Below are 52,869 nucleotides of genomic sequence, written 5' to 3'. Positions count from 1 at the left end.
AGGTGATGCGCGCCGCCTCGGCGATTGATGAGTTGCACGGGCCGCGCTGCAGGTAACAACCACCGCCCTGCCAACGCGGGGCAACAGTCAAGGATTGCTTGACAGCTCACAGCCTTTCTAACGAGAGGCATCACACAAGCCGCCCGATAGCGGGAGTCCTGCGGTGTAGCCCGCATAAGCAGGATGGCGGCTTGTCTGATTAAGGGCAAAAGCCACTTCATCCACCCGGGACGGTGCTTGAGATAACGGCGAGTAGCCCACCCAACACAGCCGCCTAGTGCGGCGCGACAATACAGCAGCACTGGAGTAAACATGACCACTGCATATCACCCCGAAATCCTCAAGACGTGCAGCATCTTCGGCTGCAAGCCAGAGCAAGCCCGCGCACAGTACGCAGCCAATGCAAAGCAGCTGCGTGCCGGTGAAGCCAAGGCCCGCGCCCTGCCAGCTGGCAAGAAGTTTCGCGGAGCTACTGCCGAGCAGTGGGCCGAGCGTGCTGCGAAGTTTGAAGAAATCGCAGCGTAAGTTACCCCCGACACACCACAACAAGCCGCCTAGTGCGGCTTTTTTCATGGAGCGCACATGCAGACAGTTGCAGTGTTGTTTGCGCGGGCAGATTCGATTTACAAGACGCTACCCGGCTGCGATGTGTACGACATGGAGCGCGATGCGCGGATCTATGACGGGCCGCATCCTGTGGTGGCGCATCCACCTTGCAGGGCTTGGGGACGGCTGCGCACCTTTGCCAATCCGCGCCCCGACGAACGCAACCTAGCACGGCTAGCAGTCGCCCTGGTGCGCGAGTTTGGCGGCGTCCTTGAGCATCCAGCTGGCAGCACCCTTTGGCCTTCGCAGAGACTGCCTAGACCTGGTGCGCGCGATCCTTGGGGCGGGTGGACATTGGCAGCGCCGCAGCAATGGTGGGGCCACAAGGCAGAGAAGGCCACATGGTTCTACATCGTTGGATGTGAGCCCTACGACATACCCGATGTGCCGCTAGTGCTTGGAGAGGCAACCCATGTTGTCCAAAGCAGAAAGCGCCAGGACTACCGCCCGCACATCACCAAAGCCGAGCGGGAACACACACCGCCCGAGCTTGCCGTGTGGCTAGTCGAACTAGCCCGCCGCTGCACCCTACAACCACAGCCCGCTTAGTCGGGCTTTTTTCATGGAGCAATCACATGAGCTTCGAGATCGACATGGCCCATTGCGCGGCCGAATACGACCGCATTGCAAAGCGCGATGAACTGATGCAGCGCGAGGAAGCCCGATTGGCTGCAATCGCTGTCATCGAAGCCCGCATGGGCAAGTACGACAGGCTGCTAGACGGCCTGAGCTACCGCGACCACGACGCCCAGGTTATGGCGGCACTGATGGACGGCTGCGCTGCTGGGGTGCCATCGTGCATTGCAGTGGTTAAGGCACTGGCAGACAAGCATGGTTATCACACAGCGGAGGTGGACGAATGAGCAACACAAACAACGGCGGGCCAGCGTTTCCCTGCAAGCAGTACGCACATGGCATCAGCCCATCGGGGCACAGCGAAGGCATGACCCTGCGCGACTACTTTGCTGCCGCAGCACTAACCGGAATGCTGTCAAACAGCAACAAGACTCCAAAAATGGTTTCGGGTACGGAGTACCGGTCGTTGCGCCATTACGCCGCAGCGGCCTATGAGCAAGCAGACGCAATGCTCGCAGCAAGGGAGACACCATGACCCACCCCAACTACTCCACCGCCCTCTACCTAGCCGCAATCTTTGCGGCTTTCTTTTTGGCGCAGCACTTGGATAACACCGACCACGCCAGCGAGTGGGCGCAATCAAGCGATCTTGCAGCGGTGCAGCAGGAGGAAGCGGCGAAGGCTAGCCGCGAGTTTGCTGGCCGACAGGTGTGCGGGCCGGGTGCTGTGCATGAGTGGATTGACGACAAGACCGTAACCTGCTCGCCAAAGCGTGGCAAGGTTTACACAGTAGCGGAGGTGAAGCCATGACCCCCGCAGAGCAGCTAGCCCTTGAATGCCTGCTGGGCCTTGTCGCCATTGCATCACTGTCTGTAGTGAGCTTTGCAGTGTGGGGGTTCACATGAGCTTCTTGATAGAGCTTTATCAGCTGTATCGCGCATACCGCACTTTTGACAGCCCGCTGCGAGCTTTCCGGCGGGCTTTTTTATTGGCCCGTAGCAAGTGAGGCAGACATGCACCCAACCCTGCGCGAATCGTGTGACGAGGCTATGGCCTGCGCACAAATGGATTTAGACCAATCACACCGAGGACACACCTATGAGCATCGCCACATTGATTCTGGGCAACAGCGGCAGCGGCAAGAGCACCAGCCTGCGCAATCTGGACCCAGCGCGAACCCTGCTGATCCAGTGCATCAAGAAACCCCTCCCATTCCGCACTAAGGGCTGGGTAACACGCGTCACTCTCAAGGGAGAGGGCAACGTGATCCAGACCAGTGACCCGGTGGTGATCGAAAAGATCCTGCGCACCGCACCCCATGACGTGATCGTGGTTGACGACTACCAAGCTGTGATGGTGGACGAACTCATGACCCGCAGTAGCGAAAAGGGATACGAGAAGTTCACCGACATTGGCAAGCACGCCTTCAACGTGTTCCAAGCAGCTGGGGCGCGGCCAGAGCATCGACGGGTTTACATCATGGCCCACACGCAAACCGACGACTTCGGCCAGGTGCGCATGAAAACGGTGGGAAAGATGGTTGACCAGACGCTGGTGCCAGAAGGCTATTTCACCATCGTTCTGCGCACCGAGATCATCAACGGCCAGTACCTGTTTGCCACGCAGACAAACGGGCAGGACTGCTGCAAGTCGCCTATCGACATGTTTGCAGACCAACACATCCCCAACGACCTAGCCGCCGTGGACGCAGCCATTTGCGACTTCTACGGCATCACAGAAACAGCCTGATTTTTTAACGACGAAAGCAAACCACCATGTACGCACTAGACACACAAGCAGCACGCCACGCAGACACCGCAGGCGCAACCATCAAAGAACTTGGCAAGTACGTTGGCGAGTTCATCCAGGCTCAGGACATTGTCACGAAGAAGGGCGGGCGCGGAGTCTCGTTCATCTTCAAGAGCGCATCCGGACAGAAGGCGAATCTGGCGATCTACACCACGAGCGCAGATGGCGAGCGTTATCAAGGCTACGACACGCTGATGGCCATCATGACGTGTATGCAACTGCGCGGCATCAAGCCAGCACCCGGCAAGGTCACACGCTACGACTACGAAGCCAAGAAGGAGGTGCAGGAGGACGGCACGCTGTTCCCCGACCTGCACAAGCCCATCGGCGTGTTGCTGGAAACCGAGGATTACGAAAAGCAGGACGGCAGCGTGGGCACACGGATGGTTCTCAAGAACGTGTTTCAGGCAAACACCGAACTGACAGCCAGCGAGATTCTGGACAAGAAGACGCAGCCTGTCGCACTGGCAAAGATGGTTGATGGCCTGCGCCATCGCCCACTGAAGGGCGCGCGCCCAGCCGCACCGCGCAATGAAGGCAGCGCAGGCGGTCCACCAGCTGGACACCCAGCATCGTCCGGCTTCGACAGCATGGCCGATGACATTCCATGGTGACATGCCAGTCAGCGATTACAAAGCCTACGCTCTCACGCCCAAGGGCAAGGCTGCAAGAGCCAGGGCACACGCAAAGTACATCGCAAAGCGCCGGGAGATGACCCGGCAACCCAAGGCCAGCACTGCACAAGTCGCTGGCCTTCTTCTTTCATGGGGGAGAAATGACAGCAATCACACTATTTGACGCGGCGCAGGCCGTGCGCGAGTCGGTCAACCAGATTGATGCAGACACCGGCGAGATCATTGAAAGCTACACCGAGAGCCGCGAGCTTTTCCAAAGCAAGGCAATTGCCTGCGTGGCATACGCCAAGGAAGAAGCCGCAACCCTTGCCAGTGCTAAGGCGATGTTGAAAGACATGCTGGCAAAGGTGGAGGCGCGGGAAAAGCGGCTAGAGCGCTTTGAAGCGTACCTGGCCGACTGCATGAAGGCGACGGGCATCACCGAGGTCAAGCACGAGCTTGGATTATTCGGCGCAAAGCTCTACCTTGAGCGCGATGAGTCTGTGGAGATTGACGCCGATTCGAAGTTCCCTCCAGCGCTCTGCAATGACCCGAAGCCACCCACCCCTAGCAAGGCCAAGATCAAGGCCGCAATCAAGGCTGGCGAGGCTGTAGCGGGTGCGCGGATCGTGCGCAAAGACCGACTGAGCATCACCTAACGAAAGGCACGAGCATGACAAAACGTAGCTTTCATGCGCCAGAAGGCGACCGTCGACTAACCGTCAACGTATCCAAGGAACTTCACCAGAAGCTAAAGATGGCGGCGGTGATGGCCCACACAACTGTGGGCGAGTTGATTGAGAAGTTCGCCAAGGATCAGTTAGACGAAATGCTCCGCAAGGGCATCAAGTAACCCCACCCCCACACAGGCCCGCTACAGCGGGCTTTTTTACGACCATGCCAAAAGCAAGCACATGGACGCCGGAAATGCTCGCCTACGTCAGAGAGCATTACCCCAACAGCAGCACGAAATCTATTGCGGCACACCTTGGAAAACGTGAACTGCAAGTGCAGCAAAAAGCCTTTGAGTTGAAGGTGAAGAAAGCACCAGGAGCAAAGGGCCGCAGCACAGACAGATGGCGGGTGCTGGACGAGATCATCACGCTGATCTATGCCGACATGCACAACGACGAGATCATGGAGTTTCTCGGGATCAATCACGCCGATCTGATATCGCGGGCGTGTTTGTTGGGCGTGAAGAAGTCCAAGAAGATCCTGCGCGAGGTGGCGCAGCGCAGGGCTGTGAACTTCGACACAAAACACCAGTTCAAGCCCGGGCTTGTGCCTTGGAACAAAGGGATGCGGGGGTTTGATCCAGTGCTAGGCCGTGGCCTGTACCGCAATGGGCTAGGCGCGCCGCACGCAGTGCCGATTGGCACAACCCGGCTACGGGGAGCAACGCCGCAGTTTCCAAAGGCCCGGATGTATCTCGAAAAGAAGGTGGCCGAGCCGAGCATCTGGGTGCGCGTGCATCGCATGGTGTGGGAGCAAGCAAACGGCCCAGTCCCGGATGAACACATCGTGGTTTTCAAGCCGGGTCAGTACACCACGAAAGAAGAAGAAATCACTCTGGATCGGCTGGAGTGCATTAGCCGGGTGGAACACGCACACCGCAATCACCCGATGAACCACCACCCCGAACTGGTGCCGATCTATCAATTGAAGAGCGCAATCTCGCGCCAGCTAAACCGCATCAAAAAAGAATCGAAGGAAACAGCATGACCCCGAACATCACCGAACTGCGCGAAATCCTCATGGGCACGCTCAAGGGCTTGTCAGACCGCGAGAACCCCATGGAGCCCGACCGCGCCCGAGCTGTCGCGCAAGTTGCCTCGGTGCTGGTGGATACCGCGCGGGTGGAGGTGGACTACATCAAAGCAACAGACCACAAGGAATCAGCATTCCTGAGTGGGCCGGACGTTGCGCGCCTGGCATCGAATGAGCCCACAGCACACAACCCCTTCCCGCGTGTCGTGCGTCATCAGCTGGCGGGGTAAGCCATGACAGAGCCACGCGAGCCGACATTGAAGCAATGGAAGCGCCGCGCTTTGCAAGCTGAGCAGCAAGTCGAGTTCCTGCAAGGCGTGCGGGCAATGGAATCAAGCGAGGAAATTCGCAGATACCGCGAGCTTGCCGCGCTGCGGGTGGCGCTCAAAGAGGCGAGCGAGATCATTCAATGGGCATTGGAGCAACAGACATGACAGACACCACACAACCCGAAGCGATAAAGCTTGCCGAACGCATCAGCGACACCATGTGTGCATCTGAAGCAGATGCGCGAGCCATAGCCGCCGCCGCAGACGAGTTGTTGCGCCTCCACGCTCGCGTCACTGAGCTGGAGGCACAGGCCCCGGCAGTGCCAGCGGTGCCGGATGCTGTGCGCCACGCCTTGCATGTTTTGTGGGAGCTGCTGGGTGAAACCGACAGAACATTGCAGCAGCGACCTGAGCGCGCAGCCAAGGTGCGGCAGGCAGCAAGCGGCCTGGAGGCACTGTTTGAAGCAGCACCCCAGCCCGAGGCAGCGGCGGTAAAGCCTATGGGGTACGGCGGCAGCACGGGAATCAACGACTACTTGATGAACGATGGCACGATCAAAGCCATGCGCCCGGATGAGGTTGTTTGGGCAGCACCCCAGCCCGAGGCAATCCAAGGACTGCAATCTGCTCACGATGTAGTGACCATTGAGCTACTGAACGAGAGGGTTGCCTACCTAGAACAGCAGCTTGAAGCCATGCGCAACCTGCTCCGCGAGGTAGCAGCGTGCTTCACCCGCGATGACGATCTACCAAACAACCTGCTGCCACGAATCGACGCAGCTTTGCCTGCACAAGGAGGTGTGTGATGGACTCGTATCAACCAATCTTTGATGCTGTCCGCAGCCGCATCAGTGGCGGCGACGTTGGGCAGGCGATAGAAAACGTATTGCGCGAGTCCTTCGGGATGGCGCACCACGTCATGCAGGGCGTTGCTAACGAATACGCCAGCGCAGCAATTGAGCAGCAGCGTCCAAGCGCTATTTTCCGCCCTGTGCTGTCGATAGATGGCAATCAGTGGTGTGCTCTGTACGGGGACGATCTGCAAAACGGCGTGGCTGGGTTTGGCGACAACCCCGACAAAGCCATGCGTGACTTTGATGCTCAATGGCTCAAGCCTTTGGCTGCACAAGGAGACAAGCCATGACACCGACCGACAAAGACCTGATTGATTTTGCAGTAGCAGAGCAGTTCATCCTGTTCTGTGACACAGATGAGTTCGTGCAAATTGCCCGCGCAGTCCTTGCAAAGTGGGGCACACCCACACCAGCGGGGGAGCCGGTCGGGCATTTGCGAATGGGGCCTAAAGAGGAATTCGCTGCAACCAAGCGCGCCGAAGAACTGGACATCAACGTATGGCACGCCGTCTTCACCGCACCACCAGTGCGGGAGCCGCTGTCGGATGAGCAGATCGGCGCACTGTCATGCCGTGACGGGTTGACCAACGTAGAGGTTCCCGTCATCGCGTGGCTAGTGCGCGAAGTCGAGCACATGCACGGCATCACCAAAGGAGAGCCAACATGAACACGCGCAGATTCAAACAAGGGCTCAAGGACGGATTTCAGTCGGCCTCACTTGCGGCTCTGTCCGTGGCCCTATTCATCTTCGCTGGCGTTGGGTTCATCACAACAGTCGATGTGCTGCGGGGGAAGACTCCTGCGGCCTGCATCAAAGGAAAGCCACATGCTGACACCTGAACGACTCACCGAGATGCGCAGAGCCGACAACGGAGCGCTGAACTTTGTGTCGATGCGGGCTTTTGAGATCATTGCCCGCGCGGTTGAAGCCGAGGTGCGCAAGCAAGACGATGCACTGATCCGGCAGATGCTGGAGGCGCTGAAAACAGCAGGGTGCTACCCACCATCATCTCAAGCAGCAATCGCCGCAGCAAAGGCGCGGCTTGCCGAATCATGACGGGATGGCCCGCGCCGCCCCTGATGCAAGACAGCAGCAGGCCGCTATTCCGGTGGTTTGCATCCAAACCAGACGCCCGCAGACTTGTGCGTGAGCGGTGCGAGGAAATAAGGAGAGAGCAAATGTCACGTAGAGCGCGCGAACGCGGCGACAAGCACGACCGCTGGCAAGACGACAGGGATGCCGACGACGACGAACTGCCAGAGCGGGACGACGACGACCAGCCGAGCAAGAATTTTCACTGAGCCCCGACGAGGGGCTTTTTTCATTGGGGAATGAGATGACAGCAGAAGAGGGCGACGGGCATCTAGAGCTTTTGAGAGCGGCTTTCCGGCGTTCGTTTGATGTGCAGATGAAGCTGGACAGCCTCTACATGACGAAAAGCATGAAAAAGCACTGCACTTCATGTGGCGCGCCGCTGCGCTTGGCTATTTCCGAGTGCGATTACTGCAGAACCAGAAACTAGGAGAACAAGATGACCGCACAAGAAGCAGCAGCGTTCTTGCAGGTATCCAAGCGGCAGGTCTATACACTTGCCGCCCCACACGGCCCGATCCCGTGCGTCCGCATCGGCAAACGGGTCATCTTTGACGAGCCCGACCTCATGGAGTTCAAGCTGTCATGTCGATCTACAAAGACAAAGAGCGCGGGTGCTACGTTTTCGAGTTCTCGCGCCGTATCAATGGCGAGCGAGTCCGCGCTACAAAAGCTCTTCCGAAAACGTGGACTCGCGCCCAAGCTGACGCCTACGACCGGCAAGAATCCTCACGGCTTTATGCGACAGCTGCAGGAGTCGAGAAGCCCGAAAGAAGCATCGAAGACGCTGTCGCTTGTTACCTGACGGAGCGAGCGCCAAAGCTGAAACAAGGGGCCAACGTCGCGCGAGAGTTGGCCCTGATCTATTGGGTCTATCAAGGCAGGAACCTGTCCGAGTTGCCCGCCGTCTGCCGGGAGTACGCGCAGAAGGCCGTGACCGAGAAAGGCAAGCCACTAAAGCCCGCATCCATTCGGAACCGCATCCGGTATCTGACGGCGGCTTGCCGGTATGCGTGGAAGCACCACGACTACTGCGAACACGATCCGGGGGAGAAGGTGGTGGTGCCCGAAGTGAAGAACGAGCGGCAGCACTACGTGGACAGAAAGACCATGCTGCAGATAGCCAGGCTGACCCGGCACCGCATCACGCGCATGGCAATCCGCATGGCGTTCTATTCGGGCATGAGGCTGTCGGAGATCCTGCGGGCCGTGCCGCTGGGCCAAGCGTGGATATTGACAGACACGAAGAACGGAGAGCCCCGGCACGTACCCATCCACCCGAAGGTGGCAGTTTGCGCCAGAAGGTTTAGGCCCTGTCCAAAAGTTACCATTCAGCAGAACTGGTGCAAGGCCCGTGACGCAGCAGGATTGCCCATGCTGCACTTTCACGACCTGCGCCACAGCACGGCCAGTGCGATGCTGAAAGCGGGGGTGGATCTCTACACCATCGGCAAGGTGCTAGGCCACAAAGACAGCCGCAGCACTCAGCGCTACAGCCATTTGAGCATTGAAGCCGCGACTAGCGCTGTGCGGCGAATTGGCTAGTTGTCCAAATTTTTACCAGCACGCCACAAAGAAAAAGACCCGGTGCTATCGATTAAATAGCTACCGGGCCTTGATACTGGCGGAGAGGGTGGGATTCGAACCCACGGTGATACTGCTACCACGCCTGATTTCGAGTCAGGTACATTCGACCACTCTGCCACCTCTCCTGTGTGTCGAAGCCTGCGATTATAGCCAGATTTGGTGGGCACCAGATCAGCCAGCGGCAGTAGGCCCATGATGTGGGCATCGAGCCAACATTCCTCTACTGGCCGGCCGCCTCGTCTTCAGAGGGCGGTCCCTGAGCCGAGCTCACGCAGGTAATCCATAACCGCAGCCCTTTCACCCTCGAACACGATGCGCTCTGCGCGGCTTTGGCGCTGGTAGGCGTACATGGGGTCGTAGTAGTGCCTGAGCAGCTCAGTGATCCATTCGAGATGCAGCCCCACATTGGCATCGCTCTGTTGCTGCTGCACCAGCGCGGCCTGCATCACCGCACGCAGGCGCTGATGCAGGTCGCCGCCTAGGCGGCGCGCCAGCTTGTCCAGGCTGGCCAGCAGGCGTGCGGCATAGGCTTCAAAGCCCGCTTCAGGCCCCAGCATTGCTGCGAAGTCAGCGCACTGCAGCACCACGTAGTCGCGCAGGATGCGCTCCACGCGCGCTTCGAACGTGTCTTGCAGGTACACGATGGGCGCCTGCTCCAGGCGCAGGCGCAGCTCTAGCGGTACCGCACGGCTGCCTACATGCTTGCCTTCGTCTTCCAGCACAAACCGCGCATGGCCGCGCGCGCGCTTCTTCAGGAAGTCGATGGCCAGCTGGTTCTCGAAATCGATCTGTGCCGGCTGCGCCGTGGTGCGCTGCCCGAAGCTGGAGCCCCGATGGTTGGCGTGGCCCTCCAGGTCGATGCCGTGGGGGAGGTCGGCAATCACCTCCGTCTTGCCCGTACCGGTGGAGCCGCTGAGCACGACGAAGTCGCACTCCTGCGCTGCGGCCTGCGTGGTCTCCAGCAGAAAGCTGCGCATGGCCTTGTAGCCGCCGATGACGCGCGGGTAGGCAATGCCGGCCTCAGCCTGCAGCCACTGCTGGCTGATCTGCGAGCGCAGCCCGCCGCGAAAACAGTACAGCACGCCTTGCGGATGGGCCTGCGCAAAAGCCGCCCAGGCGGCAATGCGCGCACGTTTGATGCCGCCAGACACAAGCGAATGGCCCAGCGCAATGGCAGCCTGCTGGCCCTGCTGCTTGTAGCAGGTGCCGACCTTCTTGCGCTCGTCGTCGTCCATCAGCGGCAGGTTGACCACACCAGGGAAGGCGCCCTGGCCAAACTCGACGGGCGCGCGCACGTCCATCATGGGCACATCGTTCAGAAAAATGTGCCGGAAGTCGCTGAGGTTCTCGGCCATCAGCGGAACTCGACCGCCGGGGGCCGCTTTGCGACCAGCTCACCGATGGGGCTCAGTTGCAGGCCCAACCCGGCCGCTACGGCCAGGAATTCGCCCTCACCTTCCGGTGCCACGGCCACCAGCAGGCCGCCGCTGGTCTGGGGGTCGCACAGCAAATGCTTTTGCGCATCGGCCAGCGGGGCAATACGGGCACCGTAGCTGTCGAAATTGCGCAGGGTGCCGCCGGGCACGCAGCCCTGCTCCAGGTAATGCTCCACGCCCGGCAGGCGGGGCACGGCAGCGGTGTCGATGACGGCGGTGAGCCCGCTGCCGTCGGCCATCTCGACCAGGTGCCCCAGCAGGCCGAAGCCCGTCACGTCGGTCATCGCCGTCACGGCCGCCAGCTTGCCAAAGCGGCTCCCGGGCTTGTTCAGCGTGCACATCACGTCGCGCGCCACGCCCACATCCTGCGGGCGCAGCAGGGCCTTCTTTTCCGCCGTGGTGAAGATGCCGATACCCAGCGGCTTGGTGAGGTACAGCCGGCTGCCCGCCGTGGCGGTGTCGTTGCGCTTCATGTCCCGCCGGTTCACCACGCCCGTCACGGCCAGGCCGAAGATGGGCTCGGGCGCGTCGATGGAATGCCCGCCTGCCAGCGGGATGCCTGCGGCATCGCACACCGCGCGGCCACCGCGCACCACATCGCGCGCCACCTCGGGGGGCAGCACGTTCACCGGCCAGCCCAGGATGGCAATGGCCATGAGGGGGTCGGCGCCCATGGCGTAAATGTCGCTGATAGCATTCGTGGCAGCAATGCGGCCAAAGTCGAACGGGTCGTCGACGATGGGCATGAAAAAGTCGGTGGTGGAGACCACGCCGCGCTCGTCGTCCAGCGCGTACACAGCCGCGTCGTCGCGCGATGCATTGCCCACCCACAGGCGCGGGTCCAGGTGCTGGGCGCCACTGCCCGCCAGAATCACGTCGAGCACCTTGGGGCTGATCTTGCAGCCGCAGCCTGCGCCGTGGCTGTACTGGGTGAGGCGGATGGGGGTGCCGGTGGCGGCGGTGTCAGCAGGAGTGATGTCGGGAGAGGTCATGCCCACATTGTCCCGAATCCGCAGACCGTTGCCATGGCAGCCCGCAAAACACGAGGGCCTGCCCACGTTCTTGAGACCGCGGGCAGGCCCTGCCTGCAGTGCCCCGGGCGAGGCTACGTCGGGTGTGTCAGATCAGGCTACGGGCGCCAGCTCCGAGACGCCCCCCATATAGGGCCGCAAAACGGCCGGAACCTCGACGGTTCCGTCTGCCCGCTGATAGTTCTCCAGCACCGCCACCAGCGTACGGCCCACGGCCAGGCCTGAGCCGTTCAGCGTGTGCACCAGCTCGTTCTTGCCCTGCGCGTTCTTGAAGCGGGCCTGCAGGCGGCGCGACTGGAAGGCTTCGCAGTTGCTCACCGAGCTGATCTCGCGGTAGGTGTTCTGCGCAGGCAGCCACACTTCCAGGTCGTAGGTCTTGGCAGCGCCAAAGCCCATGTCGCCGGTGCACAGGCTCATCACGCGGTAGGGCAAGCCCAGCTTTTGCAGCACGGCCTCAGCGTGGCGGGTCATCTCTTCCAGCGCTTCGTAGCTTTGGTCGGGGTGCACGATCTGCACCATTTCGACCTTGTCGAACTGGTGCTGGCGGATCATGCCGCGCGTGTCGCGGCCATAGCTGCCGGCTTCAGAACGGAAGCATGGCGTGTGGGCGGTGAGCTTGATCGGCAGTTCGGATTCGGCCACCACCACGTCGCGCACAAAGTTGGTGAGCGGCACTTCGCTGGTGGGGATGAGGTACAGCGCCGCGTTGTCCGGCACCGGCTCGCCATCCTGGCCGCCCTTCTTGGCGGCGAACAGGTCGCCTTCGAACTTGGGCAGCTGGCCGGTGCCCTTGAGCGAGTCGGCATTGACCGCATAGGGCACATAGCACTCGGTGTAGCCGTGCTCGCCCGTCTGCACGTCCAGCATGAACTGGCTCAAGGCGCGGTGCAGGCGGGCAATCGAGCCCTTCATCACCGTGAAGCGCGAGCCCGAGACCTTGACGCCCATGTCGAAGTCGAGGCCCAGCGGGGTGCCCACGTCCACGTGGTCCTTTACCTCGAATTCAAACGTGGCGGGGGTACCCCAGCGGCGCACTTCCACGTTGCCATGCTCGTCGCTGCCCACAGGCACGGATGCATGCGGCAGATTGGGCACGGCGGCCAGCATGGCCTGCAGCTCGGCCTGGATCTGTTCCAGGCGGGTGGCGGATTGTTCCAGCTCCACCTTGCCGGCTGCGACCTGGGCCTTGGCGGCTTCGGCGCCGTCCTTGTCGCCCCGGCTCATCAGCATGCCGACCTGCTTGGAGAGCTGGTTACGCTGGGCCTGCAGTTCTTCGGTGCGGGTCTGCAGCGTCTTGCGCTCGGATTCCAGGGCCTGGAACGCTTCCACGTTCAAGAAGGCTTGGGGCTTTTTGCGGGTTTCCAGACGCGCGATGGTGGTGTCGAGGTCTTTGCGGAGAAGAAGGATGTCAAGCATGAAACTATTTTAGGCCCCCCCTGAGTCGCTTCGCGCCTTCCCCCCCGAGGGGGACGCCCCCGGCGCGGCGGGGCGGCCCTTGCGCGGGGGCGCTGGCATGAGGCGCACCAGTTGCAGCGAGCAGGGGGCCCGTCAGGCGAGGCTGGCGGGATCGAAGTTGGCGCCGCACAGGATCAGGGCCACTGTCTCCTGTGGCTGGGGCTGGTAGGCGCCGGTCTGCAGTGCGGCAAGGCCCAGGGCCGCGGCGGGCTCCACGGCCAGTTTGAGCTCTTTCCACAGCCACAGCTGGGCGGCGCGGATGGCGTCGTCGGGCAGCAGCAGGGCGTCGTGCACGTGGCGCTGGCTGATGTCCCAGCAGATGCTGCCGATGCGGCGGGCGCCGAGAGAATCGGCAGCCAGGCCGCCCACTTCCACGTCCACCGGCTGGCCCGCAGCGCGGGCGGCGTGCAGGGTGGGTGCGCGCTCAGGCTCCAGCGCCACCACATGGGCGCGGCTTTGCACCCAGGCGGCCACGCCGCCGATCAGGCCGCCACCGCCCACGCTCACCAGCACGGTGTCGGGCAGGCGGCCGCCCTGCTCTTCCATTTCCAGCGCCAGCGTGCCGGCGCCGGCCACCACCTCGGGCTGGTCGTAGGCATGGGCCTGCAGCGCGCCGGTGGCCTTTTGGCGCTCTACGCAGGCTTCGAAGGCCTGCGAATAGGCCGCGCCTGTGACCACCACCTCGGCCCCCAGCGCACGCAGGCGCGCGCGCTTGGCCTCGGGCGATACCTCGGGCACGAAGACCTCGCAGCGCACGCCCAGAGCCTGCGCGGCAGCCGCCACGGCAATGCCCGCGTTGCCGCCGGATGCAATGATCACGCCGCTGTCGGGCACCGGGTTGGCCAGCAGGCGGTACAGCATGCCGCGGGCCTTGAAGCTGCCACCGACCTGCGTCTGCTCCAGCTTGAGCCATACCTCTGCGCAATTGACCCCGAGCGCAGCGCCCGGCAGGCGCATGAGGGGCGTGGTGCGCAAAAAACCCGGGCGGGTAGACAGCTTCTGGCGTGCGGCGGCAATGGCGGCGCGGTCGATCATGCGGGGCTCCATGGGGGACACAATGGCTGGCAGTGTAGAAGGGTTGGCACGCGGGATGGGGCAGCACGCACGGCTTGCAAAACCCCGATACACACTGCCCCTGCATCCACAGCACCCGCATGCCGATAACCTGGGCATGGCGTGTTCACGCGGCCGCGCGGCGCGGCCTACCCACAGGAGAGACCATGTTCTTTGTGTTCGGCCCTTCAGGCCAGATGTTCCGCGGGGGCCCGGAAAACCTGTCGCGCATTTCTGCCGTGCGCAGCGTGCAGCGCCCGCAGGCCCTGCGCACCCGCGCGCTGGAGGGAGAGGACCCGCCCTTTCCCGGTTCATCGGGTGCCCTGCCCACCGCCACTTCGCCCGCCGCTGCGCGCCCATCTGTCAACCTGCGCATGCAGGACGCGGTGAGCGCCTATGCACAGACCGAACAGGGCCCGCAGCCCGCCCGCCAGCCGCTCACCCGCGTGAGCGATGTGATGACTGTGGGCGGCCTGAGCGTGCCGCCCGACACCCGCGTGAACGATGCGTGGCAGACGCTGGCCGAAAACCATGTGGCGCAGGCCCCAGTGGTGGATGCGTTGGGCCGCGTGATCGGCCTGCTGCTGCGGGCCGACATGGCCCCGCTGGACCTGCTGCCCGAGCCGGGCGCCATCAAGCAGGCTATCGAGCTGGCCCGACGCCCCGTGTCGGAAGTGATGCTCAGCCCTGTACCTACCGTGGCGGCGGACACCGCCCTGCGCCGGGTGGCTGCGGTGCTGCTTGATACCGGCCTGCCGGGGCTGCCCGTGACGGACGAGGCCGGCGTGCTGGCGGGTTTCATCTCGCGCACCGACATCCTCCGTGCGGTGGCGGCCGACCCGCCGCTCGACCTGTGGAGCGGGCCGGCGACGGCGCTCTAGCCTCCGAAAACGGCTACAAAGGCAAAATACAAGCCGAATCGGCTTCTAGCGCTTGATTTGATTGCACTTATAGCTATTATTTCAATAGCAAATAGACGTGACTCTCAAAGGGGAGCTGTGCGCTGAGGGCACTGGCGCTGCGCAGTCGCGCAGGGCCGCAAACCACAAAACCGTTCACGCCGAGCGCTGCGCGAGCACCGCGCGGGGCTTCGCGGGGATCAGCCCGAACGGCTCTTTTGCGCAATTGGCGTCGATGCGGCTCAGTGCGCCCCGGGCCCCGTTTCAGGCAAGCGCTGGCTGATCTCAAGGCCCGTGGCGGCGTCGATCTTCAGGCCCTTGGGCAGCGGGAACTTGATGGTTTCCTCGATGCCCGCCATGGTGCGCACCGACACTGCCCCCAGTGCCTTGATGCGGTCGATGACCTGCTGCACCAGGATTTCAGGAGCGGATGCGCCCGCCGTCAGCCCTACGCGCGCCGCGCCATCAAACCACTCGGTGCGCAGCTCTTCGGCGCTGTCGACCATGTAGGCCTGCGTACCCAGGCGCGCGGCCAGTTCGCGCAGGCGGTTGCTGTTGGAGCTGGTGGGGCTACCCACCACGATGACCACGTCCACCTGCGGGCTCAGCACCTTCACGGCGTCCTGCCGGTTTTGCGTGGCATAGCAGATGTCCTGCTGCTTGGGCTCGCGCACCTGCGGGAACCGGGCGCGCACAGCGGCCGAGATTTCGGCGGCATCGTCCACGCTCAGGGTTGTCTGCGTGACCACGGCGAGCTTTTCGGTCTGCGCGGGTTGCACGCGGGCCACATCGGCCACGTCTTCCACCAGATGGATGCCCTGGTCGAGCTGGCCCATGGTGCCCTCGACCTCGGGGTGGCCCTTGTGGCCGATCATGATGAATTCGTAGCCTTCTTTCGCGAGCTTGGCTACCTCGACATGCACCTTGGTCACCAGCGGGCACGTGGCGTCAAAAATGCTGAAACCGCGGGCCACGGCCTCTTGCTGCACGGCGCGGCTCACGCCGTGGGCGCTGAAGACCAGCGTGGCGCCGGGCGGCACGTCGGCCAGCTCTTCGATGAAGATCGCGCCCTTGGCCTTGAGGTCGTTGACCACATAGGTGTTGTGCACGATCTCGTGGCGCACGTAGATGGGCGCGCCAAACTTTTGCAGCGCTCGCTCGACGATCTCGATGGCGCGGTCGACCCCCGCGCAAAAGCCGCGCGGCTCGGCCAGAAGAATTTCCTGCGGAGCGTTCATCACAGGATGCCAATCACTTGCACTTCGAACGTGACCGGCTGGCCTGCCAGCGGGTGGTTGAAGTCAAACAGCACCGCGCCATCGTCCCGCACCTGTTGCACGGCCCCGGCGTAGCTGCCCAGTCCGTCGGGCGTGGGGAACTGCACCACGTCGCCCACGCTGTACTTTTCATCCGGGTCGCCCAGCTGGTTGAGCAGCTTCCGGGCCACCCACTGCTGCATGTCGGCGTTGCGATCGCCAAAGGCCTCACCCGCAGGCAGCTCGAACGTGGCACGCGTGCCTTCGGCCAGGCCCAGCAGGCGCTGCTCCACCGCGGGCGATAGCTCGCCTGTGCCCAGCGAGAGCGTGGCGGGCTTGTCGGTAAAGGTGTTGATCACGTCCCCCGACGGACCGGCCAGGCGATAGTGCAAGGTGAGGAAGGAACCGGGCTGAACGGTGGGGAGCGTGGGTGCGATGGAGGTCATGAAAGTACCGATAAACTGGCCTGCATTGTAGAAAACCGGGCAAAGCCCTCCCGACAGCGTACCCAGCGCAGCCGGGCGCGGCCCGCGCCTTACGCAGCCCCACCCCCATCCATGGCCCTCAAAGACCTGCCCGCCGACGCCCAGCCGCGCGAGAAACTGCTGGCCCGCGGCCCCGGCGCGCTGGCCGATGCCGAGCTGCTGGCCATCCTGCTGCGCACCGGCATCGTGGGCAAGGGTGTGCTGCAGATGGCGCACGAGCTGCTGGAGCCACCGCACACCGACCCTGCCACCGGAAAACTGGCCGGCGGCTTTGGCGGCATTGCCGGGCTGCTGCACGCCACCACCACCGATCTGGAGCGCATCAAGGGCCTGGGCCCCGCCAAGCGCGCCGAGCTCGTGGCCGTGCTGGAGCTGGCGCGCCGCGCGCTGGCCCAACAGCTGCGCGAGCGCGAGGTGTTTGACTCGGCCGACACCGTCAAGCACTACCTGCAGCTGCACCTCGCCGGTAAAGGGCACGAGGTGTTTGCGGTGCTGTTCCTCGACAGCCAGAACCGGCTGGTGGCCATGGAAGAGCTGTTTCGCGGCACCCTCACGCAGACCAGTGTGTATCCGCGCGAAGTGGTGCTGCGCGCCCTGCACCACCAGGCCGCCGCCGTCATCCTGGCGCACAACCACCCCAGCGGCAGCGTGCAGCCCAGCCGGGCCGACGAAGCCCTGACCCAGACGCTGAAGACCACGCTGGCGCTGGTGGATGTGCGCGTGCTCGACCACGTCATCGTGGCGCCGGGCCAGGCCCTGTCGATGGCAGAAAAGGGGCTGCTATGAAACCCGCCTGGATGACGGCCAGGATGGCGCTGGGCACCGTGCTGGCCGTGATGATGGCCGCGGGTTGCGGCATCCGTTCGCAACCGGTGGTGACCAGCGCAGGCGCACCAACGGCCAGCACGGCTGACGCCCCTGCACATGGCACCGTCAAAGGCCCCGCGCTGCGCATCATCGGCACCGTGGACGTCCCCAGCGGCATCGAGGTGCTGGGCACCCCGTTGGGCGGCCTCTCAGGCATTGACTACGACGCCGCGACCGACCAGTACCTGCTGATCAGCGACGACCGCTCATCGCGCGCACCGGCCCGGGTGTACACCGCCCGCATCGCGCTGACGGCGCAGGCGCTGCAGCCACCGCAATGGCTGCAGGTGCGCACCCTGCTGCATGCCTCGGGCGTGCCGTATGCGCCTTCACGCCGAGCCGCCGACCACATGGACGTGCCCGACGCCGAGGCCGTGCGCTGGCTGCCCGGCGCAAAGCAGTTCGTCTGGACCAGCGAAGGTGACTTTGCGCGGGGCTTCGGCCCCAGGCTGCGCGTGAGTGCCGCCGACGGCACCGCCGTGCGCGACCTCCCCCTGCCGGCCAGCTTCGAGCCCGCAGCCGACCGGCGCCGCGGCCCGCGCAATAACGGCACGCTGGAAGGCCTCGCCCTGCTGCCGGGCGGGCGCAAAGCCTGGCTGGCCATGGAACTGCCTTGGGTGCAAGACGGCCCGCAGCCCACCCACGCTGCGCCGGGCGGCCCGGTGCGGCTGACTTTGGTGGACCTGGCCAGCGGCCGCCCCCTGCGCCAGATTGCCTACCAGCCTGACGCCGTGCAGCACCCACGGCCGCTGCCCGTGGGCCCCGAGACCATCGGCATCAGCGAGGTGCTGGCCGACGGCAAGCACCACCTGCTGGTGCTGGAGCGCAGCTACAGCGCAGGCGCGGGCTTTGCAGTGCGGCTGTACCGCATCGACACGCGCGCGGGCACCAACACCCTGGCGCGCGCGCAGCTGGTGCCAGGCAACCACTTGCCGGTGCCCAAGACACTGGTGGCCGACTTCGCCGCGCTGGGCATTGCGCCCGTGGACAACCTGGAAGGCATGACCTGGGGCCCACCGCTGCCGGGTGGCGGCCGCAGCCTGGTGTTTGTGAGCGACGACAACTTCAACCCCGCGCAGTCCACGCAGTTCATCGCGGCCGAGTACATCCCCCCGCAGCCAGAGCGGTAAGCCGGGCGACTGGCAAGGCACCGCGCCGTATTGGGGTACAACCGACGGCTTCATGATGATGTACAGCCCGCTCAAAGCCCGGTCCCTCCAGGATCTGAAGCCGCTGCGCGAAGCGCTGGCGGAGCGTGCCGCGCGCGAGGCCCGCCTGCGCCAGGAGCGGGCCGAAGCCGAACGCCGCGCCCGGGCCGAAAGAAACATGTTCCAGCTGGCCGTGGGGCCCGTGCAGCCCCTGACCGGCCAGCACGACCGCCGCTGGCACACGCCCGAGCCGCCCGAGCCGCTGCCCGTGCAGCGCGAGCTGGACGAGCAGCGCGTGCTGGTCGAGGCCATCAGCGACGAGTTCGATGTGTCTACCCTGCTGGACACCGACGACCAGCTGAGCTTTCGCCGCCCCGGCATCGGCCGTGACGTGACGCACAAGCTGCGGGCCGGGCACTGGAGCATCCAGCGCCAGCTGGACCTGCACGGCCTGCGCACCGACGAGGCGCGCGAGGCCCTGGGCCAGTTCATCCGCCTGGCCCACCGCACCGGCCTGCGCTGCGTGCGGGTGGTGCACGGCAAGGGCCTGGGCTCGCCGGGCAAGACGCCGGTGCTCAAGGGGCGCGTGCAGCGCTGGCTGGTGCAGAAAAAGGAAGTGCTGGCCTTTGTGCAGGCCCGCCCAGCCGACGGGGGCGCGGGGGCGCTGGTGGTGCTGCTGCAGCCGGTGATGCGCAAGAACCGGTGAGGCTTGGCTCGGGAGGCCAGGTGGATAGTGGCGAAGCGCGCGAGTCGGACAACACAGGCCCACGGGGAGCGAATTCGAGCAGAAATGGCCTCTAGCGCACGAATCATATGCTTGGATAGCTATCATTTAAATAGCATCTATCCGGTATGCGGTGCGCAGCGCGGCGGCCAGGGCGAACGCCTGTTGCGGTGTCGCGCCGCGTCTTTTGCGCCCACCCTCGGGGCTCAATGCACGGTCACCGCGGGCGCCACTGCGGCACAGACGTGACCGCATCCGCCAACCCGACCACCCCAGAAAAAAGCCGCCAGCGCCTTGATGCAAGGCCCTGGCGGCTGGTTGCCGACCGGTGCGCGCCCTCAGCGGCGCACAGCGGTCAGGGCAGTCGCAGGTAGTCGGATTCCCGCACGTTCACGCGGTATTCGCGGCCGTTGACACGGTAGGTCACCCACAGCATCTTGGGCGTGCCGGGGGCGGGGTCATAGCCGGCCAGGTCATTTTCCACCCGCACCGACAGCCGGTCCCCCTGCACCTGGGCGCGCAGCCGGTCGGTCATGTCCACGGCACGGTTGCCGGCGCCATAGACGGCGTTCACGATTTCCAGCCCGCCACCGAAGCCGGGCTGCGGGTACGAGCCGCCGCTGCCGCCGAAGCCGGGTTGGGGATACGACCCGCCGCTGCCACCGAAGTTGCCCTGGTTGCCGCCGCCGTTACCGTTCCAGCCGCCGTTCCAGCCTTCGTTGCCCCAGTTGCCGCCACCCCAGCCGGTAAAGCGCGCACCGTCGATGGTGCTGCCTTCGGGATACTCAAACAGGCGGGTCTGGCCGTCGCGGGCACGCACGTAGATGCGCAGCGTCTTGCGCTGTCCGCGGTGCGGGTCTACGCCAAAGGTGTCGTTGGTAAGCTCGATGGCGCGGTCGCTGCGAGCCAGGTCGCGCAGCCGGCGCGTCACGTCGACATGGTGTTCGGGCGTGCCGTACACGGCCTGCAGGATGCGGAACTCGCCATCGTCGCGCCCGTCGTCGGGTCGGCCGTTGCCGGGATGGCCGTTCCAGTTGCCGCTGCCACCGCCCTGCCCCCAGCTACCGCTGGACCACGCGGTGAACTGGTTGCCATCCACATAGCTACCTTCCGGGTACTCAAAGGTCCGGGTGCGCCCCCGCGGGTCGCGCGCGTGGATGCGCAGCATCTTGGGGTGGTTGCGGTGCGGGTCCACACCAAAGGTGTCGTTGCTCACGCGGATGCCCACGTCGCGTCGGGCCAGGTCGCGCAGGCGGTCGGTCACATCCACATTGCCCTCGCGCGTGCCGTAGCGGGCGCTCAGGATCTGGTAGGCGCCATCGTCGCCTCCACGCTGGGCCATGGCCGGTGCCACAAGGCCCAGCACCAGAAGCAGGGCCGCCCACCAGCGAAGCCACAGTGAGTGAGACGTCATGAAAATCTCCTTGTTATTTGGATATTGCCGCGTTGTGCGAGATGCGCCAGCGGAGCGCCCGGTGGTCTTGCCGATGGCGGGCTGCTCCTGTCTAACGGGGCTGCCCCCCCGGGGTTGACTGCCCGGGCAAATCCCTGGCGCGCGAGGGGAATTATTGGGCATCCGGACGGCCGAAACCTTGCAAAGTGTTTCCAGTTGCAGCGGGGGCTGCGATCGCCGGACAGCGATGCGAGGGCCTGTCGCCGGGCTGTGCGGTTGCCTCCGACTGTGGGTTATGGAACCTAGGCACAGTCCCCATCGCGCGACACGAAACAGCAGTGACAAAGCGTGAACCGGGACACTGCATGATAGAAGCGGCCAAAAACCGGCCCCACGACCGGACAACAATCAGGAGGAGGCCGCGCACGAGGCTTTTCAAGCCATTTTGGCCTGAAGTGCAAGCGATGACTGCCCTGTTTGCTATGTATTCAATAGCAATGACCCGGCAGTCGTTGAAAACCCGTCAGGCGCCTTTGTTGCGCATCCAGTCCGCGGTACCCATGAAGCTCTCGCGCAGCCGCGTGCGCAGGTCGGCGGGTACACCGGTTTCGGCCATGGCCTGGTCCATGCAGGCCACCCACTGGTCACGCTCCTTGATGCCGATGGCAAACGGCATGTGGCGCGCCCGCAGGCGCGGGTGGCCGAACTGGTCGGTGTAGTACGAGGGCCCGCCCAGCCAGCCGCACAGGAACATGAACAGCTTTTGCCGCGCCTGGGCCAGTTCTGACCCGTGGGCCGCCCGCAGTTCGGTGTATGCAGGCTCCAGGTCCATCAGGTCGTAAAAGCGCTCGGTCAGAGCGCGCACGCGGCTTTCGCCACCCATCCATTCGAAGGGGTTGGCAGGGGAAACGGATCCGTCGCCAGCGGCGGCGCCCGTGTCGGTAGGTTCTGAAGTCATGGCAAATATGGAATGCAGGCCAGTGCGGGAGATGCGGGCGACAGCCCCGGACACAAGGGGACATCATGCTTGCGGGGGCAGCGCAAGGGCAAACGCCCCTGCGTCAGCCACGACACCTGCACCCGCGCGCCATGCCCATCGGGGCCGGCAGGCTACTCGGCAGCCCGGCGCAAGGTGTCGACCACCGGGCGCTGCAGCACTTCGCGCAGGCCCCACCAGCCTGCCGCCAGCGCCAGCAAAGCGCCGCCCACCGCGCCGGCGAGCGGCACCCAGGGCGATGCGGTCCAGGCAAAGTCAAACACATACCGTGCCAGGGCCCAGCCCACGCCCACGGCCACCGCACTGGCCAGGAAGCCAGCCAGCAGCCCCACGCCCAGCAATTCGGCCCGCTGTACCTGCCGCAGCAGGCTGGCGCGCGCACCCACGGCACGCATGATGGCGTATTCGCGCGCACGCTCCTCACGCGTGGCCGTGACGGCGGCAAACAGCACCACCAGGCCGGCTGCCAGGGTAAAGGCAAAGAGGAATTCCACCGCACGGATCACCTGCTCCAGCACGCGCTGTACCTGGGCAATGGTGGCGCCCATGTCGACGTTGGTGATGTTGGGAAACTGGCGCACCAGGGCGTTGTCAAAACCCGTGACCTCGGGCGCGCGGTAGGCGGCCAGGTACGTGACGGGCACATCCTTGACCTGCGCCACCGGGAACATCACGAAGAAGTTGGCGCGCATGGAGCCCCAGTCGACCTTGCGCAGGCTGGTGATGCGGGCCTCGGCCTGTACGCCGCCCATGTCAAAGCGCAGGCTGTCGCCCATCTTGAGCCCCAGGGTTTCGGCAATGCCGTCTTCCACGCTGATGGCGCCTTCCTCGCCGGGGGTCCAGCGCCCGGCCGTGACCTGGTTGTGCGGCGGCGCTTCCACGGCATTGGACAGGTTGAACTCTCGGTCTACCAAGCGCTTGGCGCGGTCTTCGGTGTAGTTGTCGGGGCCCACGGGCTTCCCGTTGATGGCCACCAGCCGCCCGCGAATCATCGGGTACCAGTCGTAGCGCTCCACCCCTGCATCCTTGATGTTCTGCTGGAACGCCGCGGCCTGGTCGGGCATCACGTTGATGACGAAACGGTTGGGCGCATCGGGCGGCGTGGCCTGCCGCCAGCTCTGGACCAGGTCGGTGCGCAGCAGCACCAGCAGCACCAGCGCCAGCAGGCCCACGGCCAGGCTGCTGACCTGCACCACCGCGTACGCCGGCCGCGCCGAGATCTGCCGCGTGGCCAGCACCAGCCAGCGTGGTGCGGTGGACTCGTTCACGCTCTTGCGCAGCAGCTTCACGGCCAGCCACGACAGCGCTGCAAACAGCGCCACCGCCCCCGCAAATCCGCCCACGGCGATCAGCCCCAGCTTGATGTCGCTGCTGACCGCCAGCAGCAGCGCAGCAAAGCCTGCCACGCCCACGCCGAGCACCGCCAGCGAAGCGGGCTTGAGCCCGCCCACGTCGCGGCGGATCACCCGCAAGGGCGGCACCTGGGCCAGTTGCAGCACCGGCGGCAAGCCAAAGGCTAGCAGCAGCGTGAGCCCCATGCCCAGCCCGAAAGCCACCGGCCACAGGCTGGCGGCAGGCAGGGCCGACTCGACCAGCCCCGCCAGCAGCAGCACAAAGGCGTAGTGCACCACGTAGCCCAGGGCCACACCCAAAGAGCTGGCAAACAGGCCGATGAGTGCGAATTCGGTGGTGTAGGCGCCCGCAATGGTGCGCTGGCTTTGCCCCAGCACGCGCAGCATGGCCGATGCATCCAGATGCTCGGCCGCAAAGCCGCGTGCCGCGAGCGCCACGGCCACGGCAGACAGCAGGGCCGCCAGCAGCGCAACCAGGCTCAGGAATTTCTGGGCGCGGTCCAGCGTCTGGCGCATCTCGGGGCGGCCGCTTTCCAGCGATTCCAGACGCGCACCGTGCACCTCGGGCTTGCGCACCTCGGCGTCGGCCCAGCGGGTGAACTCCTTGACGGCTGCGGCCGGGCCGGTGACGGCAAAGCGGTAGGTCAGGCGGCTGGCGGGCTGCACCAGGCCGGTAGCGGGCAGGTCGGCATCGTTGACCATCACGCGCGGCGCAAAGCTCATGAAGCCGGCGCCCCGGTCAGGCTCGATCACGATGATGCGGGCGATGCGCAGCTGCGCATCCCCCAGAAGCAGCTTGTCGCCCATCGACAGATTCAGCGATTCGAGCAGGGGCGCATCCACCCACACATCGCCGGGCGCAGGGATGTCGCGGGTGGGCTGGTCGGGTGCACCCGGGGCATCGGCTACCCGCAGCGTTCCGCGCAGGGGGTAGCCAGGTTGCACGCTTTTCAGGGCCACCAGCTTGGTGGCACCACCCTGCGCATCGCTGGCGCGGCCCATGGTGGGAAAGCCCAGCGTGGTGACCGTTTGCAGCCCCAGGGAGCGCGCGCGCTCGACGATCGATTGCGGGGTGGCGTTGTCGCTGGCGACCACGGCGTCGCCGCCCAGCAGCTGCAGGGCATCGCGCTGCAGGCCGCCCTGCAGGCGGTCGGCAAAGAAGCCGACCGAGGTGAGCGCCGCCACAGCCAGCGTGACGGCCACGATCAGCAGGCGCAGCTCTCCGGCACGCAGGTCGCGCGCCAGGGTGCGCCAGCCCAGGCGAAGAAAGGACAGATTCATGGCCCGGACCTTAGCGCAAACAAAAAGGGGAGGGTTTCGCTCAGGGCTTTGCCGGCGTACCGGCAAGGGCCACGGGCGGCGTGCTGACAGGCGCTACGCCCTGCGCCACGGTGGCAGCGCCAGGCGCATCCGCACCAATGCTGGCGCCCGCAACAGCGTTCGTGGCGGCCGCCTCACCACGTGGAGCGCTGCCTGTGTCGCTGCCGCGGCCGGCTCTTGTGCCATCCACCCCCGCGACCTGCGCCACATCCGGGCCGGCAACGGCCAGCCGCGCTGCCAGGGCAGCCAGCACCGGGCGGATGCGCTCACCCACACGGATCTGCGGGTTGGAGAAGCCATCGGCCTTGCCCGCATCGACCTCGCGCTGCTGGATGAGCCGCACCGCGGCGGCAAAAGCCTGCTCGAAAGAATGCGTCTGGCGCAGTTGCTCGTGGAACACGGCCCGGCCAAAGAACGTGAGTTCAGAGCGGGTACCGCAACCGTACGACGTATGCGTGGCGTCTGCGGCGGTCATCACCAGGGTGCTGTCGGTGGCCAGCGGCTCCACCCAGCCGCCGGAATAGCAGGCCGATACCGCGATCACGCGGTTGCGGATGCCCGCCTCGTCCAGCCAGCGGCGCAGCATCTCCGGCGTGACGGGCGCCACCTGCAGCGGGCCATGCGAGGCGGCGAGTTCATGGTTGCGCGCGCCGTGCGAGGTCATGAAGACCACCAGCACATCGTTTTCACGGTCCATGCGGCCGGCCAGTGCCGCCAGGGCGCGTTGCAGGTTCTCGGGTGTGGCCCAGGCATGCGACGCCGCGGTTTCCGCGTGGTTGAGCAGGTGCATCACGCGGCCGGCCGCGTCAAACCGCTGCTCCAGCAGTTCGCTCACCATGGTACTTTCGCGCCGGAACACGTTTTCGTCGGCGTATGGGGCGAACACCAGCCCGTAGACATCGGTCACGCCGGGCCGCTCGGGTGCCAGGGTCAACAGCTGCTCGCGCCACAGAGCCTGTTGCGCCTCGAAAACAGACTGCGTGAGCGCCAGCACCGGCGGAGCTGACGCAGCGCCGGGGGCACCCGCCCCGGCATCATTCAGTGCCTGCGAGTCAGTCGCGGGCATCCATGGTCGATCAGGAAACTGCCACATGCCGACCCCCACCACGCCCACCAAAGCCAGCGAAAAGGCGGCCGTATGCAGCCGCGACCGCATGAAGCGGCCACTGACCACGATCAGCGCGGCGATCACCCAGACCGTGAGCAGGCCGTAGGCCACCCAGAACGCGATGTCGGCGGCAGGGTGGGCCCACATCTGCGGCCAGCGGACGGATGCACCCAGCAGCCCATACAGCAGCAAGGTGGGCACCATGGGCGCCCATATCGTCAGCGCGTACCAGGCGGCCAGCCCGCCGCGGGGCACTGCGTTGCCTGTCTCGCCCACACCGTGTGGCGCGCTGCCAGCTGCCGGGCGCATGGCCCACCACGCACACCACAGCAGCACCAGGGTGCTCCACATGGGCGCCAGCCAGGCCCGCGCATCAAACTGCGCCGGGCCAGGGATTTCGAGCCGCGCACCGGCCAGCAGCAGCGCGGCACCGAGCAGCGAAAGCACCAGCAACTGCCATGGCGTGGGGCTGGCTGCGCCGGTGCGGGGCGTGCGAAACAAGGTGGCGCGCAGGCCCTCACGCACCCAGACCAGCAGCGGCAGGCGGGTTGCCGCGGCCGTGCGTGGCGGCATGCCACCGGGCGAGCCCTCCCCGTCCGGACCGCCCTGCGCACCGGGCAGCGGGATTTCAATCTCGGGAGTAAGAGGACCCCATTGGCTGGGCAGGGTGTCGGCCCACGAGCCGGGAACGGTCAGGTCTTTCATGGGTGGAATGATGCCACCGACCAGATTGGGATTGGAGGTGACTTCAGCCCCTGTGAATCACTGGAAGCACCTTCAGGCGCTGCCCATCGAGGGCATTCAACCGCGCCCGGCCTTGGCAGCCAATAACGGCAGGCCGATGCGGCGTTTGCAGCCGGCGCCCAGTTCAGCCCGCAGCGGCTGCAGGCGTTGGGCCGCCAGCATCCTGGGGGGCCATCACCGGCGCCTGCGCCAGCTCGGGCTGCAGGATGAGCCGGTCGGCACCGCTGTAGCACACGAACCTGCGGTTGGTGGCCCGGCCAATGGCGCACAGGCCCAGTTGCTGCGCCACGGAATGCCCCATCTGCGTCATGCCGCTGCGCGACACCACGATGGGCACGCCCATCTGGGCGGACTTGATCACCATTTCGCTGGTGAGCCGGCCCGTGGTGTAGAAAACCTTGTCCGCACCCTGCATGGGCGTGTGGGCAGCCGCGTGCTGGGGTCCGCCTGCCTGGGTGGGTGTCGTTTCAGTGGCGGGCTGGGCGGTAGACATCGCCGCCAGCGCATCGCCCTGCCCTGCGCTGCGTGCCAGGTCAGCCACCCCGGCCTCACCGTTCATCCACATCCAGCCGGCAATGGTGTCGATGGCGTTGTGACGGCCTACGTCTTCTACAAAAGTGAGCAGTTCGGCACCGCGAAACAGCGCGCAGCCATGCACCGAGCCGGCGGATTTGTACGTGCTCTCCTTGAGCCGTATCGCATTGACGATGCCGTACAGCTCGCCCTGCGATAGCGTGGCCGCGGGCAAGGCGATGCGGTCCACTTCGTCCATCAAGCCACCAAACACGCTGCCTTGCCCGCAACCCGTGGTCACCACCTTGCTGGCCGTGCGCTCCTCGATGCGCGCAATGCCGTGGTGCGTGCGGACGGCGGCAGAGTGCACCTCCCAGTCCACCGTGATCGATTCGATATCAAACACCGAATCCACAAGCCGCTGGTTGCGCAGATAGCCCAGCACCAGCAATTCGGGCTCTGCCCCCAGCGTCATGAGGGTGACGAGTTCGCGCTTGTCCACATATACCGTCAGCGGGCGCTCTGCGGGGATGTTCACGTCCTCCCGCTCGCCGCGTTCGTTGATGACCTGCACCGCATGGGTGAGCGGGGCGCGGGCCCGTGTCAGGCGCGGCAGCGTGCCGGTGCCGGTGAAAGAAGCGCAGGAAGATGTGGCGGACATGGAAGGACTATACGAATCGGTGGCTTGGTGCGAGATCGTGGCGCCGCGCTTCGGTGGGCAGGGATCGCATTGCCACCACGCAATCGACTAGGGCAAGGACAAGTGAGACCCAGAGGACCGGGTCACGACGCAGACGCTGAGCTGTACGGTGAACCGCATGCTGCCGGCTGGACCGCTCATAAAAACCCATTGAAAAAGCCGCGCTGCAGTGGCAGACGCGGCTTTGTTTTGCGGTGCACCAGGGCGACATGTCCCAAGGTACCAGACGCAGGCCCCAGTGCGTGGAGCCGCGCCTGTGAACACCCGTCAGGACTTCGGCGCAGCAGCGGCCGGCGCCGTTTGCGTTGCCTTCGTGTTGGGCGGGCTGCTGGCCGTGCCCGGTGGCGAGTGGGCGCCAGCGGATTCCAGCGGCTTGGCCGCGGGCGGTGTGTAGGCAAAAGGCCCCGGATCTGCACACGCTGCCGGGCTGGCTGCAGCAGGCTTGGCGGCCGGCGACGTCTTGCGATAGTGGTTGGCTACGCGGTCCTGCGCCAGGCACAGCTTGTAGTTGTCTACCTTGCCGGCCCAGGCGGTGCGAGCAGCCGTCTCGGCTGCCTTGGCGGCTGCCTCGGGCGTAGGCGGTGGCAACTTGGCCGCAGCAGCGCTGCAAAAGGCCAGGGCGCACAGGCCTGCCATCGCCGAAAGCGTACGGCGGCCAGGTTGGTGATGTACTGGGTGTGTCATGTTGCTCCTCATCCTCATGCCTGACCGGGCTTGACCGCGGGGGCCTCTTCCGAAGGGGTGGCGCTGCGCTGGCGCGGGATCTTGCCGGCCTGCACATCGTCGTACCAGAGTTCATGGTGCTCCTTGGCCCAGGTCTCGTCAACGTAGCCAGTGCGCATGGCCTTGTAGGCGCCCTGCATGCCCACGGTACCCATGTAGATGTGCCCCATGAACATGACCATCATCACCACGGTTGCCACTGCATGCACCATGTGTGCGATCTGCATGGTGCCGCGCTCGTAAATCAGGCCAGGAATGAGCTTGTCAAGAACCAGCCCTGAAGCGACCACGATGAAACCGAGGCCCAAAACGCCTGCCCAGAAGACAACCTTCTCGCCAGCGTTGAAGCGATGCGAGGGCACCTCCTGGCCGGACAGCAACCCACCGCCCTTCACGAGCCAGGTGATGTCCTCCTTGGAGGGCATGTTGTCCTTGAGGAACGTGAAGAACACAATGATCAGCGACACCGCGAACAAGGGGCCTGCAAAGTTGTGCAGGTTCTTGAGCGCGTAACTGAGCCAGCCGAACAGCGTGCTGCCCATGATCGGCAGGAGGAAGAACTTGCCGAACGCCATGACCAGCCCCGATACCGCCAAGGCAACGAACGTGATCGCGTTGGCCCAGTGCGCTGATCGCTCAAACGGTGTGAAACGCTCGATCTTGCGCCCGGTTTCGGTGCCGTGCAGCATGATCATGCCCTTGCGCCAGTAAAACAGCGCAATGGCACCAGCGACGATCACCAACAACGAACCGCCGTAGGGAATGATCCAGTTGTTGCGCACCTGGCGCCACGCATCACCCGCGTTGGTGTAGCGCGAGCCGGGGTACTGCACAAACGGCTGGATGAGGTTTCCTGCCTCAGGCGCCTGCGACGCAGGAAGGCTGCTGAAACCGGTCACGCCCTGCCCCACCTGGCGCCACATGGGCGCGTTGTTGCCGGGCTGGACCTGGGCGCGCTCGCCATTGGTCTGCTCGGCGTACTTGGGGTCGGCGCTCGCGTCGGGGCGGATCTCGAAGATGTTCTGGCTCTTGACACCGCCCACGGTGGCGGCAGGCGCAGCCTGGGCCGCAGCAGCGGGAGCCGCTGCGTCACCTGTCGGGGCAGCGGGTGCAGCCGTCTGGGCCTGCACCGGCATCCAGGCCATCGAGCCCGCAAGTACCAGAGACCACATGATGTGTTTCATGGTCGACCTCACTTGGCTTGGCTGCGGGTGTATTCGTTTTGACCGTACTGCTGACGCGTCTTGAGCTGGGCTTCCCAGCTCGTCTTGTCACCGGCCTTCCAGCCGGGTTCGGTGAAGTTGCTGCCAGTACCGGCGTACGGCACGGCATCGGTGCGCACGCCCATGCCGGTCTGCGGCTTTTCGCCGCAGGCCGTGAGGGCGAACACCGCAACACAGGCCGCAAGGATGATTGGTGTGCGCTTGATCATGACTTGGCTCCTGCTGGCTGCGCTGACTTTTGCGACCCGTATGCGGTACCCCAGCCCCACACTTCTGCACCCTTGCCGCGCTGCACGACACGGTTGCGGAAGATGTCGGCCACTACGTCACCATCACCGGCGAGCAAGGCCTTGGTCGAGCACATTTCGGCGCACGCAGGCAGCTTGCCTTCGGCAAGCCGGTTACGGCCGTATTTCTCGAATTCCGACTGGCTGCCATGCGCCTCGGGGCCACCAGCGCAGAAGGTGCACTTGTCCATCTTGCCGCGCACACCGAAGGTGCCCGACGATGGGAACTGGGGCGCGCCAAACGGGCAGGCGTAGCTGCAGTAGCCGCAGCCGATGCAGACGTCCTTGTCATGCAGCACCACACCCTCTTCGGTGCGATAGAAGCAGTTGACGGGGCACACAGCCATGCAGGGCGCATCGCTGCAGTGCATGCAGGCCACCGAGATCGATTTCTCGCCCGGCACACCGTCGTTGAGGGTGACCACACGGCGGCGGTTGACGCCCCATGGCACCTCGTGCTCGTTCTTGCAGGCGGTCACGCAGCCGTTGCACTCGATGCAACGCTCTGCGTCACAGATAAATTTCATTCGTGCCATTTTTGTGTCTCCTGATCAGGGGTGGCGTGCCGCGCGCTCACGCCCGCTCCACGTTGCAGATCGTGGTCTTGGTCTCTTGCATCATGGTCACGCTGTCGTAACCGTAGGTCGTGGCCGTGTTGACAGCCTCGCCGCGCACCACCGGTGCCGCGCCCTTGGGGTAGTACGCCAGCATGTCCTTGCCCTGCCAGTGCCCCGAGAAGTGGAATGGCATCCACACCGTGTCGGGTGCCACGCGCTCGGTGACCATGGCCTGAACATTGATGCGCGCCCCCGTTGGCGAAGTCATCCACACGCGCTCGCCATTGCGGATGCCGCGGTCGGCTGCCGTCTTCGGGTTGATTTCGATAAACGACTCCTGCTGCAGCTCGGCCAGCCAAGGGTTCGAGCGGGTCTCTTCGCCGCCACCCTCGTACTCCACCAGGCGACCCGAAGTCATGATGAGCGGGAACTTTTCGTGGAGGTTGTCCGCGATGTTCTTTTGCTGCACGGTCTTGTACAGGGTGGGCAGACGCCAGAAGGCCTTGCGGTCATCATGCGTCGGGTACTTGGCCATCATGTCCGGGCGGGTGCCGTACAGCGGTTCGCGGTGCTGCGGAATCGCATCGGGGAAGTTCCACACCACAGCGCGTGCCTTGGCGTTGCCAAACGGATGGCAGCCATGCTTGAGCGCCACGCGGATGATCGCGCCGGTGGGGTCGGTCTTCCAGTTCTTGCCTTCGGCCTTGGTCTTTTCCGCGTCCGAGAGGTCATCCCACCAGCCCAGCTTCTTGAGCAGCACGTGGTCGAACTCGGGGTAGCCCGTGGTGATCTCGCTGCCCACCGAGTGGGAGCCATCCTCGGCCAGCAGGTTTACGCCATCCTTCTCCACACCGAAGTTGGCGCGGAAGTTGCCGCCACCGTCCATGACGTGCTTGGAGGTGTCGTACAGGTTGGGCGAGCCAGGGTGCTTGAGCTCGGGTGTGCCGTAGCAAGGCCATGGCAGTCCGAAGTAATCGCCGCCAAAGTCGTAACCGGTTTCCTTGTCCTTGCCGCCCTTCGCCTTCAGCGTCTTGACATCAAACAGGTGCATGTTGCGCATGTGCGCCTTCAGGCGCTCGGGGCTCTGGCCGGTGTAGCCAATGGTCCACACGCTCTTGTTGATTTCGCGCAGGATGTCTTCTGGCACGGGCTCGTCCATGCCCTTGACCTTTTGCATCTTGAAGTTCTTGGAAAGCTCGGCCGCAAAGCCCAGCTTTTCGGCGAACTGATGCATGATCATGTGGTCCGAGCGGCTCTCCCACAGAGGCTCGATGACCTTCTCGCGCCACTGGATGGAGCGATTGGATGCTGTGCACGAACCACTGGTTTCAAACTGCGTGGCCGCAGGCAGCAGGTATACCGCGCGGTTGGGGTTCAGGTCCTCGGCCTTGCCCGGCATGGCAGCCATGGCTGCCGTGGCCGATGGATAGGGGTCCACCACCACCAGCAGGTCCAGCTTGTCCATCGCGCGCTTCATCTCGAGACCACGGGTCTGCGAGTTTGGAGCATGACCCCAGAAGAACACACCGCGCAGGTTGGAGTCCTGGTCGATCAGCTCGTTGTTTTCCAGCACGCCGTCAATCCAGCGCGACACCGTGATGCCGTTCTTGGACATCATGGCGGGCGTGGCGTACTGCTTCTTGATCCATTCGAAGTCCACACCCCACACCGCGGCAAAGTGCTTCCACGAGCCCTCGGCCAGGCCGTAGTAGCCAGGCAGCGAATCGGGGTTCGGGCCGACGTCGGTGGCGCCCTGTACGTTGTCGTGGCCGCGGAAAATGTTGGTGCCGCCGCCACTCTTGCCCACGTTGCCCAGCGCCAGCTGCAATATGCACGAAGCGCGCACGATGGCATTGCCGATGGTGTGCTGTGTTTGACCCATGCACCAGACGATGGTGCCGGGACGGCTGTCGGCCATCATCTTGGCGACGCGGAAGACCTGTTCTTCCTTCACGCCGCAGGCTTCTTCGACCTTGTCCGGTGTCCACTTGGACATGATCTCCTCGCGCACCTTCTCCATGCCATAGACACGGTCGCTGATGTACTTCTTGTCTTCCCAGCCGTTCTTGAAGATGTGATAGACCAGACCAAACAGGAACGGGATGTCGGTGCCCGAGCGGATGCGCACATACTCGTCGGCCTTGGCCGCTGTGCGGGTGAAGCGTGGATCCACCACGATCATCTTGCAGCCGGTTTCCTTGGCATGCAGCATGTGCAGCATGCTCACCGGGTGGGCCTCGGCGGCGTTCGAACCAATGTACAGGGCGACCTTGCTGTTTTGCATGTCGTTGTACGAATTGGTCATGGCGCCGTAGCCCCATGTGTTGGCCACACCGGCCACCGTGGTGGAGTGGCAGATACGCGCCTGGTGGTCGCAGTTGTTGGTGCCCCAGAAGCTCACGAACTTGCGCAACAGGTACGCCTGCTCGTTGTTGTGCTTGGACGAACCGATGAAGTACACACTGTCAGGACCGCTGGCCTTGCGCAGTTCCTGCATCTTGGCCGTGATCTCGTTGAGGGCCGTGTCCCAGCTGATGCGCTCGTACTTGCCGTTGACCAGCTTCATCGGGTAGCGCAGGCGGTACTCGCCATGGCCGTGCTCGCGCAGTGCGGCGCCCTTGGCGCAGTGCGCGCCGAGGTTGATGGGGGAGTCGAACACGGGTTCCTGGCGGACCCAGACACCGTTCTCGACCACGGCATCGACCGCGCAGCCTACCGAGCAGTGCGTACAAATCGTGCGGCGGACCGAAATCTTGGAGTCACCAATGGCGACCTTGGCACCTTCGGCCGCATTGGACTTGCGCACCAGCGTGAGCTGGGTGGCAGCAATGCCGACCCCGACACCCAGACCGGAGCGGCGCAGGAACGACCGGCGGTCCATGGTGGGCAGCGCGTGCGAAAGGCCGCGGCGCAGGCTGTGAACGAACGGCGATGCAGATGCTGCGCCCTGCGCGGCCTGCGATGACTTCTTGGTAAGCAACATGGCTGGCTCCGCTATCAGAGTTGAGTGGTCTTGTAGTAATGCTTCACGTGAGCCGACAGGTGGTAGCCGCCGCCTTTTTCGGGGGGCTGGCGCACTGCCTCGGGTTCAGCTGCCACAGGCGTGGCCACGTGGGGGATCGCCACGACGGCTGCGGCTGCAGCGCCTACGGTGGCGGCGCCGGCAAAGAAGCTGCGGCGCGATGAATTGGGCTGGCTGTTCTGCATGTTTGTCTCCAGAAGGGCTGGCGGCTATGAAACGGATTTCATACAGTCTATGACGTTGTGTAAGACGCTGCAATCAACGCTTACACCTCCCACCAAAGCAGTCACCTTTTGTAGTGACGTCCTCGACAGGGCTGTCAGCTATCGGTCAGTCAAGCATGTCAAAGCCTTGGGTTTCCACAGACACGAATGCCTGGGTAAACCCTGCAAGACATGCATAAAAGTGCGCGTTGCGGTGCGTTGCCAAGGCCTCGCACAGTCGCAGCACCCAAGGTTGCACATGGGTTGAGAAAAATTCACGCTGGGATGTCAGATTGCACACGGTCACGTCATCGCCCGCGATCAGGTAGCGCATCACCTCGCACAGGTAGGCGATGTGGTCCTCGGTCTCGGACATGGTGTCGTCGCGTGCCAGGCCCAGGCGATCCAGATCGGCGCGCAGGCGGGCCAGCGGCTTCTCGTTCAGGAAGCCGCTCAGATAGTGCGAGCCGTACAGATACACCTCGGGCTTGCCGACGCCGCCAAACAGGCGGTCGAACTCGCGCGCAATGTCTGCGTCGCTCAGCGCACGGGCGCTCGCGACCAGCTGCTGCCAGGGCTCCTGCAAGTACCCGCCTTCGGCGGGCGCCTCGGTAACGGCCACGCGCAGGGCCGACAGGACCTCGGGCCCCGGGGGCGCGTAGTACAGCTGCGACAGCAAGCCGTACAGCTCGGCGCGGGCGGTTTCTTCGTCGAGCGCGGAGCTGCCGGGTGGGATCAGGGATGGATTGGCGCTCACAGGTCCGTCACTTTCGATTCGCTGTTGGAGGAATACAGGTCGATCACGCGGCAATCGCTGCACATCTTCAGGCGCTCCAGCGCCTCGCCCTGGAACATCGCGTGGCCCGCCAGCTTGCCCAGCATGGCCTCGATAGCCTTGACGGTGCCAAACGGCTTGCTGCAGCGGATGCAGGCCCAGGGCTTGGCCTCGTTGAGCACACGCAGTTGCGCACGCTCGGGCGAGAGCAGCAGCCGTGGCTGCAGGCTGATGGCGTCTTCGGGACAGGTGGTAGCGCACAGGCCGCACTGCACGCAATTTTTTTCAATGAAGCGCAGCTGCGGCAGCTGGGGGTTATCCTGCAGGGCACTGGCGGGGCAGGCGCTCACGCAGCTCAGGCACAGCGTACAGCGGTCCTTGTTGACCTCGATGGTGCCCAGCGGCGAGCCCGCCGCGGGCAGCGCGATGGCGGCGGGCAGGCTGGCGGCCGGTGTCGGCGCGTGCTCGATCAGGTGGTCAAGCGCCATCTCCAGCGTGCTGCGCTTTTCGGGAGCCACGGCAAAACGGGCGGCAGTGGCCGGAACCTTCTGGCGCGTCTGGCCCAGCGACTGCAGCGCTGCATCGAGCGTGGTGGGGTGACTGGCACGCACCAGCTGCACATGGGTGCCGGTGTAGCCCAGCCCGCGCAGGATGGCCTGGGCGATGTCCATCTGGGCCTGCAGCCCTTCCAGGTACTGCGGGGCTTCTTCGTCGGTGGCGAGCACAACCACCTGGGAGGCACCATAAGCAATGGCGCTCAGCCACAGGTCCACGCCTGTGCTGGCCGTGTGCCACAGCGCCACCGGAATCACATGGGCCGGTACACCCTTGGCCACCTTGAGCTGCGCGGCGCGGCCCAGCTCTTCCACCAGCGTCTGGCCGCGCTCCTGACTGTGCAGCAGCAGCACCGCATCCTTGCCACCGGCTGCGGCGTAGGTGGACAGCAACGTCTTGAGCTTCTGACCCTGCTCGGCCGCCGCCGGGTAGGCATAGGTGAGCGCACCGGTGGGGCACACCGTGGTGCAGGCGCCGCAGCCCACGCACAGGTTGGGGTTCACCACAATGCGCTGGCGGCTCTTGTCGCTGCTGACGGCCTCGGCCGAGCAGATGTCCACGCAGGCGTTGCAGCCCACGGTTTCGTTGCGGCTGTGGGCGCACAGCTTTTGCTTGTAGGCAAAGAAACGGGGCTTTTCAAACTCGCCCACCATTTCGCGCAGCTTGAGCAGCATCGACAGGTCGGTGCCATCCCAGCGGAAGTAGCCCTGCGGCGTGGCGTGCTGGACAAAGGTGGGCGTGGCGGTGGCCGGGCGCAGGTCCAGCACCAGGTCGAACTTGTCCTGCTGCTCGGCCGCTTCGCGCGTGAAGTCGATGGCGCCTGCCACCTGGCAGGCCTTGACGCAGCTGCGGTGCGACTTGCACGCGTTCATGTCGATCTGGTAATCGAGGCCAATCGCATTCTCGGGACAGGCTGCCACGCAGGCGTTGCAGCGCGTGCACAGGTCGAGGTCGATGGGGTTGTCGGCCTTCCACTTCACCTCGAACGCGCCCAGCCAGCCCGTGAGGCCGGTGATGCGCCCGCCCAGCACCGGGTAGCGGCGCGCCTGGGCGCCGCCCGCGTTGCCGGGGCCCTGGGTGAACACGGTCACGTCCAGCACGTCAGACACCATTCCCGCCACCTTCTCAGCAGCATCCAGCGGACCGATGACCAGCAGCTTGCCTGCGCTCTTGTACGTGACCGTCGCTACAGGTGGCGGCTCGGGCAGCCGCGCTGCGGCCAGCAGGGCGGCCAGCTTGGGTGTGGCGGCACTGGCATCGCGGCTCCAGCCGCCGGTTTCGCGGATGTTGACAAAACGGATGGGGGACACCGCGCCCTCGGTCTGCTCGCCCAGCTCGGCAAACAGGCGCTGCTCCTGCGTGCAGGCCACCACCACCTCGTCGCCGGAGCGAATGGCCTGCTGGAACGCGCCCGCCTCGCGGCGGCACAGCGTGGAGTGCAGGGTCAGGTCTTCATGCAGTGCCGCGCCCAACGCTTTCGCGTTGAGGGGCATTGTCTGGTTGCAGTCGCAAATGAGCGTCTTGGTCGTCATGTTGGGTATGGCTGGCTGGCAGCGCCAGTGCGTCCGGGGCAGACGCGCTGGCAGGGTCAGGCTGGCTGTGGGGAACGCCGGGTTCAGCGTGAATGAGAGATGACTGTGCCACGGCATGCGCGGTTTGCGCCCCCGCATCATCCCGGGGCCCGGGGGTGGTGTTTTCTGGCGCACCGGCCAGGGCAGTGGGGCTTGCAGGGGTCTGCGCGATGGCATCGTCCTGCTTTTTTTCATGGTCAAAGAAACCCAGCGTGTGGGCGCTGACCATCTTGCGCAGCATGCCGTCAGGCATCGGGTCGGGCTGCGAATAGTCGCCGATGTAGATGTCGAGTCCGTCCATCACGTTGAAGTGCGGGTCGGCAAACAGCTTCTTCATCGCCAGGTTGCGCACCTCGGGCGCTACATCACGCGCCACAAAGGGCTTGAAGTCGGATTGCGGGGTGAGGCCCTGGGCGTCTTCCATCGACGGGGGAGGTGGCGGCGCGGCGACGGCATCGTCGGCCTGGCTGGCAGCAGCGCCCCCACTGGAAGTTGGGCCCGCCGCGGGCGCCGCGCCGCGGGGCTTCGCCACCGCTGCAGCAGACGAAGCCGGAACAGCGGGGGCAGATGTCAGCGGCGTGGGTACTGGCGGCTCCTCCAGCGGTTTGCCCTCGCGCACCTCCTGCTTGCGGCGCGACCAGCGCCCCAGGAATCCGTCAGCCATGGTGGCCACCCTCGCCGACGCCGGCCGGTTGGTCGCCACCCGCAGCAGCACCGCCGCGCCCGCCGCCGCGCTGCTTGTCCGTCGAGACGGACGCCGGGTTTCCAAACCTGTCCTGCAGCGGCTTGAAACTTTCGGGCCGCTTGCGGCGCTTGGGCTCTGGCTGGTAGTGCTCGGCCACAAAGGCGCGCATGGCATCCAGCACCGGCTCGGGCGCGGGCACCTGATCTACCGAGTCCTGGGCATCCAGCCAGCGGCCCGCGTCGTGGTAGCTCAGGCTCACGGCCACAGGCCGGGCCAGCGGCTCGCTGCCGTCACCCGCGTCCTCGTCCATGCGCCACATCACGAACCAGCAAGGCGCGGGCGAGGTGAGGTTGAGGTGGTAGCCCTCGGCATCGTCGCGGAAAAGCTCCACGCGAAAGCCCGGAAACAGCCAGCGCTGTTCATCCGTATCGGTAATGAGCGCACGGGGTTCGGTGCCAAAAAGAGGCTCGTTGATCACCACGCTGTCGAGCGACCAGCGCCAGGGCTGCCAGCGGTTGTCCAGGCGCTCGCGGCGCATGATCACGGCAACATCGGTGTAGGGGCGCTCGGTCATGGGGCAGGACTTTACCCCCGGCAGCGGGTGCGCAGCATGCAATGCCCGGAAAGCCCCCGTTGCTGCGCTGCAGCATCGGCGCGTCAGGGCTGCGTCAGGCGTTTCAGGGCTCCAGTCCGGGCCACCTAAAGGACCCTCTGCACGAATGAGCGCGCCGTGTGCATCTGCGGACTCAAGCGGTCTGCTGCGTTTTGCGCCTTCCAGCCGATCCCGATCCGCAGCGCACCCTTACCGCTTGATTCGTGCAAAGGGTTCCTAAGCCGCTTCTTGCAGCACCTCCACGGCCACCGCGCAGTACTTGAACTCCGGGATCTTGCCAAACGGGTCCAGCGCCGCATGGGTCAGCAGATTGGCCGCCGCCTCTACATACGCAAAGGGCATGAAGACGGTGCCATGCGGTGTGCCGTCGTCGCGGCGCACGCGCACCTGCACCATGCCGCGTCGCGAGCGGATGCCTACCAGCGCGCCGGGTTGCACTCCCAGCCTCGCCAATTCGTCGCCGTGCAGCGAAGCCGTGGCCATGGGCTCGATCGCGTCCAGCACGGTGCTGCGCCGCGTCATGCTGCCTGTGTGCCAGTGCTCCAGCTGGCGGCCGGTGATGAGCACCAGCGGGAAATCGGCATCAGGCTCTTCGGCCGCCGGGATCACGCTGGCAGGCACCAGTTGCAGGCGGCCGGTAGGCGTGGGGAATTTTTCGGTGAAAACGATGGGCTGGCCAGGGTCGTCAGATGTGAGGCAGGGATAGGTCACGCTGGAGTCGCGCTCCAGCCGGCTCCAGGTGATGCCCTCGATGCTGGCGTGCATGGCCTGGCGCATCTCGTCGTACACAGCGGCCACGCCGGACTCTTCGCCTTCGTAGTTCCAGTCCAGGCCCATGCGGCGGGCAATCTGCTGAATGATCCACAGGTCTGGCTGCGCATCGCCCGGCGGGTTCAGCGCACGGCGGCCCATCTGCACCATGCGGTCCGTATTGCTCGCCGTGCCGGTCTTCTCGGGCCAGGCGCTGGCGGGCAGCACCACGTCTGCAAGCCAGGCGGTTTCGGTCAGGAAGATGTCTTGCACCACCAGATGCCGCAGGCTGGCCAATGCGTGGCGTGCGTGGTTCAGGTCGGGGTCGCTCATGGCGGGGTTTTCGCCCATGATGTACATGCCGCGCACCTTGTGCGGGTCGCTGTCAGGCGCCAGCGCCTTGTGCATGATTTCGACCACCGTGTAGCCCGGCGCTTCATCCAGTTTGACCCCCCAGAAGTCTTCGAACCATGCATGTGCCCCCGCGTTGTCCACGCGCTGGTAGTTGGGAAACATCATCGGGATCAAGCCCGCGTCGCTCGCACCCTGCACGTTGTTCTGGCCGCGCAGCGGGTGCAGGCCAGAGCCCGGCTTGCCGATCTGGCCGGTGACGGCACACAGCGCAATCAGGCAGCGGGCGTTGTCGGTGCCGTGGATGTGCTGGCTGACGCCCATGCCCCAGAGGATCATCGACGACTTGGCGGTGGCAAACGCCCGCGCCACCTCGCGCAGCGTCTCGGCCGGGATGCCGCACACCGGGGCCATGGCCTCGGGGCTGCAGCCCATCACGTTGGCCTTGAGCGCCTCGAAGTTGTTGGCGCGGTCGCGGATGAAGGCCTCATCTACCAGGCCCTCGTCGATCACCGTGTGGATCAGCGCGTTAAGCATGGCCACGTCGGTGTCGGCCTTGAACTGCAGGGTGCGCCAGGCGTGGCGGCCCATGTCGGTGATGCGCGGGTCTGCGAGAACGATCCTCGCGCCGCGCTGGGCAGCGTTCTTCATCCACGTGGCGGCCACGGGGTGGTTGGCCGTGGGGTTGGAGCCGATCACGAAGATCAGCTCGGCATGTTCCACGTCGTTCACCGGGTTGCTGACCGCGCCCGAGCCCACGCCTTCGAGCAGCGCCGCCACGCTGGACGCATGGCACAGCCGCGTGCAGTGGTCCACGTTGTTGCTGCCAAAGCCGGTACGCACCAGCTTCTGGAACAGGTAGGCCTCTTCGTTGCTGCCCTTGGCCGAGCCAAAGCCCGCCAGCGCCTTGGTGCCGTGCGTGTCGCGCAGGTGTTTGAGCATGCCCGCAGCCATGTCCAGCGCCTCGTCCCAGGTCGCTTCGCGGAAGGTATCGCGCCAGTCGGCACCGTAGGGCCGCACCTCCTTGGGCACACCGGGTTTGCGGATCAGCGGCACCGTGAGGCGGTCGGGGTGGTGGGCGTAGTCAAAACCAAAGCGCCCTTTCACGCACAGGCGGCCGTGGTTGGCCGGGCCGTCGCGGCCCTCCACGCTGATGATCTTTTCATCGCGCACGTTGTAGGTGATGAGGCAGCCCACGCCGCAGAACGGGCAGACCGAATCGATCTTGCGGTCCACCTTTTGCGAGCCGATGTGCGTCTTGGGACTGAGCGCGCCCGTGGGGCACGCCTGCACGCATTCACCGCAGGCCACGCAGGTGCTCTCGGCCATGGGGCCGTCCAGGTCGAAGACGATCTTGCTGTCGGCACCGCGCAGCGCATAGCCGATGACGTCGTTGACCTGTTCTTCACGGCAGGCGCGCACGCAGCGGTTGCACTGGATGCAGGCGTCCAGATTGACGGCCATCGCGGGGTGGCTCAGGTCTGGCACGGGCTGCTCGCGGCGCAGGGCTTTCAGCGCCGGGCGCACCGCCACGCCCAGGCGGTCGGCCCATTCGCTCAGTTCGCCGTGCTGGCCGACTGTTTTCGGGTTTTTTGAGTCAAACAGGCCTGTAGCGCTTGAATCACTTGCACCTTTAGCTATCAGTTCAGTAGCGTCAGGCACTGCATCGTTCCAGCGGTAGCCCACGTCCGGCATGTCTGACAGCAGCATTTCCACCACCATCTGCTGGCTCTTGCGGGCGCGCGGGCTGGCGGCCTGCACCTTCATGCCCTCCGTGGGCGCGCGGCAGCAGCTGGGGGCCAGCGTGCGTTCGCCCGCAATCTCGACCACGCAAGCGCGGCAGTTGCCATCGGGGCGCAGGCCCTCGCTGTAGCACAGGTGCGGAATCTCCACGCCGTGGCGCTGCGCGGCTTTGAGGATGGTTTCGCCGGGGTGGGCGGTGACGGGCTGGCCATCCAGTTCAAAGGCCACACCGCAGGTGGGTTGCACTGCGCTCATGGCTGGGCTCCCCTGGGCAGTTGCTCGGTCAGCGGGCCATTACGCGGCCTGGGCAGGTCACCCGGCCAGGGGCCCTCGCCCACCTCGTGCGCAAAGTACTTGTGGATGCAACGGATGGGGTTGGGCGCTGCCTGGCCCAGGCCGCAAATGGACGCATCGGCCATCACCTGCGCCAGGTCGTCCAGCAGTTCTTCATCCCACTGCGGTGCCTCCATCAGCGTGGCTGCCTTGGCCGTGCCCACGCGGCAGGGTGTGCACTGGCCGCAGCTTTCGTGTTCAAAAAAGCGCATCACGTTCAGCGCCGCGTCGCGGGCGCGGTCGTGCTGGCTGAGCACGATGACGGCGGCCGAACCGATGAAGCAGCCGTAGGGCTGCAGCGTGTCGAAGTCGAGCGGAATCTGGTTGAGGCTGGCGGGAAGGATGCCGCCCGAGGCCCCGCCGGGCAGGTAGGCATACAGCTGATGCCCGTCCTGCATGCCGCCGCAGTATTCGTCGATCAGCTCCTGCACCGTGATGCCTGCAGGCGCGAGCTTGACGCCGGGGTGCTTCACCCGGCCGCTCACGCTGAAAGACCGCAGCCCCTTGCGGCCGTGGCGGCCAAAGCTGGCAAACCACGCGGGCCCGCGCTCCACGATGTCGCGCACCCAGTACAGCGTCTCGAAGTTGTGCTCCAGCGTGGGGCGGCCAAACAGGCCCACCTGCGCAATGTAGGGCGGGCGCATGCGGGGCTCGCCACGCTTGCCCTCGATGCTTTCGATCATGGCCGACTCTTCGCCGCAGATGTAGGCGCCCGCACCGCGCCGCAGTTCGATGTGCGGCAGCGGGCATGGCGGCTGGGCGCGCAAATCGTCCAGCGCCGCCTGCAGCAGCGCGCGGCAGCCGTGGTACTCGTCGCGCAGGTAGATATAGATGGCCTCGGTGCCCACCACCTGGGCGGCGATGAGCACGCCTTCCAGAAAACGGTGCGGGTCGCGTTCGAGGTAGGTGCGGTCCTTGAAGGTGCCGGGCTCGCCTTCGTCGATGTTGACCGCCATGAGGCGCGGGGCGGGCTGCTCGCGCACGATGCGCCATTTGCGCCCGGCCGGAAAGCCCGCCCCGCCCAGGCCACGCAGGCCCGAGTTTTCCATCGCGGCGAGCACCGCTTCGGCATCCATCTCGCCGTTGACCAGAGCGGCAGCGGTCTGGTAGCCGCCGTGCGCGCGGTAGGAGGCGAGGTCGACGCAGGCGGGGCTGATGCCTTCCGGTTGGGCGGGAACGCTCTGCCCGGCGAGCGCTGCAATATCAAAATTGATAGCTACAGGTGCATATGGATGTTGCGCCAGCGCCCGATTTGTCTTCAAACGTACTGTTTCCAGCACCGCATCGACCGTGGCGTAAGTCACCGGGCACTCGTGCACCACGGCGACGGGTGCCTGTTCGCAGCGGCCCACGCAGGGCACGGCCTGCACTTGCACATCGCCCTGCCCGGCTGCTTGCAAACGTGCAGGCAGCGCTTCCAGCAATTCGCGCGCGCCGGCCAGGCTGCAGCTCAGGCTGTCGCACACCCGCAGCACCAGGCGCGGGGCCACGGCGTCCTCGCCGCGCACGATGTCGAAGTGGTGATAGAAGCTGGCCACCTCGTACACCTCGGCCATCGGTAGGTTCATCTGCTTGGCGAGCGCCACCAGGTGCCGGTCGTGCAGCACGCCAAAGTGGTCGTTCAGGCGGTGCAGGTATTCGATGAGCAGGTCGCGCCGGAAACCGGTGGCCGGGCGCGGGCCCAGCAGCTGCGCTACGTCGGCCATGGCAGCGTCTTCGGGCTGGCGGCCCTTCAGGCGGCTTTTGCGGCGGATGCGCTCGCGCATGTCGTTGACCGATATGGCGGCTACGGTGGGGGCTTCGGGGGCAAGGTGCATGGCGGGCGGTTCTGTTCAGGGCGCCCGCATTCAGGCGAGGCGCCGCCGCAGTGTCCGGCCCGCCATCGGTCCACGTCAAATTGATTGCGCACATGGGTCGATCACTGAAAGTAATCAAACCCTTCGCCACCGCCAGTTTCTTGAATGAATTTTCGGGCGATCACGCGGCCCGGGCGTCAGCACGGCTGCAGCAGCCCGCTGTGCGCGGCGGCGTGCTGCAGCCAGCCATCGTCTTGCGCCACGGCCAGCGCTGCATCCAGTGCCCGCGTGGGCTGCACCTGCCGGTGCGACATGAAGCCGATGGGCGTGGTCAGCACCGGGGCGGTCAGCGGCAGGGCCTCCAGCCCGTCGTGACCACGCACGGCATCCACCAGCGCACCGGGCAGCACGCTGCACAGCTCGCCCGCCACCACGCTCAGCGCCAGCGTCAGGACCGAATCGGTTTCCATGGCCGGCTGTACGCTGGCGCCCGCGCTGCGAAACGCGCCGTCGACCAGGCTGCGGTTGTGCATCTCGGGCGTGAGCAGGCACAGCGGCAGGCGGGCGGCGTCGGCCCAGTCGGTGGGCGGGCCTATCTGCAAACCGCGCGCCTTGGGATCGGCAGCTGGCGGCGCGCGGCGCAGCAAGAAGTAATGCTCGATGTACTGCGGCCAGGCTTGCAGCTGCGCGCTGCGTGCGGGCATGCGGTCGGTGTAGCCCAGGGCCAGGTCCAGCGAAATGTTGTCGAGCCCGGCCTCGAGCGCCTGCGAACTCATCGACAGCACCACCGGCACGATGCCCGGGTGCCGCGCCTGCAGCTGCGCCGCAAACCGCGCCAGGATGGGCATGGCCGTAGGCACGGCCCCCAGGCGCAGTGGCCCGCGCGGGTGGGCGGCGTCGCTCATCAGGTCTTGCTGCAGCACCTGGTGCTCGTGCAACATGCGCTGGGCAGTGGCCAGCACGCGCTCGCCCTCGGGGGTGAAGCCCTCAAAACTGCGGCCGCGGCGCACTACCACCACGCCAAACTCTTTTTCCAGCGCGCGCAGCGCGTTCGACAGCGCCGGCTGCGTGATGTGGCAGGCCTGCGCGGCGCGGCCAAAGTGCCGGTGCTCGTGCAGCGCGACCAGATAGCGCAGGGAGGCGAGCAGATTCATGGGCCAGCCACGCGCACCCGGGAGATCAGGTGTTCTTGCTGATCGAGATCGTCGGGAACTTGCTCGAGAAGTCCTTGGCCTGCTGCGCGATCTTCACCGCCACATCACGCGCCACCTTCTTGTAGATCTTGGCCACGTCGCCGTCCGGGTCGGCCACCACGGTGGGCTTGCCGCTGTCGGCCTGCAGGCGGATGCTCATGTCGAGCGGCAGCGCGCCCAGGTAATCCATGTTGTATTCGGCTGCCATCTTCTTGCCGCCATCGGCGCCAAAAATGTGCTCCACATGCCCGCAATTGCTGCACACGTGCGCAGCCATGTTCTCGACGATGCCAAGGATGGGCACGCCCACCTTTTCGAACATCTTGATGCCCTTCTTGGCATCGAGCAGGGCAATGTCCTGCGGAGTGGTCACGATGACCGCGCCGGTCATGGGCACGCGCTGGGAAAGCGTCAGCTGGATGTCGCCCGTGCCGGGCGGCATGTCGATGATGAGGTAGTCCAGGTCGCGCCAGTTGGTCTGGCGCAAGAGCTGCTCCAGCGCCTGCGTGGCCATCGGGCCGCGCCAGATCATGGCTTCGTCCTGGTCCACCAGGAAGCCGATGGACATGACCTGCACGCCGTAGTTTTCCAGCGGCTCCATGGTCTTGCCGTCGTCGCTTTCGGGGCGGCGGTTGATGCCCAGCATCATGGGCTGGCTGGGGCCGTAGATGTCGGCGTCGAGCACGCCCACGCTGGCGCCCTCGGCCGCCAGGGCCAGCGCCAGGTTGGCGGCGGTGGTGCTCTTACCCACGCCACCCTTGCCCGAGGCCACGGCAATGATGTTCTTGACCTGGGGCAGCAGCTGCACGCCGCGCTGCACGGCATGGGCCACCACCTTGGTCGTGATGTTGACCGAAACGTTTTCGACCCCGGGCACACCCTTGGCCGCGGTCACCAGGTGGCGGCGCAGGTCGGGCACGATGCTCTTGGCGGGGTAGCCCAGTTCCACGTCAAAGGCGACATCGCCGCCATTGATCTGCACATTGCGCAGCGCGCGGGTGCTGACGAAATCCTTGGCCGTGTGCGGGTCCAGAACGCTGGAAAGTGCGGCCAGAAGGCCCTGCTCGGTGACTGCCATTCAATTAACTCCAGAAGGGGGATGTAGTCTATTCCCAAGCGTACGGCCCCTGCCGCTGAAGGACAATGCGCACGCCGCAGCCCCTGCCGCCCGACAACCGACGAGAAAGAGAAGGACCCCCGTGAAATTCAAGATGGCCGAAAAATCCCTGTTTGCGATGTTGCTGCGCTCGCCGTGGTGGATCAGCTTCGTGGTGGTGGGGATCATCGTGCTGGCGGCCCGGGCGCTGCTGCCGGCCGAATACTTTGTGGTCGGCGCGCTGGCGGGTTTCCCGATCTTCGTGGTGGGCTGCGTGGCGGCCTGGCGCCAGCTGCAGGCACCCAACCCCGCCCGCGTGGCCGAGATGATGGATGCCATTGCCAGCATGCCCTGGCGCACGTTTTCAGACGCGCTGGCCACCTCCTGGACACGCGCGGGCTGCACGGTGGAGCGCCCTGCAGGCGCCAAGCCAGGGCCGGCCGACCTGGTGCTCAAGCTGGGCAGCACGATCACACTGGTCAGCGCCCGCCGCTGGAAGGCCGCCACCCACGGGGTCGAACCGCTGCGCGAGCTGCACGCCGCCATGCAGGAGCAGGGTGCGTCGGCCGGAATCTACCTGGCCAGCCATGGCCAGCTCAGCGACAACGCCCGCATTTTCGCCCGCGACCACGGCATTACCGTCCTGCAGGGCGATGCCGTGGCGGCGCTGCTGCTGCGCAAGTAGCCCGACCGGCGCGGCTGGCTGCGTCGCTTCAGGCAGAGGCGTGCAAGCCACATGCGGGTTTTCCCAGATGAGGCGCGGGTGCGGTGCCCGCCAAACTCGGAGCGCGACGGCAGATCCCCTGCCACCCTGCCCTCCATGCCACAACGCCCGCACACCAGCACTGCGCCTGCCAACACCGCGTCGCCCGCACCGGGGGCGCCTATGCCGGCCACCGGCCTGCTGCTGACCGGCGGCGGCGCGCGTGCTGCCTACCAGGTGGGCGTGCTCGAAGCCATTGCCGACTTGCGCCAGGCCTGCGGCGCGGGGCACGAGCCCAACCCGTTTCCCATCATCACCGGTACGTCGGCAGGCGCCATCAACGCGGCGGCGCTGGCCTGCGGGGCCGACAACTTTGACCGGGCCGTGCGCCGCATCGCCCGGGTGTGGCGCCACTTTCATGCCAACCAGGTGTACGGGGCCGACTCGATCAGCGTGATGCGCAGCGGCGCGCGCTGGCTCACGCTGCTGTCGCTGGGCTGGGTGCTGGCCCGGTGGCGCCGCATGCGGCCGCGCTCGCTGCTCGACAACGCGCCACTGGAAAAGCTGCTCGTCAAGATGGTGCCACTGGTGCGCCTGCCGCGGCTCATTCGCAAGGGCCACCTCACGGCGCTAGCGGTCACGGCGTCGAGCTACAGCTCGGGCGAGCACGTCACCTTCTTTGAAGCGGCCTCGCCCGTGCAGCCCTGGGTACGCTCGCAGCGCAAGGCCGCCAGCGACCGGATCACGCACGAGCACCTGCTGGCATCGTCGGCCATCCCCTTCGTCTTCCCGGCCAAGTGCATCGAGCTGGACGGACAGACCCAGTATTTCGGCGATGGCTCCATGCGCCAGTCCGCACCCATCGCCCCGGCCATCCACCTGGGGGCCGAGCGCATCCTGGTGATTGGCGCTGGCCGCATGCATGAGCCCAAAGGCGACGCCAGCGCGAACCCCACACCCAGCTACCCCACCCTGGCGCAAATTGCAGGCCACGCGCTGTCCAACATCTTCCTTGACGCGCTGGCGGTCGATGTGGAGCGCGTGCAGCGCATCAACCAGACGCTGTCGCTCATCCCCGAAGAAAGGCGCCTGCACAGCGCGCTGCGGCCCATCGAGCTGCTGGTCATCGCCCCCTCGCAGCGGCTGGACGCCGTGGCCGCGCGCCATGTGGGCGACCTGCCCCCGGCGGTGCGCGCCATGCTGGGCGCTTTGGGCGTAACCTCCAACATGGCCGACGTGCGCGGGGCAGCGCTGGCCAGCTATCTGCTTTTTGAAGCCAACTACACGCAAGAGCTGATGGCTCTGGGGCGGGCGGATACGCTGGCCATGCGGGGGGAGGTGTGCAAATTCTTCGGCTGGACCGACACAGGCACTGCCGTACAGGTCCGGCACCACAGATCCAAGGGCTGAAACGGGGGGTACGACGCGCCCGACGCCGTGCCGCGGCACCATCCGGCGCACCCGTGTTGAACGGCCGGCAGCGCGCCACCCGGGTCAGCGTGGTCGGCGTGCACCGGGCCAACAGGCGGGGGGCCCTGCATGACCCTCGCGACAATGCGCTGGCGCCGATCGGTACAGGCCGCAAGGCGGTTTTTTCCAGCCTTCAGCCACGCTATTGGCAGGAAGAGCAACGCAGCGGACTGCCACCAGACCGTGTCAGCACAGACCGCAGGCAGTTGTACAGAGACTCCCTAGGGCCGTGGCCGGGGCAGCCAGCCGAGGCCGCGCGCATGGAGGCTCTGCACATACAGCCGGTCGCTTGTCTCGGTGACCGCGGTGGTCTCGGGGTAGGCGCCGCTCGGATCCTGCAGGTCGGCCACCACCTTGCCATCGTCGGTAAAGGCAATCACGTGGCCGTACGGCTGCGGAATGGGCCACAGCGCACGGGGCAGACGCAGCGTGAGGCTACGCAGCCAGGGCATGCTGTCCATGTTGTCGATGGCCGCGCTGCGCGGCTTGGCAAATCCCAGCCATACCTTGCCGCCCTGCCCCCGCATGAGGTTGTCGGGGTAGCCAGGCAGGTTGTCGAGCAGCACATTGGCCAGCGGACTGGGCTGGGCAATGTCCAGGTCGTGGGCATCCACCGCGATCTTCCACACGCGGTACTTGCCGGTTTCGTTGACATAAAGGTGCTTTTCGTCCTGGCTCAGCGCCACGCCGTTGGCAAAGCTGATGCCGCGCGCCACCACGCGCGCGGTACGCGCGGCCGGGTCGTATTCGATCACCCGGCCAGTACTGGACTGCTCCAGAATGTCCAGCACGCTGGCCTCGAACGTACCCCCCCAGGCCTGGGGCGCAAACCGTGTGGAAGCATCGCTGAGGTACATCTTTCCGTTTTGGGCCACCACCACGGCATCGGCGTAGCGGATGGGATCTCCCGCCACCTTGTCGGCAAGCACCGTGACCTTGCCATCGGGCGCAATGGACAGCAGGCCGCGGACCGCATCGGCTCCAATCAGGTTGCCAGCTGCGTCGAAGTCGAAACCCAGCACACGCCCCCCGGTATTGGCAAACACTTCCTGGCCCGAGCCGTCGGGGTTCATGCGCAGGATGTTTCCGCTCAGGACGGTGGTGTAGAGCTTGCCATCCCTGCCGAAGGCGATGTGCTCCGGTCCCTCTTCGCCCCGCAGGTCGATCATCTGCAGTCCTGTCAGGCGCTGGTTGGGTGCATGGACACCCTGGTATCCCGGCGCGGCCGGGGCACTCCATGCCACCGGCTGGACAGGCACGGGCCACGCCAACAGATACGCGACAAGCGCCAGCGTGAGGCCCGCCGCACCCCATCCGGTTTTCTTCCACCGCGCTGTTCCCATGGCTGCATCCCTCTTCTGTAGTACCGGGCGGGATTGTTGCCCGTGGCGGAAGCCGCGGCAAGCCTCCGATGGCCGCCGAATCAAAACGCACGGGCAAGGCCCGCCCTGCACCGCAAGGCAGCGGAGGCAGCAGACGCCAAAGCCCTAAAATCGCGGGTTCCGCCTGAGAAAGCCTCACCCCATGTCGTCATCCGCCCGCAAACTCTTCGTGACCACCGCCCTGCCGTACGCCAACGGCAACTTCCACATCGGCCACATCATGGAATACATCCAGGCCGACATCTGGGTGCGTTACCAGCGGATGCAGGGCAACGCCGTCAACTTCTGTGGAGCCGACGACACCCACGGCGCGCCCATCATGATTGCCGCCGAAAAGGCCGGCAAGACGCCCCAGCAGTTCGTGGCCGACATCGCCGCTGGCCGCAAGCAGTACCTGGACGGCTTTCACATCAGCTTTGACAACTGGCACAGCACCGACGCGCCCGAAAACCACGAGCTGGCCCGCCAGATCTACCGCGACCTGCGCGACCGTGCCGATGGCAGCCTGATCGAGGTGCGCACCATAGAGCAGTTCTTCGACCCCGAGAAGAACATGTTCCTGCCCGACCGCTACATCAAGGGCGAATGCCCCAAATGCCACGCCAAGGACCAGTACGGCGACAACTGCGAGGTGTGCGGCTCCGTCTATGCGCCCACTGACCTCATCAACCCGTTCTCGGCCCTGTCGGGTGCCAAGCCGGAGTTGAAGCATTCAGAGCACTTCTTCTTCAAGCTCTCGGACCCACGCTGCGTCGAATTTCTGGAGAACTGGACGCAGGACGGCAAGCTGCAGCCCGAGGTGGCCAACAAGATCAAGGAATGGTTCACCGTCCGCACCAACCCCGACGGCACCACCAGCGAAGGCCTGGGCGACTGGGACATCAGCCGCGACGCGCCCTACTTCGGCATCGAGATTCCGGATGCGCCGGGCAAGTACTTCTACGTGTGGCTTGATGCGCCGGTGGGCTACCTCGCATCGCTGAAAAACCTGCTGGAAAAGCGCGGCGAGAGCTACGACGCCTACATGGCCAACCCGGCTCTGGAGCAGTACCACTTCATCGGCAAGGACATCGTCACCTTCCACACGCTGTTCTGGCCTGCCATGCTGCACTTTTCCGGCCGCAAGACACCCAACAATGTGTTCGTACACGGCTTTCTCACCGTGAACAACGGCGAGAAGATGAGCAAGAGCCGCGGCACCGGCCTGGACCCGCTCAAGTACCTGAGCCTGGGCATGAACGCAGAGTGGCTGCGCTACTACCTCGCGGCCAAGCTGTCGGCACGCAACGAAGACATCGACTTCAACGCCGAAGACTTCATGCTGCGTGTGAACAGCGACCTGATCGGCAAGTACGTGAACATTGCCAGCCGCGCGGCGGGCTTTTTGACCAAGCGGTTTGACGGCAAGCTGACCAGCAACTTTGGCACCACGGGCACGGCCCTGCTGGCTGAAGTGCGGGGTGCCAGCAGCGCCATCGCGCAGATGTACGAGACGCGCGAGTACAGCAAGGCCACGCGCGAGATCATGCTGCTGGCCGACAAGGTCAACGCCTATGTGGACCAGAACAAGCCCTGGGACCTGGCCAAGGATGCGGCCAACAACGAGGCCCTGCACCAGGTCTGCTCGGTGCTGCTCAACACCTTTGCGGCGCTCACGCGCTACCTGTCGCCCGTGCTGCCGGGCCTGGCCCGGGCCGTGCAAGGCTTTGTGGGGGTGGACATGCAGCGCTGGGACGTGGCCGGCGATGTGCAGGCAATTGCGCCGTACCAGCACCTGATGCAGCGCGTAACCCCCGAGCAGCTCGAAGCATTGTTTGAGGCCCCAGCGCAGCCAGAACAAGCGCCAGCAGCTACAGAAAGCGTAGCAGCAGACTCCCACCCCGGTGGCGAAGACCTCGCCCCCACCATCACCATCGACGACTTCACCAAGATCGACCTGCGCATTGCGCTGATCGTGAACTGCGAGCCGGTCGAAGGCTCCACCAAGCTGCTGCGCCTGACGCTGGACGTGGGCGAAGGCCGCACGCGCAATGTCTTTTCAGGCATCGCCAGCGCCTACAAGCCGGAAGACCTGGTGGGCAAGCACACCGTGATGGTCGCCAACCTGGCCCCACGCAAGATGAAGTTTGGCGTGAGCGAAGGCATGGTGCTGGCCGCCAGCCATGGCGACGAGAAAGCCAACCCGGGCATCTACGTGCTGAACCCCTGGCCCGGTGCGACGCCCGGCATGCGGGTGCGCTGAGCTTGCAGGCCACCCCCGCCGCACGGCCCGCAGGCGCGCACACAAGCGCCCCACGGCAAGTTACGTTGCGCCTTGCAGTGGCAGGGTGCGCGGCCTTCGCCGCCCTCGCTGTGCTGCCGGGCTGCACCGTGATCGCGGTCACGGGCACCGCCGTCAGCGTGACGGCCTCGGCCGTCGGCCTGGCGGCCAGCGCGGCTGTGGGCACGGTCAAGGTGGCGGGCAAGGGCATCGGCATGGCAGCCGACGCACTGGGCGGCAATGACAAGCCGGACGCAAGCGGCATCGTCATCCGCGAATCGGTGCACGACACCGGCAGTCAGGCGCCGCGCCAAGCGCCGTAGCATCAGGCCTGCAAAGGCTGCAGGGTGCCAGGTGCGTCAATGCCCGACGTACCGCCCCGGCCGGTGGCTGATCCACAAGAATCCGCTCATCACCAGCACGGCCAGCACCGAGTACGCCACGCGCTCGGGCGGCACCACGAACAGCGCCATCAGCACCACGGTGCCGTCGATCATCATCTGCACCTTGCCAGCCCGCATGCCGTAGCGGCTTTGCAGGTACAGCGACACCACGGTGGCGCCGCCCAGGCTGGAGCGGTGGCGCGCCAGGAAAAGGCAGCCCGTGCCCAGCAGCAGCCCGCCCAGCAGCGATGCGAACAGCGGGTTCAGGTAGTCCACATGCATCACATGCGGGAACAGCTCGGTCAGCAGTGACAAGAGGCCCACGCACACAAACGTCTTGATGGTGAATTCGCGCCCCATGCGCGTCCAGGCGAACCAGTAGAACGGCAGGTTCACCACAAAGAACAGCTTGCCGAACGAGACGCCGGTGACGTAGTGCAGCAAGAACGCCACGCCCGCCGTGCCGCCCACCAGCAGCCCGGCCTGGTTGAACAGCATCAGCGCCATGGCCACGAACAGCGTGCCGGCAAACAGCGCCTGCGCGTCTTCAAACGCGCCGTGGCGCAGGGATGTGGGGGGCGAAGCGGCAGGTTCCATGGAATCAAGAGTCAGCCCCCCGGTACGGGGAGCGGGGTAAGAAGGTCAGGCAGGAGCGCAGGCGGCACCCGTGCGCCAGCAGGCGGTGATCAGACAGCACGTACACCAAGCAAGCTGCGCGCCAGCCGTTTGCCCTGGCTTTCCTGAGCGGCGTGTCAACGCCCGCCCTTGAACTCCGGCGCGTCCTGATCCACGCCGCTTTGCGTGCGCAGCACGCGCTGGTCAGGCCCGTACACCGCCGTGAACACGCGCGGCTGGTTGGGCGGCTCCTGGTAGCGCCAGTCTGCATGGGTTTCGTTCTTCAGCGTGTAGGGCGTGACCTTGGCCGGCTTGCCCAGCAGGCGGCGCACCTCGTCCATGCCCATGCCGGGCGTCACGCGGGCAAAGTTCTCGGGCGTCAGCACCTGGCGCAGCGCCGTCATGCGGCCATCGGGGCCCACAGTGATCATGTAGTTGACCTGGCCTGCGGGCTGGCGGTTGTACTCCAGCGTGCGGGCGCCGCCGGGCTCGTTCCACACGTTGTCGGGCACGCCAAAGCGGTCGCGCACGTCGGCTTCGGTCGACACGCCTTCCTTGAGTTCGCTGATGCGCTGGGGATCGCAGGCGGCCACCAGCAGCAATGAAACAAGGGCGGTCGCGATGGCCGCGGGGCGAAAAGGCAGATGCATGGTGGAGTCCCGGTAAAATCCAGCCCAGAGAGGTTACCAGTCCATGTCCATTTTTCGCCGCCCCGACTACCAGTCCGACACCACGCAGTTCATCAATGCACTGAAGGTGAGCAAGCCCGAGCTTGAAAAGCAGCAGCAGCTGGGCCGCTCCCTCCTGTGGGACAAGGCGGTGGACCGCAAGGTCTGGGGCGAGTACAGCGAAGCCCGCGTGCCACAAAAGCCCTACGTGTACCAGACCAGTGGCGACTGAACGCGCACGCTCCGTCCCCAGGTT

Annotated in this window: 57 protein-coding genes, 1 tRNA gene and 1 pseudogene (1 of these 59 only partly in view); 30 read left to right on the top strand and 29 right to left on the bottom strand. The window is 65.4% G+C overall.

Translation table 11 applies throughout. The annotated features are described in order from the left end of the window. From ACTPOI_RS15275 to ACTPOI_RS15175, 21 genes and pseudogenes are all read left to right on the top strand, one after another. A protein-coding gene (locus tag ACTPOI_RS15275) for a hypothetical protein (RefSeq protein WP_440110267.1) crosses the window boundary here: on the top strand, positions 1 to 56 show its 3' portion. The gene continues 214 nt to the left of window position 1, outside the view; the window shows 56 of its 270 coding nt (coding positions 215-270); the start codon falls outside the window, past its left edge; it ends in the stop codon at positions 54 to 56. A gap of 256 nt (positions 57 to 312) precedes the next feature. After that, on the top strand, positions 313 to 525 hold the full coding sequence (locus tag ACTPOI_RS15270) for a hypothetical protein (protein ID WP_440110265.1): 213 nt from the start codon (positions 313 to 315) through the stop codon (positions 523 to 525). 57 nt (positions 526 to 582) lie between these two features. Next, positions 583 to 1,155 (top strand): hypothetical protein, encoded by a 573-nt coding sequence (locus ACTPOI_RS15265; RefSeq protein WP_440110263.1) that lies wholly within the window; start codon positions 583 to 585, stop codon positions 1,153 to 1,155. A gap of 26 nt (positions 1,156 to 1,181) precedes the next feature. Further along, positions 1,182 to 1,469: a hypothetical protein gene (locus ACTPOI_RS15260; RefSeq protein ID WP_440110261.1), complete on the top strand. Its 288-nt coding sequence runs from the start codon at positions 1,182 to 1,184 to the stop codon at positions 1,467 to 1,469. Beyond that, positions 1,466 to 1,717: a hypothetical protein gene (locus tag ACTPOI_RS15255; RefSeq protein WP_440110259.1), complete on the top strand. Its 252-nt coding sequence runs from the start codon at positions 1,466 to 1,468 to the stop codon at positions 1,715 to 1,717. Before ACTPOI_RS15260 ends, ACTPOI_RS15255 begins: the two co-directional genes overlap by 4 nt. Then, positions 1,714 to 1,992, top strand: a complete 279-nt coding sequence (locus ACTPOI_RS15250; protein ID WP_440110257.1) for a hypothetical protein — start codon at positions 1,714 to 1,716, stop codon at positions 1,990 to 1,992. Before ACTPOI_RS15255 ends, ACTPOI_RS15250 begins: the two co-directional genes overlap by 4 nt. A 288-nt stretch (positions 1,993 to 2,280) precedes the next feature. Beyond that, positions 2,281 to 2,931, top strand: a complete 651-nt coding sequence (locus tag ACTPOI_RS15245; protein WP_440110255.1) for an ATP-binding protein — start codon at positions 2,281 to 2,283, stop codon at positions 2,929 to 2,931. Positions 2,932 to 2,957: 26 nt separating this feature from the next. Then, positions 2,958 to 3,605: a hypothetical protein gene (locus ACTPOI_RS15240; RefSeq protein ID WP_440110253.1), complete on the top strand. Its 648-nt coding sequence runs from the start codon at positions 2,958 to 2,960 to the stop codon at positions 3,603 to 3,605. 161 nt (positions 3,606 to 3,766) lie between these two features. Beyond that, the gene (locus tag ACTPOI_RS15235; protein ID WP_440110251.1) at positions 3,767 to 4,264 is read left to right on the top strand and encodes a siphovirus Gp157 family protein; all 498 of its coding nucleotides are present in this window, start codon (positions 3,767 to 3,769) and stop codon (positions 4,262 to 4,264) included. Between the two features lie 14 nt (positions 4,265 to 4,278). Then, positions 4,279 to 4,458 (top strand): hypothetical protein, encoded by a 180-nt coding sequence (locus ACTPOI_RS15230; RefSeq protein ID WP_440110249.1) that lies wholly within the window; start codon positions 4,279 to 4,281, stop codon positions 4,456 to 4,458. Between the two features lie 74 nt (positions 4,459 to 4,532). Further along, positions 4,533 to 5,327 carry an HNH endonuclease gene (locus ACTPOI_RS15225; protein WP_440110247.1) on the top strand — a complete coding sequence of 265 codons (795 nt, stop codon included), beginning with the start codon at positions 4,533 to 4,535 and terminating at the stop codon, positions 5,325 to 5,327. Then, the gene (locus ACTPOI_RS15220) at positions 5,324 to 5,602 is read left to right on the top strand and encodes a hypothetical protein (protein WP_440110245.1); all 279 of its coding nucleotides are present in this window, start codon (positions 5,324 to 5,326) and stop codon (positions 5,600 to 5,602) included. The genes ACTPOI_RS15225 and ACTPOI_RS15220 overlap by 4 nt, the downstream gene beginning before the upstream one ends. A gap of 3 nt (positions 5,603 to 5,605) precedes the next feature. After that, positions 5,606 to 5,806, top strand: a complete 201-nt coding sequence (locus ACTPOI_RS15215) for a hypothetical protein (protein ID WP_440110243.1) — start codon at positions 5,606 to 5,608, stop codon at positions 5,804 to 5,806. Continuing rightward, a complete protein-coding gene (locus tag ACTPOI_RS15210; protein WP_440110241.1) occupies positions 5,803 to 6,447 on the top strand; it encodes a hypothetical protein in 645 nt (214 codons plus the stop codon). Before ACTPOI_RS15215 ends, ACTPOI_RS15210 begins: the two co-directional genes overlap by 4 nt. Beyond that, positions 6,447 to 6,785 (top strand): hypothetical protein, encoded by a 339-nt coding sequence (locus tag ACTPOI_RS15205; protein WP_440110239.1) that lies wholly within the window; start codon positions 6,447 to 6,449, stop codon positions 6,783 to 6,785. The genes ACTPOI_RS15210 and ACTPOI_RS15205 overlap by 1 nt, the downstream gene beginning before the upstream one ends. Beyond that, positions 6,782 to 7,162: a hypothetical protein gene (locus ACTPOI_RS15200; protein ID WP_440110237.1), complete on the top strand. Its 381-nt coding sequence runs from the start codon at positions 6,782 to 6,784 to the stop codon at positions 7,160 to 7,162. Before ACTPOI_RS15205 ends, ACTPOI_RS15200 begins: the two co-directional genes overlap by 4 nt. Further along, positions 7,159 to 7,335, top strand: a complete 177-nt coding sequence (locus ACTPOI_RS15195) for a hypothetical protein (protein WP_440110235.1) — start codon at positions 7,159 to 7,161, stop codon at positions 7,333 to 7,335. Before ACTPOI_RS15200 ends, ACTPOI_RS15195 begins: the two co-directional genes overlap by 4 nt. Next, positions 7,322 to 7,552, top strand: a complete 231-nt coding sequence (locus tag ACTPOI_RS15190; RefSeq protein ID WP_440110233.1) for a hypothetical protein — start codon at positions 7,322 to 7,324, stop codon at positions 7,550 to 7,552. Before ACTPOI_RS15195 ends, ACTPOI_RS15190 begins: the two co-directional genes overlap by 14 nt. A 122-nt stretch (positions 7,553 to 7,674) precedes the next feature. Continuing rightward, positions 7,675 to 7,797, top strand: coding sequence for a hypothetical protein (locus tag ACTPOI_RS15185; protein WP_440110231.1), 123 nt, complete (start codon positions 7,675 to 7,677; stop codon positions 7,795 to 7,797). A 230-nt stretch (positions 7,798 to 8,027) separates the two neighbouring features. Beyond that, positions 8,028 to 8,114: pseudogene (locus tag ACTPOI_RS15180) on the top strand (hypothetical protein); the annotation flags it as partial. Between the two features lie 59 nt (positions 8,115 to 8,173). Further along, positions 8,174 to 9,133 carry a tyrosine-type recombinase/integrase gene (locus ACTPOI_RS15175; RefSeq protein ID WP_440110229.1) on the top strand — a complete coding sequence of 320 codons (960 nt, stop codon included), beginning with the start codon at positions 8,174 to 8,176 and terminating at the stop codon, positions 9,131 to 9,133. A 77-nt stretch (positions 9,134 to 9,210) separates the two neighbouring features. On the opposite strand, the gene ACTPOI_RS15170 is transcribed toward ACTPOI_RS15175, so the two are convergent. From ACTPOI_RS15170 to ACTPOI_RS15150, 5 genes are all read right to left on the bottom strand, one after another. Then, positions 9,211 to 9,300, bottom strand: a tRNA-Ser gene (locus ACTPOI_RS15170). 117 nt (positions 9,301 to 9,417) lie between these two features. Then, positions 9,418 to 10,530, bottom strand: coding sequence for a tRNA 2-selenouridine(34) synthase MnmH (gene mnmH, locus ACTPOI_RS15165; protein ID WP_440110227.1), 1,113 nt, complete (start codon positions 10,528 to 10,530; stop codon positions 9,418 to 9,420). Further along, entirely contained in the window at positions 10,530 to 11,603 is a 1,074-nt protein-coding gene (selD, locus tag ACTPOI_RS15160; RefSeq protein ID WP_440110225.1) for a selenide, water dikinase SelD, read from the bottom strand. Before selD ends, mnmH begins: the two co-directional genes overlap by 1 nt. Before the next feature lie 132 nt (positions 11,604 to 11,735). After that, on the bottom strand, positions 11,736 to 13,058 hold the full coding sequence (serS, locus tag ACTPOI_RS15155; protein WP_440110224.1) for a serine--tRNA ligase: 1,323 nt from the start codon (positions 13,056 to 13,058) through the stop codon (positions 11,736 to 11,738). A gap of 132 nt (positions 13,059 to 13,190) precedes the next feature. Further along, positions 13,191 to 14,132: a threonine/serine dehydratase gene (locus ACTPOI_RS15150; protein WP_440110222.1), complete on the bottom strand. Its 942-nt coding sequence runs from the start codon at positions 14,130 to 14,132 to the stop codon at positions 13,191 to 13,193. 185 nt (positions 14,133 to 14,317) lie between these two features. On the opposite strand from ACTPOI_RS15150, the gene ACTPOI_RS15145 reads away from it, so the two are divergent. Then, a complete protein-coding gene (locus ACTPOI_RS15145; RefSeq protein ID WP_440110220.1) occupies positions 14,318 to 15,031 on the top strand; it encodes a CBS domain-containing protein in 714 nt (237 codons plus the stop codon). Between the two features lie 260 nt (positions 15,032 to 15,291). Here ACTPOI_RS15145 and ispH read toward each other — a convergent pair whose 3' ends face one another. Next, the gene (ispH, locus tag ACTPOI_RS15140; protein ID WP_440110218.1) at positions 15,292 to 16,287 is read right to left on the bottom strand and encodes a 4-hydroxy-3-methylbut-2-enyl diphosphate reductase; all 996 of its coding nucleotides are present in this window, start codon (positions 16,285 to 16,287) and stop codon (positions 15,292 to 15,294) included. After that, on the bottom strand, positions 16,287 to 16,751 hold the full coding sequence (locus ACTPOI_RS15135; RefSeq protein WP_300463016.1) for an FKBP-type peptidyl-prolyl cis-trans isomerase: 465 nt from the start codon (positions 16,749 to 16,751) through the stop codon (positions 16,287 to 16,289). The genes ispH and ACTPOI_RS15135 overlap by 1 nt, the downstream gene beginning before the upstream one ends. Before the next feature lie 111 nt (positions 16,752 to 16,862). Here ACTPOI_RS15135 and radC point away from each other — a divergent pair, with 111 nt between their 5' ends. The 3 genes from radC to ACTPOI_RS15120 are packed head-to-tail and all read left to right on the top strand — an operon-like array spanning position 16,863 to position 19,511. Continuing rightward, on the top strand, positions 16,863 to 17,576 hold the full coding sequence (gene radC / locus ACTPOI_RS15130) for a RadC family protein (RefSeq protein WP_440110215.1): 714 nt from the start codon (positions 16,863 to 16,865) through the stop codon (positions 17,574 to 17,576). Beyond that, positions 17,573 to 18,787 (top strand): esterase-like activity of phytase family protein, encoded by a 1,215-nt coding sequence (locus ACTPOI_RS15125; protein ID WP_440110213.1) that lies wholly within the window; start codon positions 17,573 to 17,575, stop codon positions 18,785 to 18,787. The genes radC and ACTPOI_RS15125 overlap by 4 nt, the downstream gene beginning before the upstream one ends. A gap of 58 nt (positions 18,788 to 18,845) precedes the next feature. After that, positions 18,846 to 19,511, top strand: a complete 666-nt coding sequence (locus ACTPOI_RS15120; protein ID WP_440112634.1) for a Smr/MutS family protein — start codon at positions 18,846 to 18,848, stop codon at positions 19,509 to 19,511. A 373-nt stretch (positions 19,512 to 19,884) separates the two neighbouring features. Here the strand turns inward: ACTPOI_RS15120 and ACTPOI_RS15115 are convergent, their stop codons facing one another. The 19 genes from ACTPOI_RS15115 to apbC form a co-directional block, all read right to left on the bottom strand. Next, positions 19,885 to 20,943, bottom strand: coding sequence for a DNAJC11 domain-containing protein (locus ACTPOI_RS15115; RefSeq protein ID WP_440110211.1), 1,059 nt, complete (start codon positions 20,941 to 20,943; stop codon positions 19,885 to 19,887). A gap of 502 nt (positions 20,944 to 21,445) precedes the next feature. Then, positions 21,446 to 21,880 carry a group II truncated hemoglobin gene (locus tag ACTPOI_RS15110; protein ID WP_440110209.1) on the bottom strand — a complete coding sequence of 145 codons (435 nt, stop codon included), beginning with the start codon at positions 21,878 to 21,880 and terminating at the stop codon, positions 21,446 to 21,448. A gap of 152 nt (positions 21,881 to 22,032) precedes the next feature. After that, positions 22,033 to 24,552: an ABC transporter permease gene (locus ACTPOI_RS15105; protein WP_440110207.1), complete on the bottom strand. Its 2,520-nt coding sequence runs from the start codon at positions 24,550 to 24,552 to the stop codon at positions 22,033 to 22,035. 40 nt (positions 24,553 to 24,592) lie between these two features. After that, complete coding sequence (locus ACTPOI_RS15100) at positions 24,593 to 26,404, bottom strand: C13 family peptidase (protein WP_440110205.1); 1,812 nt, start codon at positions 26,402 to 26,404, stop codon at positions 24,593 to 24,595. 163 nt (positions 26,405 to 26,567) lie between these two features. Further along, complete coding sequence (locus ACTPOI_RS15095; RefSeq protein WP_440110203.1) at positions 26,568 to 27,617, bottom strand: formate dehydrogenase accessory sulfurtransferase FdhD; 1,050 nt, start codon at positions 27,615 to 27,617, stop codon at positions 26,568 to 26,570. Between the two features lie 306 nt (positions 27,618 to 27,923). Beyond that, positions 27,924 to 28,340 (bottom strand): hypothetical protein, encoded by a 417-nt coding sequence (locus tag ACTPOI_RS15090; RefSeq protein ID WP_440110201.1) that lies wholly within the window; start codon positions 28,338 to 28,340, stop codon positions 27,924 to 27,926. Positions 28,341 to 28,354: 14 nt separating this feature from the next. Beyond that, positions 28,355 to 29,563, bottom strand: a complete 1,209-nt coding sequence (locus ACTPOI_RS15085; RefSeq protein WP_440110199.1) for a formate dehydrogenase subunit gamma — start codon at positions 29,561 to 29,563, stop codon at positions 28,355 to 28,357. 8 nt (positions 29,564 to 29,571) lie between these two features. After that, complete coding sequence (locus tag ACTPOI_RS15080; protein WP_440110197.1) at positions 29,572 to 29,811, bottom strand: hypothetical protein; 240 nt, start codon at positions 29,809 to 29,811, stop codon at positions 29,572 to 29,574. Further along, a complete protein-coding gene (gene fdh3B / locus ACTPOI_RS15075) occupies positions 29,808 to 30,425 on the bottom strand; it encodes a formate dehydrogenase FDH3 subunit beta (protein WP_440110195.1) in 618 nt (205 codons plus the stop codon). The genes ACTPOI_RS15080 and fdh3B overlap by 4 nt, the downstream gene beginning before the upstream one ends. Before the next feature lie 37 nt (positions 30,426 to 30,462). Next, a complete protein-coding gene (locus ACTPOI_RS15070) occupies positions 30,463 to 33,429 on the bottom strand; it encodes a formate dehydrogenase subunit alpha (RefSeq protein ID WP_440110193.1) in 2,967 nt (988 codons plus the stop codon). A gap of 14 nt (positions 33,430 to 33,443) precedes the next feature. After that, positions 33,444 to 33,653: a formate dehydrogenase gene (locus ACTPOI_RS15065; RefSeq protein WP_440110191.1), complete on the bottom strand. Its 210-nt coding sequence runs from the start codon at positions 33,651 to 33,653 to the stop codon at positions 33,444 to 33,446. A 145-nt stretch (positions 33,654 to 33,798) separates the two neighbouring features. Beyond that, entirely contained in the window at positions 33,799 to 34,428 is a 630-nt protein-coding gene (locus ACTPOI_RS15060; protein WP_440110189.1) for a TorD/DmsD family molecular chaperone, read from the bottom strand. Next, entirely contained in the window at positions 34,425 to 36,494 is a 2,070-nt protein-coding gene (locus ACTPOI_RS15055; RefSeq protein WP_440110187.1) for a 4Fe-4S binding protein, read from the bottom strand. Before ACTPOI_RS15055 ends, ACTPOI_RS15060 begins: the two co-directional genes overlap by 4 nt. After that, a complete protein-coding gene (locus ACTPOI_RS15050; RefSeq protein ID WP_440110185.1) occupies positions 36,454 to 37,236 on the bottom strand; it encodes a DUF3306 domain-containing protein in 783 nt (260 codons plus the stop codon). Before ACTPOI_RS15050 ends, ACTPOI_RS15055 begins: the two co-directional genes overlap by 41 nt. After that, positions 37,229 to 37,831, bottom strand: coding sequence for a DUF3305 domain-containing protein (locus ACTPOI_RS15045; protein WP_440110183.1), 603 nt, complete (start codon positions 37,829 to 37,831; stop codon positions 37,229 to 37,231). The genes ACTPOI_RS15050 and ACTPOI_RS15045 overlap by 8 nt, the downstream gene beginning before the upstream one ends. Positions 37,832 to 38,086: 255 nt before the next feature. Beyond that, positions 38,087 to 40,969 (bottom strand): formate dehydrogenase subunit alpha, encoded by a 2,883-nt coding sequence (fdhF, locus tag ACTPOI_RS15040; protein ID WP_440110181.1) that lies wholly within the window; start codon positions 40,967 to 40,969, stop codon positions 38,087 to 38,089. Continuing rightward, positions 40,966 to 42,864 carry an NAD(P)H-dependent oxidoreductase subunit E gene (locus ACTPOI_RS15035; protein ID WP_440110179.1) on the bottom strand — a complete coding sequence of 633 codons (1,899 nt, stop codon included), beginning with the start codon at positions 42,862 to 42,864 and terminating at the stop codon, positions 40,966 to 40,968. Before ACTPOI_RS15035 ends, fdhF begins: the two co-directional genes overlap by 4 nt. Positions 42,865 to 43,040: 176 nt before the next feature. Beyond that, positions 43,041 to 43,997 (bottom strand): LysR substrate-binding domain-containing protein, encoded by a 957-nt coding sequence (locus ACTPOI_RS15030; protein ID WP_440110177.1) that lies wholly within the window; start codon positions 43,995 to 43,997, stop codon positions 43,041 to 43,043. Between the two features lie 25 nt (positions 43,998 to 44,022). Then, positions 44,023 to 45,114 carry an iron-sulfur cluster carrier protein ApbC gene (gene apbC, locus ACTPOI_RS15025; protein WP_440110175.1) on the bottom strand — a complete coding sequence of 364 codons (1,092 nt, stop codon included), beginning with the start codon at positions 45,112 to 45,114 and terminating at the stop codon, positions 44,023 to 44,025. Positions 45,115 to 45,235: 121 nt separating this feature from the next. Here apbC and ACTPOI_RS15020 point away from each other — a divergent pair, with 121 nt between their 5' ends. Together ACTPOI_RS15020 and ACTPOI_RS15015 are read left to right on the top strand one after the other, a co-directional pair. Beyond that, a complete protein-coding gene (locus ACTPOI_RS15020; protein WP_440110173.1) occupies positions 45,236 to 45,817 on the top strand; it encodes a restriction endonuclease in 582 nt (193 codons plus the stop codon). Positions 45,818 to 46,018: 201 nt separating this feature from the next. Beyond that, positions 46,019 to 47,245: a patatin-like phospholipase family protein gene (locus tag ACTPOI_RS15015; RefSeq protein WP_440112632.1), complete on the top strand. Its 1,227-nt coding sequence runs from the start codon at positions 46,019 to 46,021 to the stop codon at positions 47,243 to 47,245. A 281-nt stretch (positions 47,246 to 47,526) separates the two neighbouring features. On the opposite strand, the gene ACTPOI_RS15010 is transcribed toward ACTPOI_RS15015, so the two are convergent. Beyond that, positions 47,527 to 48,648 (bottom strand): SMP-30/gluconolactonase/LRE family protein, encoded by a 1,122-nt coding sequence (locus ACTPOI_RS15010; protein WP_440110171.1) that lies wholly within the window; start codon positions 48,646 to 48,648, stop codon positions 47,527 to 47,529. Between the two features lie 181 nt (positions 48,649 to 48,829). Between ACTPOI_RS15010 and metG the strand changes: the two genes are divergently transcribed. Both metG and ACTPOI_RS15000 read left to right on the top strand, forming a co-directional pair. Continuing rightward, positions 48,830 to 50,929: a methionine--tRNA ligase gene (metG, locus tag ACTPOI_RS15005; protein ID WP_440110169.1), complete on the top strand. Its 2,100-nt coding sequence runs from the start codon at positions 48,830 to 48,832 to the stop codon at positions 50,927 to 50,929. A gap of 65 nt (positions 50,930 to 50,994) precedes the next feature. Further along, positions 50,995 to 51,270: a hypothetical protein gene (locus ACTPOI_RS15000; RefSeq protein WP_440110167.1), complete on the top strand. Its 276-nt coding sequence runs from the start codon at positions 50,995 to 50,997 to the stop codon at positions 51,268 to 51,270. A 36-nt stretch (positions 51,271 to 51,306) separates the two neighbouring features. Here ACTPOI_RS15000 and ACTPOI_RS14995 read toward each other — a convergent pair whose 3' ends face one another. Together ACTPOI_RS14995 and ACTPOI_RS14990 are read right to left on the bottom strand one after the other, a co-directional pair. Then, on the bottom strand, positions 51,307 to 51,927 hold the full coding sequence (locus ACTPOI_RS14995) for a YitT family protein (RefSeq protein ID WP_440110165.1): 621 nt from the start codon (positions 51,925 to 51,927) through the stop codon (positions 51,307 to 51,309). Positions 51,928 to 52,082: 155 nt separating this feature from the next. Next, entirely contained in the window at positions 52,083 to 52,595 is a 513-nt protein-coding gene (locus tag ACTPOI_RS14990; protein WP_440110163.1) for an outer membrane protein assembly factor BamE, read from the bottom strand. 43 nt (positions 52,596 to 52,638) lie between these two features. Here ACTPOI_RS14990 and ACTPOI_RS14985 point away from each other — a divergent pair, with 43 nt between their 5' ends. Then, positions 52,639 to 52,845, top strand: a complete 207-nt coding sequence (locus tag ACTPOI_RS14985) for a DUF3460 family protein (protein WP_440110161.1) — start codon at positions 52,639 to 52,641, stop codon at positions 52,843 to 52,845. Positions 52,846 to 52,869 lie beyond the last annotated feature (24 nt).

This window comes from Acidovorax sp. BL-A-41-H1 (assembly GCF_051942715.1).
The sequence above is the reverse complement of the archived record's forward strand: the minus strand, read 5'-3'. Positions and strand labels throughout refer to the sequence as shown.

What these genes read in the sequence shown, in the direction of transcription:
- ACTPOI_RS15270 (WP_440110265.1), top strand. Translation starts at nt 313, where the DNA reads ATGACCACTGCATATCACCCCGAAATCCTCAAGACGTGCAGCATCTTC.
- ACTPOI_RS15265 (WP_440110263.1), top strand. Translation starts at nt 583, where the DNA reads ATGCAGACAGTTGCAGTGTTGTTTGCGCGGGCAGATTCGATTTACAAG.
- ACTPOI_RS15260 (WP_440110261.1), top strand. Translation starts at nt 1,182, where the DNA reads ATGAGCTTCGAGATCGACATGGCCCATTGCGCGGCCGAATACGACCGC.
- ACTPOI_RS15255 (WP_440110259.1), top strand. Translation starts at nt 1,466, where the DNA reads ATGAGCAACACAAACAACGGCGGGCCAGCGTTTCCCTGCAAGCAGTAC.
- ACTPOI_RS15250 (WP_440110257.1), top strand. Translation starts at nt 1,714, where the DNA reads ATGACCCACCCCAACTACTCCACCGCCCTCTACCTAGCCGCAATCTTT.
- ACTPOI_RS15245 (WP_440110255.1), top strand. Translation starts at nt 2,281, where the DNA reads ATGAGCATCGCCACATTGATTCTGGGCAACAGCGGCAGCGGCAAGAGC.
- ACTPOI_RS15240 (WP_440110253.1), top strand. Translation starts at nt 2,958, where the DNA reads ATGTACGCACTAGACACACAAGCAGCACGCCACGCAGACACCGCAGGC.
- ACTPOI_RS15235 (WP_440110251.1), top strand. Translation starts at nt 3,767, where the DNA reads ATGACAGCAATCACACTATTTGACGCGGCGCAGGCCGTGCGCGAGTCG.
- ACTPOI_RS15230 (WP_440110249.1), top strand. Translation starts at nt 4,279, where the DNA reads ATGACAAAACGTAGCTTTCATGCGCCAGAAGGCGACCGTCGACTAACC.
- ACTPOI_RS15225 (WP_440110247.1), top strand. Translation starts at nt 4,533, where the DNA reads ATGCTCGCCTACGTCAGAGAGCATTACCCCAACAGCAGCACGAAATCT.
- ACTPOI_RS15220 (WP_440110245.1), top strand. Translation starts at nt 5,324, where the DNA reads ATGACCCCGAACATCACCGAACTGCGCGAAATCCTCATGGGCACGCTC.
- ACTPOI_RS15215 (WP_440110243.1), top strand. Translation starts at nt 5,606, where the DNA reads ATGACAGAGCCACGCGAGCCGACATTGAAGCAATGGAAGCGCCGCGCT.
- ACTPOI_RS15210 (WP_440110241.1), top strand. Translation starts at nt 5,803, where the DNA reads ATGACAGACACCACACAACCCGAAGCGATAAAGCTTGCCGAACGCATC.
- ACTPOI_RS15205 (WP_440110239.1), top strand. Translation starts at nt 6,447, where the DNA reads ATGGACTCGTATCAACCAATCTTTGATGCTGTCCGCAGCCGCATCAGT.
- ACTPOI_RS15200 (WP_440110237.1), top strand. Translation starts at nt 6,782, where the DNA reads ATGACACCGACCGACAAAGACCTGATTGATTTTGCAGTAGCAGAGCAG.
- ACTPOI_RS15195 (WP_440110235.1), top strand. Translation starts at nt 7,159, where the DNA reads ATGAACACGCGCAGATTCAAACAAGGGCTCAAGGACGGATTTCAGTCG.
- ACTPOI_RS15190 (WP_440110233.1), top strand. Translation starts at nt 7,322, where the DNA reads ATGCTGACACCTGAACGACTCACCGAGATGCGCAGAGCCGACAACGGA.
- ACTPOI_RS15185 (WP_440110231.1), top strand. Translation starts at nt 7,675, where the DNA reads ATGTCACGTAGAGCGCGCGAACGCGGCGACAAGCACGACCGCTGGCAA.
- ACTPOI_RS15175 (WP_440110229.1), top strand. Translation starts at nt 8,174, where the DNA reads ATGTCGATCTACAAAGACAAAGAGCGCGGGTGCTACGTTTTCGAGTTC.
- mnmH (WP_440110227.1), bottom strand. Translation starts at nt 10,530, where the DNA reads ATGGCCGAGAACCTCAGCGACTTCCGGCACATTTTTCTGAACGATGTG.
- selD (WP_440110225.1), bottom strand. Translation starts at nt 11,603, where the DNA reads ATGACCTCTCCCGACATCACTCCTGCTGACACCGCCGCCACCGGCACC.
- serS (WP_440110224.1), bottom strand. Translation starts at nt 13,058, where the DNA reads ATGCTTGACATCCTTCTTCTCCGCAAAGACCTCGACACCACCATCGCG.
- ACTPOI_RS15150 (WP_440110222.1), bottom strand. Translation starts at nt 14,132, where the DNA reads ATGATCGACCGCGCCGCCATTGCCGCCGCACGCCAGAAGCTGTCTACC.
- ACTPOI_RS15145 (WP_440110220.1), top strand. Translation starts at nt 14,318, where the DNA reads ATGTTCTTTGTGTTCGGCCCTTCAGGCCAGATGTTCCGCGGGGGCCCG.
- ispH (WP_440110218.1), bottom strand. Translation starts at nt 16,287, where the DNA reads ATGAACGCTCCGCAGGAAATTCTTCTGGCCGAGCCGCGCGGCTTTTGC.
- ACTPOI_RS15135 (WP_300463016.1), bottom strand. Translation starts at nt 16,751, where the DNA reads ATGACCTCCATCGCACCCACGCTCCCCACCGTTCAGCCCGGTTCCTTC.
- radC (WP_440110215.1), top strand. Translation starts at nt 16,863, where the DNA reads ATGGCCCTCAAAGACCTGCCCGCCGACGCCCAGCCGCGCGAGAAACTG.
- ACTPOI_RS15125 (WP_440110213.1), top strand. Translation starts at nt 17,573, where the DNA reads ATGAAACCCGCCTGGATGACGGCCAGGATGGCGCTGGGCACCGTGCTG.
- ACTPOI_RS15120 (WP_440112634.1), top strand. Translation starts at nt 18,846, where the DNA reads ATGTACAGCCCGCTCAAAGCCCGGTCCCTCCAGGATCTGAAGCCGCTG.
- ACTPOI_RS15115 (WP_440110211.1), bottom strand. Translation starts at nt 20,943, where the DNA reads ATGACGTCTCACTCACTGTGGCTTCGCTGGTGGGCGGCCCTGCTTCTG.
- ACTPOI_RS15110 (WP_440110209.1), bottom strand. Translation starts at nt 21,880, where the DNA reads ATGACTTCAGAACCTACCGACACGGGCGCCGCCGCTGGCGACGGATCC.
- ACTPOI_RS15105 (WP_440110207.1), bottom strand. Translation starts at nt 24,552, where the DNA reads ATGAATCTGTCCTTTCTTCGCCTGGGCTGGCGCACCCTGGCGCGCGAC.
- ACTPOI_RS15100 (WP_440110205.1), bottom strand. Translation starts at nt 26,404, where the DNA reads ATGAAAGACCTGACCGTTCCCGGCTCGTGGGCCGACACCCTGCCCAGC.
- ACTPOI_RS15095 (WP_440110203.1), bottom strand. Translation starts at nt 27,617, where the DNA reads ATGTCCGCCACATCTTCCTGCGCTTCTTTCACCGGCACCGGCACGCTG.
- ACTPOI_RS15090 (WP_440110201.1), bottom strand. Translation starts at nt 28,340, where the DNA reads ATGACACACCCAGTACATCACCAACCTGGCCGCCGTACGCTTTCGGCG.
- ACTPOI_RS15085 (WP_440110199.1), bottom strand. Translation starts at nt 29,563, where the DNA reads ATGAAACACATCATGTGGTCTCTGGTACTTGCGGGCTCGATGGCCTGG.
- ACTPOI_RS15080 (WP_440110197.1), bottom strand. Translation starts at nt 29,811, where the DNA reads ATGATCAAGCGCACACCAATCATCCTTGCGGCCTGTGTTGCGGTGTTC.
- fdh3B (WP_440110195.1), bottom strand. Translation starts at nt 30,425, where the DNA reads ATGGCACGAATGAAATTTATCTGTGACGCAGAGCGTTGCATCGAGTGC.
- ACTPOI_RS15070 (WP_440110193.1), bottom strand. Translation starts at nt 33,429, where the DNA reads ATGTTGCTTACCAAGAAGTCATCGCAGGCCGCGCAGGGCGCAGCATCT.
- ACTPOI_RS15065 (WP_440110191.1), bottom strand. Translation starts at nt 33,653, where the DNA reads ATGCAGAACAGCCAGCCCAATTCATCGCGCCGCAGCTTCTTTGCCGGC.
- ACTPOI_RS15055 (WP_440110187.1), bottom strand. Translation starts at nt 36,494, where the DNA reads ATGCCCCTCAACGCGAAAGCGTTGGGCGCGGCACTGCATGAAGACCTG.
- ACTPOI_RS15050 (WP_440110185.1), bottom strand. Translation starts at nt 37,236, where the DNA reads ATGGCTGACGGATTCCTGGGGCGCTGGTCGCGCCGCAAGCAGGAGGTG.
- ACTPOI_RS15045 (WP_440110183.1), bottom strand. Translation starts at nt 37,831, where the DNA reads ATGACCGAGCGCCCCTACACCGATGTTGCCGTGATCATGCGCCGCGAG.
- fdhF (WP_440110181.1), bottom strand. Translation starts at nt 40,969, where the DNA reads ATGAGCGCAGTGCAACCCACCTGCGGTGTGGCCTTTGAACTGGATGGC.
- ACTPOI_RS15035 (WP_440110179.1), bottom strand. Translation starts at nt 42,864, where the DNA reads ATGCACCTTGCCCCCGAAGCCCCCACCGTAGCCGCCATATCGGTCAAC.
- ACTPOI_RS15030 (WP_440110177.1), bottom strand. Translation starts at nt 43,997, where the DNA reads ATGAATCTGCTCGCCTCCCTGCGCTATCTGGTCGCGCTGCACGAGCAC.
- apbC (WP_440110175.1), bottom strand. Translation starts at nt 45,114, where the DNA reads ATGGCAGTCACCGAGCAGGGCCTTCTGGCCGCACTTTCCAGCGTTCTG.
- ACTPOI_RS15015 (WP_440112632.1), top strand. Translation starts at nt 46,019, where the DNA reads ATGCCGGCCACCGGCCTGCTGCTGACCGGCGGCGGCGCGCGTGCTGCC.
- ACTPOI_RS15010 (WP_440110171.1), bottom strand. Translation starts at nt 48,648, where the DNA reads ATGGGAACAGCGCGGTGGAAGAAAACCGGATGGGGTGCGGCGGGCCTC.
- metG (WP_440110169.1), top strand. Translation starts at nt 48,830, where the DNA reads ATGTCGTCATCCGCCCGCAAACTCTTCGTGACCACCGCCCTGCCGTAC.
- ACTPOI_RS14995 (WP_440110165.1), bottom strand. Translation starts at nt 51,927, where the DNA reads ATGGAACCTGCCGCTTCGCCCCCCACATCCCTGCGCCACGGCGCGTTT.
- ACTPOI_RS14990 (WP_440110163.1), bottom strand. Translation starts at nt 52,595, where the DNA reads ATGCATCTGCCTTTTCGCCCCGCGGCCATCGCGACCGCCCTTGTTTCA.
- ACTPOI_RS14985 (WP_440110161.1), top strand. Translation starts at nt 52,639, where the DNA reads ATGTCCATTTTTCGCCGCCCCGACTACCAGTCCGACACCACGCAGTTC.